The 57671-nt window shown below is 70.0% G+C and carries 51 protein-coding genes and 6 pseudogenes (2 of these 57 cut by a window edge); 15 read left to right on the top strand and 42 right to left on the bottom strand.

The features are described from left to right. The 9 genes from AB0C04_RS20740 to AB0C04_RS20700 all read right to left on the bottom strand — a co-directional run. Positions 1–3949: the 5' portion of a S8 family serine peptidase gene (locus tag AB0C04_RS20740; RefSeq protein WP_357056970.1), read on the bottom strand. The gene continues 2240 nt to the left of window position 1, outside the view; the window shows 3949 of its 6189 coding nt (coding positions 1–3949); its start codon is at positions 3947–3949; the stop codon falls past the left edge of the window. Positions 3950–3964: 15 nt separating this feature from the next. Further along, entirely contained in the window at positions 3965–4117 is a 153-nt protein-coding gene (locus tag AB0C04_RS20735; protein WP_357056967.1) for a hypothetical protein, read from the bottom strand. 81 nt (positions 4118–4198) lie between these two features. After that, a complete protein-coding gene (locus tag AB0C04_RS20730) occupies positions 4199–7153 on the bottom strand; it encodes an AAA family ATPase (RefSeq protein ID WP_357056964.1) in 2955 nt (984 codons plus the stop codon). Positions 7154–7466: 313 nt separating this feature from the next. Next, entirely contained in the window at positions 7467–9656 is a 2190-nt protein-coding gene (locus AB0C04_RS20725) for a UvrD-helicase domain-containing protein (protein WP_357056961.1), read from the bottom strand. 517 nt (positions 9657–10173) lie between these two features. Continuing rightward, on the bottom strand, positions 10174–11037 hold the full coding sequence (locus AB0C04_RS20720) for a hypothetical protein (RefSeq protein ID WP_357056958.1): 864 nt from the start codon (positions 11035–11037) through the stop codon (positions 10174–10176). 86 nt (positions 11038–11123) lie between these two features. Beyond that, the gene (locus AB0C04_RS20715; protein ID WP_357056956.1) at positions 11124–12407 is read right to left on the bottom strand and encodes an amidohydrolase family protein; all 1284 of its coding nucleotides are present in this window, start codon (positions 12405–12407) and stop codon (positions 11124–11126) included. A gap of 253 nt (positions 12408–12660) precedes the next feature. Beyond that, positions 12661–13185: a hypothetical protein gene (locus tag AB0C04_RS20710; protein ID WP_357056954.1), complete on the bottom strand. Its 525-nt coding sequence runs from the start codon at positions 13183–13185 to the stop codon at positions 12661–12663. Continuing rightward, positions 13182–14216, bottom strand: a complete 1035-nt coding sequence (locus tag AB0C04_RS20705) for a hypothetical protein (protein ID WP_357056951.1) — start codon at positions 14214–14216, stop codon at positions 13182–13184. The genes AB0C04_RS20710 and AB0C04_RS20705 overlap by 4 nt, the downstream gene beginning before the upstream one ends. A gap of 152 nt (positions 14217–14368) precedes the next feature. After that, complete coding sequence (locus AB0C04_RS20700; RefSeq protein ID WP_357056948.1) at positions 14369–14584, bottom strand: hypothetical protein; 216 nt, start codon at positions 14582–14584, stop codon at positions 14369–14371. Between the two features lie 158 nt (positions 14585–14742). On the opposite strand from AB0C04_RS20700, the gene AB0C04_RS20695 reads away from it, so the two are divergent. Further along, entirely contained in the window at positions 14743–15489 is a 747-nt protein-coding gene (locus tag AB0C04_RS20695) for an MBL fold metallo-hydrolase (protein ID WP_357057283.1), read from the top strand. Between the two features lie 416 nt (positions 15490–15905). Here the strand turns inward: AB0C04_RS20695 and AB0C04_RS20690 are convergent, their stop codons facing one another. The 11 genes and pseudogenes from AB0C04_RS20690 to AB0C04_RS20640 form a co-directional block, all read right to left on the bottom strand. After that, entirely contained in the window at positions 15906–16388 is a 483-nt protein-coding gene (locus AB0C04_RS20690) for a VOC family protein (RefSeq protein WP_357056946.1), read from the bottom strand. A 67-nt stretch (positions 16389–16455) separates the two neighbouring features. Next, positions 16456–19179 (bottom strand): AAA family ATPase, encoded by a 2724-nt coding sequence (locus AB0C04_RS20685; RefSeq protein ID WP_357056943.1) that lies wholly within the window; start codon positions 19177–19179, stop codon positions 16456–16458. Positions 19180–19479: 300 nt separating this feature from the next. After that, a complete protein-coding gene (locus AB0C04_RS20680; protein ID WP_357056940.1) occupies positions 19480–21090 on the bottom strand; it encodes a tannase/feruloyl esterase family alpha/beta hydrolase in 1611 nt (536 codons plus the stop codon). A gap of 106 nt (positions 21091–21196) precedes the next feature. Further along, the gene (locus tag AB0C04_RS20675; RefSeq protein ID WP_357056938.1) at positions 21197–23047 is read right to left on the bottom strand and encodes a glycoside hydrolase family 15 protein; all 1851 of its coding nucleotides are present in this window, start codon (positions 23045–23047) and stop codon (positions 21197–21199) included. Between the two features lie 242 nt (positions 23048–23289). Beyond that, positions 23290–24630, bottom strand: coding sequence for an MFS transporter (locus tag AB0C04_RS20670; RefSeq protein ID WP_357056935.1), 1341 nt, complete (start codon positions 24628–24630; stop codon positions 23290–23292). A 39-nt stretch (positions 24631–24669) separates the two neighbouring features. Beyond that, complete coding sequence (locus AB0C04_RS20665) at positions 24670–25251, bottom strand: NAD-dependent epimerase/dehydratase family protein (RefSeq protein WP_357056932.1); 582 nt, start codon at positions 25249–25251, stop codon at positions 24670–24672. 432 nt (positions 25252–25683) lie between these two features. Continuing rightward, the gene (locus AB0C04_RS20660) at positions 25684–26352 is read right to left on the bottom strand and encodes a TOPRIM nucleotidyl transferase/hydrolase domain-containing protein (protein ID WP_357056929.1); all 669 of its coding nucleotides are present in this window, start codon (positions 26350–26352) and stop codon (positions 25684–25686) included. A 149-nt stretch (positions 26353–26501) separates the two neighbouring features. Then, positions 26502–27941, bottom strand: a complete 1440-nt coding sequence (locus tag AB0C04_RS20655; RefSeq protein ID WP_357056927.1) for a PLP-dependent aminotransferase family protein — start codon at positions 27939–27941, stop codon at positions 26502–26504. A 670-nt stretch (positions 27942–28611) separates the two neighbouring features. After that, positions 28612–30504: a hypothetical protein gene (locus AB0C04_RS20650; protein WP_357056924.1), complete on the bottom strand. Its 1893-nt coding sequence runs from the start codon at positions 30502–30504 to the stop codon at positions 28612–28614. 76 nt (positions 30505–30580) lie between these two features. Then, positions 30581–30685: pseudogene (locus AB0C04_RS20645) on the bottom strand (cupin); the annotation flags it as partial. 217 nt (positions 30686–30902) lie between these two features. After that, complete coding sequence (locus tag AB0C04_RS20640) at positions 30903–31409, bottom strand: tetratricopeptide repeat protein (protein ID WP_357056921.1); 507 nt, start codon at positions 31407–31409, stop codon at positions 30903–30905. Positions 31410–31551: 142 nt separating this feature from the next. Between AB0C04_RS20640 and AB0C04_RS20635 the strand changes: the two are divergent. Together AB0C04_RS20635 and AB0C04_RS20630 are read left to right on the top strand one after the other, a co-directional pair. After that, a pseudogene (locus AB0C04_RS20635) lies at positions 31552–31794 on the top strand (VOC family protein); the annotation flags it as partial. Between the two features lie 61 nt (positions 31795–31855). Then, positions 31856–32353 (top strand): YcxB family protein, encoded by a 498-nt coding sequence (locus tag AB0C04_RS20630; RefSeq protein WP_357056918.1) that lies wholly within the window; start codon positions 31856–31858, stop codon positions 32351–32353. A gap of 33 nt (positions 32354–32386) precedes the next feature. On the opposite strand, the gene AB0C04_RS20625 is transcribed toward AB0C04_RS20630, so the two are convergent. Beyond that, the gene (locus tag AB0C04_RS20625) at positions 32387–33253 is read right to left on the bottom strand and encodes an NAD(P)-binding domain-containing protein (RefSeq protein WP_357056915.1); all 867 of its coding nucleotides are present in this window, start codon (positions 33251–33253) and stop codon (positions 32387–32389) included. Positions 33254–33455: 202 nt separating this feature from the next. Here AB0C04_RS20625 and AB0C04_RS20620 point away from each other — a divergent pair, with 202 nt between their 5' ends. Continuing rightward, positions 33456–34478 carry an LD-carboxypeptidase gene (locus tag AB0C04_RS20620; RefSeq protein ID WP_357056912.1) on the top strand — a complete coding sequence of 341 codons (1023 nt, stop codon included), beginning with the start codon at positions 33456–33458 and terminating at the stop codon, positions 34476–34478. Positions 34479–34492: 14 nt separating this feature from the next. On the opposite strand, the gene AB0C04_RS20615 is transcribed toward AB0C04_RS20620, so the two are convergent. The 4 genes from AB0C04_RS20615 to AB0C04_RS20600 all read right to left on the bottom strand — a co-directional run bounded on the left by AB0C04_RS20615 (position 34493) and on the right by AB0C04_RS20600 (position 37096). Further along, positions 34493–34933, bottom strand: a complete 441-nt coding sequence (locus AB0C04_RS20615; RefSeq protein ID WP_357056909.1) for a VOC family protein — start codon at positions 34931–34933, stop codon at positions 34493–34495. A gap of 149 nt (positions 34934–35082) precedes the next feature. Next, positions 35083–36327, bottom strand: a complete 1245-nt coding sequence (locus tag AB0C04_RS20610) for a sigma-70 family RNA polymerase sigma factor (protein WP_357056906.1) — start codon at positions 36325–36327, stop codon at positions 35083–35085. Next, positions 36324–36710: a YciI family protein gene (locus AB0C04_RS20605; protein WP_357056903.1), complete on the bottom strand. Its 387-nt coding sequence runs from the start codon at positions 36708–36710 to the stop codon at positions 36324–36326. The genes AB0C04_RS20610 and AB0C04_RS20605 overlap by 4 nt, the downstream gene beginning before the upstream one ends. A 5-nt stretch (positions 36711–36715) precedes the next feature. Then, positions 36716–37096 carry a YciI family protein gene (locus tag AB0C04_RS20600; protein WP_357056900.1) on the bottom strand — a complete coding sequence of 127 codons (381 nt, stop codon included), beginning with the start codon at positions 37094–37096 and terminating at the stop codon, positions 36716–36718. A gap of 583 nt (positions 37097–37679) precedes the next feature. Between AB0C04_RS20600 and AB0C04_RS20595 the strand changes: the two are divergent. Both AB0C04_RS20595 and AB0C04_RS20590 read left to right on the top strand, forming a co-directional pair. Next, positions 37680–37916 (top strand): annotated as a pseudogene (locus AB0C04_RS20595) (hypothetical protein); the annotation flags it as partial. A gap of 37 nt (positions 37917–37953) precedes the next feature. After that, positions 37954–38451, top strand: a complete 498-nt coding sequence (locus AB0C04_RS20590; protein WP_357056897.1) for a DinB family protein — start codon at positions 37954–37956, stop codon at positions 38449–38451. 50 nt (positions 38452–38501) lie between these two features. Here AB0C04_RS20590 and AB0C04_RS20585 read toward each other — a convergent pair whose 3' ends face one another. Continuing rightward, positions 38502–39329 (bottom strand): peptidoglycan-binding domain-containing protein, encoded by an 828-nt coding sequence (locus AB0C04_RS20585; RefSeq protein ID WP_357056895.1) that lies wholly within the window; start codon positions 39327–39329, stop codon positions 38502–38504. Positions 39330–39737: 408 nt separating this feature from the next. Beyond that, positions 39738–40163 (bottom strand): NUDIX hydrolase, encoded by a 426-nt coding sequence (locus AB0C04_RS20580; protein WP_357056892.1) that lies wholly within the window; start codon positions 40161–40163, stop codon positions 39738–39740. Positions 40164–40264: 101 nt separating this feature from the next. Between AB0C04_RS20580 and AB0C04_RS20575 the strand changes: the two genes are divergently transcribed. Next, positions 40265–40870 (top strand): YdeI/OmpD-associated family protein, encoded by a 606-nt coding sequence (locus AB0C04_RS20575; RefSeq protein WP_357056888.1) that lies wholly within the window; start codon positions 40265–40267, stop codon positions 40868–40870. 250 nt (positions 40871–41120) lie between these two features. Here the strand turns inward: AB0C04_RS20575 and AB0C04_RS20570 are convergent, their stop codons facing one another. The 3 genes and pseudogenes from AB0C04_RS20570 to AB0C04_RS20560 all read right to left on the bottom strand — a co-directional run bounded on the left by AB0C04_RS20570 (position 41121) and on the right by AB0C04_RS20560 (position 42731). Continuing rightward, entirely contained in the window at positions 41121–41888 is a 768-nt protein-coding gene (locus AB0C04_RS20570) for a VOC family protein (protein WP_357056885.1), read from the bottom strand. A gap of 126 nt (positions 41889–42014) precedes the next feature. Beyond that, a pseudogene (locus AB0C04_RS20565) lies at positions 42015–42320 on the bottom strand (VOC family protein); the annotation flags it as partial. A 105-nt stretch (positions 42321–42425) separates the two neighbouring features. Continuing rightward, positions 42426–42731: a YciI family protein gene (locus AB0C04_RS20560; protein ID WP_357056882.1), complete on the bottom strand. Its 306-nt coding sequence runs from the start codon at positions 42729–42731 to the stop codon at positions 42426–42428. Positions 42732–42969: 238 nt separating this feature from the next. Between AB0C04_RS20560 and AB0C04_RS20555 the strand changes: the two genes are divergently transcribed. The 3 genes from AB0C04_RS20555 (at position 42970) to AB0C04_RS20545 (ending at position 45417) form a co-directional block, all read left to right on the top strand. Continuing rightward, positions 42970–43485: a SigE family RNA polymerase sigma factor gene (locus tag AB0C04_RS20555; protein WP_357056879.1), complete on the top strand. Its 516-nt coding sequence runs from the start codon at positions 42970–42972 to the stop codon at positions 43483–43485. Next, on the top strand, positions 43482–44651 hold the full coding sequence (locus AB0C04_RS20550) for a hypothetical protein (RefSeq protein ID WP_357056876.1): 1170 nt from the start codon (positions 43482–43484) through the stop codon (positions 44649–44651). The genes AB0C04_RS20555 and AB0C04_RS20550 overlap by 4 nt, the downstream gene beginning before the upstream one ends. Positions 44652–44793: 142 nt before the next feature. Then, positions 44794–45417 (top strand): hypothetical protein, encoded by a 624-nt coding sequence (locus tag AB0C04_RS20545; RefSeq protein WP_357056873.1) that lies wholly within the window; start codon positions 44794–44796, stop codon positions 45415–45417. A gap of 135 nt (positions 45418–45552) precedes the next feature. On the opposite strand, the gene AB0C04_RS20540 is transcribed toward AB0C04_RS20545, so the two are convergent. Beyond that, complete coding sequence (locus AB0C04_RS20540; protein WP_357057281.1) at positions 45553–45819, bottom strand: helix-turn-helix transcriptional regulator; 267 nt, start codon at positions 45817–45819, stop codon at positions 45553–45555. Between the two features lie 87 nt (positions 45820–45906). Between AB0C04_RS20540 and map the strand changes: the two genes are divergently transcribed. Then, entirely contained in the window at positions 45907–46725 is an 819-nt protein-coding gene (gene map / locus AB0C04_RS20535; RefSeq protein WP_357057279.1) for a type I methionyl aminopeptidase, read from the top strand. Positions 46726–46752: 27 nt separating this feature from the next. Here map and AB0C04_RS20530 read toward each other — a convergent pair. The 6 genes and pseudogenes from AB0C04_RS20530 to AB0C04_RS20505 all read right to left on the bottom strand — a co-directional run. Beyond that, a pseudogene (locus AB0C04_RS20530) lies at positions 46753–47361 on the bottom strand (nucleotide disphospho-sugar-binding domain-containing protein); the annotation flags it as partial. Positions 47362–47519: 158 nt separating this feature from the next. Further along, a complete protein-coding gene (locus AB0C04_RS20525; RefSeq protein ID WP_357056870.1) occupies positions 47520–47864 on the bottom strand; it encodes a hypothetical protein in 345 nt (114 codons plus the stop codon). A gap of 141 nt (positions 47865–48005) precedes the next feature. Continuing rightward, positions 48006–48581, bottom strand: a complete 576-nt coding sequence (locus tag AB0C04_RS20520) for a zinc-binding dehydrogenase (RefSeq protein WP_357057277.1) — start codon at positions 48579–48581, stop codon at positions 48006–48008. A 108-nt stretch (positions 48582–48689) separates the two neighbouring features. Continuing rightward, positions 48690–48767: pseudogene (locus tag AB0C04_RS20515) on the bottom strand (hypothetical protein); the annotation flags it as partial. A gap of 36 nt (positions 48768–48803) precedes the next feature. After that, a complete protein-coding gene (locus tag AB0C04_RS20510; RefSeq protein WP_357056867.1) occupies positions 48804–48944 on the bottom strand; it encodes a hypothetical protein in 141 nt (46 codons plus the stop codon). A gap of 153 nt (positions 48945–49097) precedes the next feature. Further along, positions 49098–49736, bottom strand: coding sequence for an HD domain-containing protein (locus AB0C04_RS20505; RefSeq protein WP_357056864.1), 639 nt, complete (start codon positions 49734–49736; stop codon positions 49098–49100). 483 nt (positions 49737–50219) lie between these two features. Here AB0C04_RS20505 and AB0C04_RS20500 point away from each other — a divergent pair, with 483 nt between their 5' ends. Further along, complete coding sequence (locus tag AB0C04_RS20500) at positions 50220–51194, top strand: GlxA family transcriptional regulator (protein ID WP_357056861.1); 975 nt, start codon at positions 50220–50222, stop codon at positions 51192–51194. Positions 51195–51460: 266 nt separating this feature from the next. After that, positions 51461–51583 carry a hypothetical protein gene (locus AB0C04_RS20495; RefSeq protein WP_357056858.1) on the top strand — a complete coding sequence of 41 codons (123 nt, stop codon included), beginning with the start codon at positions 51461–51463 and terminating at the stop codon, positions 51581–51583. Between the two features lie 135 nt (positions 51584–51718). Here AB0C04_RS20495 and AB0C04_RS20490 read toward each other — a convergent pair whose 3' ends face one another. Then, a complete protein-coding gene (locus AB0C04_RS20490; RefSeq protein WP_357057275.1) occupies positions 51719–52291 on the bottom strand; it encodes an NAD(P)H-dependent oxidoreductase in 573 nt (190 codons plus the stop codon). A gap of 128 nt (positions 52292–52419) precedes the next feature. Between AB0C04_RS20490 and AB0C04_RS20485 the strand changes: the two genes are divergently transcribed. Continuing rightward, positions 52420–53259 (top strand): helix-turn-helix transcriptional regulator, encoded by an 840-nt coding sequence (locus AB0C04_RS20485; protein WP_357056855.1) that lies wholly within the window; start codon positions 52420–52422, stop codon positions 53257–53259. Positions 53260–53410: 151 nt separating this feature from the next. Continuing rightward, positions 53411–53758, top strand: a complete 348-nt coding sequence (locus AB0C04_RS20480) for a YciI family protein (RefSeq protein ID WP_357056852.1) — start codon at positions 53411–53413, stop codon at positions 53756–53758. Positions 53759–53779: 21 nt separating this feature from the next. Here the strand turns inward: AB0C04_RS20480 and AB0C04_RS20475 are convergent, their stop codons facing one another. The 4 genes from AB0C04_RS20475 to AB0C04_RS20460 all read right to left on the bottom strand — a co-directional run. Further along, positions 53780–54988: a DUF6596 domain-containing protein gene (locus tag AB0C04_RS20475; protein WP_357056849.1), complete on the bottom strand. Its 1209-nt coding sequence runs from the start codon at positions 54986–54988 to the stop codon at positions 53780–53782. Between the two features lie 111 nt (positions 54989–55099). Then, a complete protein-coding gene (locus AB0C04_RS20470) occupies positions 55100–56173 on the bottom strand; it encodes an LD-carboxypeptidase (protein WP_357056847.1) in 1074 nt (357 codons plus the stop codon). Positions 56174–56345: 172 nt separating this feature from the next. Then, a complete protein-coding gene (locus AB0C04_RS20465; protein ID WP_357056844.1) occupies positions 56346–57044 on the bottom strand; it encodes a zinc-binding dehydrogenase in 699 nt (232 codons plus the stop codon). Positions 57045–57212: 168 nt separating this feature from the next. Continuing rightward, on the bottom strand, positions 57213–57671 hold the 3' end of the coding sequence (locus AB0C04_RS20460; RefSeq protein ID WP_357056841.1) for a glycoside hydrolase family 15 protein. The gene runs 1359 nt beyond the window's last position; the window shows 459 of its 1818 coding nt (coding positions 1360–1818); the start codon falls outside the window, past its right edge — the gene reads right to left on this strand; its stop codon occupies positions 57213–57215.

Genomic DNA, 57671 nt, shown 5'->3' with positions numbered 1-57671 from the left:
ACTGGCGTCCGGAGTCGGACCGCACCACGATGTTCGCGCCGAGGACTCCCGGCTTGGTGTCCTTCGAGGAGATCGAGACCTTGACGGTCGTCGACTGACCCGGCGCGAGGGTGCCGCCGGTCGAGGAGAGCGACAGCCACGGCAGGTCGGTGAGCAGGTCGTCCTCGACATCGACCAGCACGACGTCGTCGGCGACCTGGTCCGCCGCCCACAGCGCCCCGGTCGAGTCGGTCTCGAGGCCGCCGCCCTGGCCCGCCTTCTGGCCCGGGAACCACCACGCGTTCACCAGCGAGCAGTCGTCGGGGTCGACCTGCAGCAGGCGGGTGGGCCTGTTCGAGGTGAGGTCGGTGTACCAGATGGTGTCGGACGCCTGGTTGTAGGCCAGGCCCATCACCTCGGGCAGCGGCGGGGCGCAGAAGGACAGCAGCGCACCCGGGTTGTCGTGCGACGTCCCGGCGACGGTTCCGATCATGCCGTTCGCCCGGCCGCCGACGTAGAACACGTCCTCCGTCGGGTTGTAGGCGAGGCCGGTCAGCTGCAGCGTGGACCAGTCACCCTTGATCTGCCGGGTCTCCTTCCCGGTCTCCCGGTCGAAGCAGTGGATGTAGCTGGCCGGGCTGTCCTCCATCTGGCACATGTCACCGGTCTTGGTGTCGAGCGCCATGTCGAACGCCCGGTAGGCGGGGTTCCACGACGCGTCGAAGACCTTTCCGGTCCGCTTGCCCGTCACCGTGTAGGCGGTGTTGGTCCGCGCGTTGTAGTCGTGGACCCAGACGTCGCCGTCGTACCCGACGCCGGACGGCTCCTTCTCCTGGATCGTGCCCGGGATGGCGATCCGGGTGATGACGTCTCCGCCGGAGGTCGTGCCGACCTTGCCCGCCGCCTGTGCTTCCGCGGCGCTCGACGTGGCGGCCTTGCCGTCGACGTTCGACGGCTTCATGCCGCTCGCACCGGTCTTCCAGGCGGTGAGGTCGATCGTGCTGGCCGCACCCGTCCCGGTGCGCCCGGTGGCGCCGGCGGCCTCAAGCTCGGGGTGGCGCGCGGCCTCGCCCAGGTCGTACGTGAGTGGGGCGGAGCCGTTGTTGGTCAACGTCAGCGAGCCCACGCCGTTCTGGTCGGTACCCAACAGCGCGTCGAGGCCGTCGGCCTTCAGGCCGGCGACACCCGTGGTCAGACGCGCGTCGATCTTGGCATTCGCATAGAGCTTGTCGAGGGAGAACGGGTACGTCGCGGTCGTGTAGTTCGGCGCGTCGACCGTCATGGTGTAGTCGCCGACCGGAAGCTGGCGATGCACGACGCCGGTCCCGTTGGTCGTGACGGTCTCGACGAGCCCACTCTTGTTCGTGAACGAGACCTTGGCCCCGGCCACCGGCAGCCCGTCGTTCTTGTCGACGACGGTCGCGTCGAGGTACCCGAAGTCCGGCATGTCGTAGGTGACGATCATCCCGTCGCGCAGCACCGGGGCGCTGTCGGAGAACCGGATGCCGTCGACGCCGGCCCAGCCCTGGATGCCGGTGGTGGCGTGCGCGCCGGCGGTCACCGGGTCATCGGTCCCGATGCCGTCGCCGTACCCGAAGATCACGGTGCCCGAGCGGGTGAGCGTGGCCGAGTAGCTGACCGGCTCCGTGTACTCCGACCGGGTCGGATAGGCCCAGAGCTTGGCGTTACGGAACTCGACGACGAACGCGTCCTCGCCGTTGACCTTGGTGGGCGCCGTGAAGACGCCCCCACCGGGGGCGAACTCGACGGGGGTCTGGACGTAGAACGGGAAGACGCCCGCACCGCCGCTGCCCGGCCCGGTGGAGGTGTCCGGGGAGATCACGCCGCGCAGGCTGATGCCGAGGGTGTCGTGGCTGCCGTTGTAGAGCGCGATCGGGAACGGCAGCTTCACCGTCGCCCACACGCCGCTGGTGAACGCGACCGGGTCGGTGCCGCGCAGGTACTCGCCCTCGGAGACCGCGCAGCTGTAGCCGCCCTTGTCGACGACGAGCCCGACCGGGATCTCGCGCGACTCGTTCTGCGCGCCGACGGTCAGCGGGACCGTCGTGGGCGAGAAGCAGGCGTTGGGCTTGACGCTCAGCGTGTACCCGCCCTCGGGGACACCGCCGATCGTGAACGCGCCGTTGGCATCCGTGCGTACCGGCTTGAGCGGCGTGTCCTTGACGGAGACGTCGGCGTTCGGGACGGGCCGCTTCTTGTCGTCGACGACCCTGCCGCTGACGTCGTGCTTCGCGGCGGCCGTGAGCGGCAGCTTGACGGAGGTGTCCTGGCCGAGAGAGATCGTGACGTTGGCGCTCGCGGTCAGGTAGCCGAAGACCCTGGTGCTGAGCTGGTAGTCGCCGACCGGGAGGTTCGTCGTGAACCGGCCGTCCTTGTCGGTTCCGATCGACCGGCTGAACGGCCCGCTGATCGTCACGTCGGCGGCGGCGACCGGGGCGCCGTTGGCGGTGACGACACCGGTGAGGGTGCCGCCCTGCCGGGGCGCGAGCTCGAGCAGGCGGACGAGGTCGAGCCGGCCCTCGCCGTACTTGTTGTTGACCTCGGCGGTGCCGCCGCACTCGGTGTCGTCGACGTCGACGGCCGACTCGCCGAGCAGGCGGCGGGTCTCCTCGACCTGCCCGATGAGGGTCGGGTCGTAGCTCCACAGCGCCGCGACGGCGCCGGCGACGTGGGGTGCCGCCATCGAGGTGCCGGACATTTCGGTGTAGCTGTTGCCCGGGTAGGACGACCGGACGCCGTCACCCGGCGCGGAGATCTCGGGCTTGATCCGACCGCCTTCACCCTCGCCCTTGCGGGAGAACGACGCGAGCGTGCCGTCCGACGAGTAGGCGCCGACGGAGTAGGCGCTCTCGGCGGAGCCGGGGGAGGAGACGGTGTCGCAGGCCGCGTACGGCACGGTGTTGCCCGATGACCAGACGCTGAAGATGCCCGCGGCGCTCCAGGCCTCGTCGATGGACCGGAAGAAGTCGTCGAAGGCGTGCTCGACGGTTTGGCCCCACGAGTTGTTGACGACGTGGGGGCGCTTGGACGGGTCCGGGTTGTTCCCCTGGACGTCGGTCGGGGCGAGCAGCCACCAACCCGACCGCAGCAGCGACTCGACGCCGGTGCTGTCACAGCAGCCGTTCGTCGCGATCCACTGCGCGTCCGGGGCGACGCCGACGTGGTTGGTGCCGTCGTCGCCGACCATGGTGCCCATGGTGTGCGTGCCGTGTCCGTTGTCGTCGCACGGAGCGCCCGTGCACGTGCCCCGGGTGGCCATCCAGTTGTAGTTGTGGTCGACGGTGCCGTCAGGCTTCGTACCGCGGTACTGGTGCATCAGGGCGGGGTGGTCGAACTGGACGCCCGAGTCGAGGTTGGACACGGTGATGCCCGCACCGGTGGCGCCCATGGCCCACGCCTCGGGGGCGTGGATGGCGTCCAGACCCCACGTGGCGGTGCCGTCCTCGGCCGCGGCCTTAGGGGCGGCGGGGCGGGCAGCCCGGTCAGCGGGGATCTTCTCGTCCACGGGCTCGACCAGCGCGACCTGCGGCGTCGCGTGGATCTCGGCGACCTGCACCTTCGAGGCCACGTCGAGGGCGAGTTTCTCGGTGCCCCCCTTGACGAGCACGGTGTTGGCGATCGGGTACGAGGTGTACCTGACGCCTGCCCGGTCGAGTTCGGCGGAGACGGATGCCACGGAGTCCTTCGCCGCCGTGGTCAGCGCGTCGTAGACGAACTGACCGCGAGCGGTCCAGTCGGCGATCTTCTTCGCCGGCTTGAGGTCGGCTGTGGTGTCGAATGTGATCCAGAAGTCGGAAGCCCGCTGCGTGCGGAAGCGGTCCTTCAGGCTCGACGCGATCTTCTCGGCGGCCGTGCCGGGATCCGGCTCAGCGGCGGACGCCGGGAGTGGCTGGATCATGCTCAGGCCGACCGCTGCGGCAAGCGTTGCCGCGAGGGCTTTGAGTCTCATGCGGGGTCCTTCTGCCTACAGGGGTTGGTAGGGGTCGTGGCTCTCGTGCTCGTCGGCACCGTCGACGTCGGAGGCGTCGGAGGCGCTGTCACGCGGCTCGCGCGACAGCTCGAGAGGTGACTGGTGCTCGATCGCGGAGTCGTCACGCGCGACAGGTCGCTCAGGCATGCATCGCCCTACGGCTATGGATCATGCAGTCATGCTCGGGGGGACAAGTGACCGCTCGCTATCCAGCGGATACGTCAATTTTCACGACGCGTTGCCGAGGGAGTCCTCTTCTGCGAACACTCCGGCCTCGACTGCCTTGACCGCGAGCGCGGTCCGGGAGGTCACCTTCAACTTGCGCATCGCCGCACGCAGCTGTTGATCCACCGTGGCCGGCGACTTGGCCAGGATCCGGCTGATCTCCCGGTTGGTCTTGCCGGCGACAACCAGTTGGACCACGTCGAGCTCGCGAGGTGAGAGCTGGTCGCCGTACCCTCGTCGGCCGCCGCGCCACAGTCGCGGGACCTCGGCGCCGTGTTCGCGAAGCCGCTGTGCGGCACGGTCCGCATCGCCGCGGGCGCCGAGCCGGAACAGTTGCTCGTACTGTGCGGCCAGCAGCACTCGGCCCTGTTCGATCTGGCCTTGCGCGATGAGCGCCTCGGCTTGACGCTCGCGGGCGAGCATGGCGTCGTAGGGGCGCGGCAACGCGCTCCAGGCGCGCGCCGCCCGACCGTATGCCGTCGCCGCGCGGGCGTGGTCTCCGGCTGCGGCGAGCAGCAGGGCACGGCATACGGTGAGCGCGGCGCGAGGCGCAGGCGCCGTGCGGCCACGCAGTCCTCTGGCGAACTGGTCGCCCAGGCGTGTCGCGGCCTTCAGGTCGCCCGCGACGAGGTGTGCCTCGATCCGGGCGGGGACGAGGTCCGTCGCCCAGACCCAGACGCCTTTTCTCCGGACGGTGTCCATCGGCTCGTTCGTGATCTGCAGCGCCCGGCCGCTGTTTCCGTCCGTCAGCCACAGTCTGGCCAGCGCAGCGGCGGCCTCCATCGTGTCGTCGGCTGCGCCGAGACGGGCAGACTCCTCGAGGACCAGCCGGAACTGCTCCTCCGCGGCGCGCCGCCGTCCGGCTGCGGCTGCCAGCCGGGCCGAGAGGCGAATGCTACCGAGGTAGTGCGCCGGCCGGTCTCGGTCGGCATCGGCGAGTGCCGCGCTTCGCTCCGCGAGACCCTCCCACCGGCCGGTCAGCCACGCCAGGTTGGCCTGTTCGAGTCGGACGTTGTGCTGTAACCGGTACGCCTGTTCGGCCTCGGCAAGGCGCATGGCCACGGCGAGGTGTTTTTCCGCGTCGGCGTACCGACCCCAGATCAGTGCGCCGGTCCCGACATTTGCGTGGATGCGGGCCACGTCGAGACGCTCCGCCGAGGTCGCGCCGTGGACGGGCAGGCCGGCGACGACGTCCCAGGCCTCCTCTTCGCCGAGCATGAGCAACGCGGCGGCTCGGTTGCCGGCCAGGTTCAGCCGCTCTGCGGGGGAATCGAATTCGGCGGCGAGCTCAGCGGCGCGATCCAGCCAGCGCCGATGGGTCGACGCCGGCCACGGTCCCGCATAGGCCCATCCGAGATAGGTCATTGCCCGAGCCGCCTCGACCGGGTCATGGTCGAGGTTGGCCACCGCCTGCTCCAGCTCGCTGAGTGCGGCCTGCGCCTCACCCCCGGTGATCAGGAGCCGACCCAGGGGGTTGCGGATCTCGGCCTGTTGGCGGGCGGAGAGACCGGGGGTCTCCAGCACCGAGCGCAAGGTACGGATCACACGGTGGTAGACCTCGTCGACCGGTTCACGCCGGCCCAGTGCGGCCACTCCGGCGATGCGCGCGACCCGTGCCCGATCCGCCGGCGGCAGCACCGCCCACGACAACAGATCCACCAGCACGTCGACCGCCTTGGTGTGGTCACCCGAGGCCATGGCCAGCTCGGCACCCTGCTCGGCGTACCGCGCCCAGGACTGCCGCTCGCCCGCCTCACGGAAGTGGTGGGCAAGGCGTGCCACAGGCGGCGGGTGGATGTCCTCCAAGGCCCGGCCGGCCAGCAGGTGGAAATGTCTGCGGTCGGTCAACGGGATCGCTTCGTAGACAGCCGTGGCGGCCAGCACATGCCGGAATCGCCACCGGCCGCGGTCGTCTCCGTCCAGGACGCCGGCGTCGGCCGCCTCCGCGACAGCGCCTCGACACGCAGCTGGTGACAGACCGGCGGTCATCGCGATCGTGGCCACCGATGACCGCTCAGCCAACGTCGCCGCGGCTCGCAACACCTGCTGCGCCGTCGGCGACAGACGGCCCACCCGCTCCCGGGTGGAGTCGCGCACCGTTGGCGGCACCTGTAGCTCGCGCAGCTTCAGCCGGACCCACTGTCCGTCGCGGAAGACGAGGTCGGCACGGTCGCACATGAGGCGAACCGACTCCTCCAGGGCCAGCGGAACGCCACCGGTCCGCTCGTGCATGAACGTCGCGAACTCCTGCGATACCGGGTTGCCGTCCAGCATCGAGGACACCAGCGCTGCCGTGTCGTCGGGTCGCATCGGCGCCAGGGCGATCCTCAGCTGGGTCACGCCAGCAGGCAACCGGGACGTCAGCCGCAGCAACAGCGATCCGACGTCCACCTCCTCCGGCCGATAGGAGACCACGAGGCTCGTCCCGTCCGACTGCTGTCGGGAGGTGACGAACAGCAGGAACTCCAAGGTCACCTCGTCTGCCCAGTGAGCGTCCTCCAGCACGAGAACGTCGACACGCAGAGCCCGCAGCAGCTCGTCCAGGGCGCGGAACAGGCGATGCCGTGCCGCCTTCGCATCGTCCAAGGGTGGCAGTGCGGGCGGCAGGTCCGAGGACCATTCAGGGAACAGGGGCCGTAACGCCCCCGCAAGCTCGGTGAGCCGCAATCGCGACACCGGGCGGTCGATCCCACGGAACGCGTCGACGATCGGCCCCAACGTCAGCGACTCGCGAAGCGGGGGGCACACCGAGACCAAGGCAGTGCGCTGGTCCGGCGCGGCCAACCACTCTCGCAGCAGTCGGCTCTTCCCGATCCCCGCCTCGCCCTCCACCAGCACGATCGCCGGTGGCCGGGCCAAGGCGCCGCGGAGCGCCGCCAGCTCCCGATCACGGCCCACGAAACGCGGCGTAGAAACCGTCGGTGAAGTCCCGTCGTCCTCGGGCGAGGGATCGTGCATGCGTGATGATCTCGCTTTTCGCTGCTCGGGCACAAGTACCATCGCGGCGACTCGCGTTGCGGGATCCTCAGCCGGAGTACCGAATCAGCATCGGGTTGAGCGGTCCGGAGACCGGGGTGTCCCGCGGCCAGTTCGCCAGCCACGTCGCCAGCCGCCCGGGCGGCCGGGCTGCGCAGCGTGCCGCACGCTGGCGAGTCGGCAGGACGCCAGGCCGTCTGCTGTTTGGACGCTCGGCGCTGTGCCTGTACGGGTCCGGCCGCGGGTTGTGGGTGGTCCGGCGGACTGAGGACCCGTCTGACGTCCGGAGGCTTTGTCAAGGGTGTGGCGATTGCTGCGTGAGTATCAGCTGTCCGAGTTCCTGGGTGCATCGGGTGAGCGCAACGTAGAGGCCGTTCCAGCCGCGCGGTTGTGCGGCGATGCCTTGGGGGTCGATGAGGAGCGTCGCGTCCCATTCCAATCCCTTGGACTGGGTTGCGGTGAGCACCGGCACATCGCTCAGCACGGCTAGGAGTTCGGCGATGCGCTCGGCGGGGGCGATGACGCCGACCATGCCGCCATGCCACCGTTGCTGCAGTTGTCGGACAGCTTGGGCGGCGGCGGCGGCAAGCTGGGCGGGTGCGATCGTGAGCTCCCAGGGGGCGATGCCGGAGGAGCGTACCGCCCGTGGCGGCGTGTTGTGGCTGCCAGCTTTCTTCAAGACCGGTTCGGTGAGGTCCATGACCTCGCGCGGGGTCCGGTAGCAGATGGTCAGTTCCGCGGCGGTCCAGCGGTCTCCGAAGACAGCCCGCACCGCTTGTGCCCAACTGGTGTGCCGGTGCGCTGCCTCCGCCTGGTCGATGTCGCCGACGGCGGTGATGGAGCGACTGGGACAGCGCCGTAGGACCATGTGCCACTGCATCTCGGACAGCTCTTGCGCCTCGTCGATCACGACGTGGCCGTACACCCAGTCGCGCTGCCGGCGAGCGCGGTCGGCGACGAACTCGCCCTGTGGTTGCGGGGCTTCGTCCTCGCCCAGCAGGTCGGCGAGGGCGTCGAGCAGGGCGATGTCGCTCGATGCCCAGGTGGCGGGCTCGGCCGAGACAGCGGTGATCTCCTGCGGGGACAGCTGCGGGGCGAACCGGGCCAGCAGGGTGCGGTCGGCCAGGAAATCACGCAGCAGGGTTTCGGCGTCGAGGGTGGGCCACCATGCCTCGATGAACCGGGCGATGGTGGCGTTCTCGGCGATACGATTACGGAGGTGTTCTATCTCATCCTCGGAGAGTAATCCGTCGATGTCGCTGCCGGTGGACGTCCTGCCGGGGCGGTGGTCATGCCGCAAGTCCCTGTCGACGCGGGCGAGGATGTCCTCGAAGCCCTCCTCCATCTCGTTCATCAGCGCCTCGCGCTGCTCGACGACGACTTCGGCAAGGAGGTGGTGCAGCTGCTCGGCGAACGCCGCGCGGGCGCGGTGGTACGGGCGTCCCTGCACCGCCGAGGCGAGCGCCTGTGCCACTGTTGCGGCTGTGATGACGTGGAACTCGCCCTCCCAGCGCAGCTTCAGCTCGCGGGGCCGGGGGAGCAGCGACGCGACGTAGTTTTCGAGCGCGGGCTGCCAGAGGGCGCGGCCCTTGATTTCGGCGAGCAGCCGGCTCTCGTCGCGGCCCACGCGGATCCCGGTCAGCAGAGTGTCGCAGGTCGCCGAGACGACGGCGGTCTCACCGAGCGCGGGCAGCACCTGGGCGATGTACTGGAGGAACCGCGGCGAGGGGCCGAGCACCAGGACCGCTTGGTCGGCCATCGTTCGGTGCGCGAACAGCAGGTAGGCGACGCGGTGCAGAGCAACCACGGTCTTGCCGGTGCCGGGACCGCCCTGAACGATCAGCGGACCGGTCGCCTCGGCGCGGATGATGTCGTCCTGTTCGCGTTGCAGCGTCGAGATCGCCGTCGACATGCGACCGGTACGCCGCTGGTCGAGGGCGGCCAGTAGAGCGCCTTCACCAACGAGTTCCGCCGTCATGGTCCCGTCCAGGGGCTCGTCGTCCACACCGACGACGGCCGATCCCCTCGTACGTATGTGACGGCGCCGTGCCTGACCCTGTGGGTCGACAGCCGTCGCGGTGTAGAACGGCCGAGCTGCCGGAGCGCGCCAGTCCACCAGCACGGGCTCGCTGTCCTCGCCGTCGTTGCGGAGACCGACACGGCCCACGTGTCGCACGGTGCCATCAAGACCGTCGAGGCGGCCGAAGACCAGCCCTTCCCGTGCTCGCCGTAGCTCGTCGTACTGATGGCGGAGCATGCGCTGCCGGGCCCGCTCCAACGCGTCCAGGGCCTCTGACGAAAGCTCGGCCTGCAGGTGTTCGGCCAGCGTGTCGCGCCGGGCCGTGGCCAAGTCGAGAAACGCCTGCTCCTCGGCGATCGCGGATCGGCGCGCGACGCCCTCCGCGATCGAGGTCGGCGGTTCGCCGTTCGGTGCTACTTCGCTGACGCCAGCAGTGCCGTCGCTGGGAGCAGAATCTCGGCGCATTCGCAAATCCTTGCATTGGTGTTCCGCTCGGGTCGGATACGCCGCAGCGCATTCCGGCGGCAAGCATAGAGCTGGTTCCTCCTCGTCGGCCCGGAACTCCGCCGGCAGAGATGGGAATCTCACTGCCTTGAGGTTCCGAGTCGCTTGTGGCCTCACCCAATCTTGATTCGCTTATTGACAGCTCGGCCCCTATCTGATCTGCAGGTGCGACAACCAGCGCACGACGCTGGGGATCGTCCCGCAAAACCCGCCGATCAGCGCGGCTTCGCGGCGTGCGCTTCCGCCGCTGGAACCGCACCCGTCCTGGCTCACCGTCTGCCGCCCGGCAGCTGGACCAGTCCGAGCAGGACGGTGGCCTCCCCGTCGGAGACGATGCGAGTGCTCACGCAATGCGCCGTCGCAGACCAGCCAGGAGGCCACCATCAGTTCGCGCGTCCTGAGAGACACCTTCTCGGTTGAATCGACAAAGCTGACCAGGTGCCCGCAAATACATCAACAGCGTTACGACCGCTCGAATTTATTCGATGAACACCTTCACGGAGTCGGCTAGCCCGTCGTTCCGGTTGACGCCGACGAAGAATTCGCTCCCCACATGGGTGACATCTTCGATCTCGTCGGTCAGGTTGTTCCCCGGAATTCCGATGTCGCTCTCCACATCGCCTCCGGACCAGTTGTACTGGTACACCCAGTTCCAGCCGGTGGCGGGCGTTGAGGTGTTGATTGACTTGGTGTTCCAGACATAGTTCTCAGAGCAGTCAATGCCTTGGTCGGAGCGATTATCGTGACTCGTCAGGTTGCTTTTCACCAGCGTCCATCCACTCGTCAGCGCACCGGCGCCGGGATGGGTCCACAGGCTACCCAACCGTCGGGCAGCATATTTGCCGGCTCCGCCGGCAGCCGTCGCGCTGTAGCAGAGGCCGCTGATGTTGCCTATCGGTAGACGCACTTCCCCGGTTGTGCCAAAAGATCCGTCGGCGTTCAGGCGCACGATTGTCACCTCGTCGCTCAGAAACGCGGATTGGCTCCCTTGGGTGGCGACCAAGGCCGGGCCCTGGCCCAGATAGTTCGCATTGTAGGCGAGGTCGTTGCCGTGGCCGAGTGTGGGCATGGAGGTTGGCGCCCCGGCGCAGACCCAGCTAGTGCCGTCCCAGCTTGAGCCGTCGCGCAACCACCTGGACAGGACAGGCTCCGCACCGGCCGCCTTTGTGAAAACGATGTAAAGCTGGCCGCCCGGCCCTGCCACCATGCCTTGCATGACCGTGCGACCCGCCTTGCACGAACTGCTGTTCGGGATGTTCAGCCGTTCCGCCCCGCTCCTGTCCGTAGCAGCGTAGGCAGACGCGGCCGGGGCAATAGCGATTCCAATTGAGAGTGCGAGCACGGACGCGATGCTTGATAGTTTCTTCACTTCGGTGTCTCTCCTCCAGGGGTAAGGCGAGAGCAGCGTATCAGTTTATGTCAACTCGTCTATTTTTGTTTGTTGTGGTAGCGAGCCGCGGTTCGCATACTGCGTGTCCCCAACCTCAGTCCGTGCCTGTCAGGTGTTTCTGGCGGACCCCCGGAATCAATCATCTGCTCGTCGGCGCGGTACACGGCGAGCGGGCGGCGCAGTACCGTGATGTCGCTTGTCGGGTCGCCGTTCACGACCAGTAGGTCGGCGTCGAATCCGGGGCGGATGCGGCCCTTGCTCCGCCCGAGGCCACACACCTCGGCGCCGACCGAGGTGGCCGCGGCGAGGGCGGCGGTGGCGGGGATGCCGCACGCGACGTAATCGACGAGCGTCTCTGGCAGGATCCCGTGCGGCTTCGCCGGGCCGAGGCCCGCGTCCGAGCCGGCCACCAGGCGGACCCCGGCCCGGTGCAGGGTGGTAACGCCGTCGCGCAGCGTGGCCTCGCTGAGCCCGGCCCGCGCCGCCATCGCCACCACCTCCGGTGGCGTGACCACGGCCGGGTCGGTGCCGAGCGTGGCACAGACCGCCACCCCGGACGTGGCCAGGCGGTCCGCGAGCTCGTCGGGGACGTGGGCGCCGGTCGCGGTCACGCACGTGCAGTGTTCGATGCCGTCGACACCGACGCGCAGCGCCTGCTCGACCGCGCTGAGCGCGTGCGCGTGCGCGGTCACCGGCAGGCCCAAGTCGTGCGCCCGGGTCAGCGCGGCGGTCAGCTCCTGGTCGGTGAACTGAGGCCGGGTGGTGTCGGTGCCGGGGGTGAACACCCCACCGCTGGCCATGACCTTCACCAGATCAGCGCCGGCCTCCGCCCGCAGCCGCACGGCCTCGCGGATCCCGTCGACGCCGCTCGCCTCGCCCCCCATCGACCAGCAGTGCCCGCCGACGCTGGTGACCGGCGCGCCCGACCCCACCACCGTTGGCAGATCGTCGCGCACCTCCCGGTCCCGCCACCGGAGCACGGCGCCGCGCCGGTCGCCCAGGTCCCGAACCGTCGTGACGCCGGCCGCCAAGTGCGAGCGCAGCGACGCCTCGATGACCGCGTCGAGGTCCGGCTCGGGACGCTCGGCGAGCCGGCCGAGCGCGTCGAGCCCAGCGTCGGCGCACAGGTGCACGTGCGCATCGATCAAGCCAGGCAGCACGGTGCCGTCGGGCTCCTCGCGCACCGGCCAGCCCTCCGGCACCTCGGCCCGACCCCGGTGCACGTCGGCGATGCGCCCGTCGTCCAGCAGGACCAGCACCCCGCCGTCCAGCAGCCGCTCGCCGTCGAACATCCGCGCCGCCCGGACAGCATGCTTCGTCATCGACCCTCCCCGCTGAGTTGAACCGCTTCGGGCGAACTCTCAGCTGACGGCACTGTGCGAACACGCGGCTCTGGTCAGCTTGACGTACGACGCGGAAGCCACCAGCAGCCCGACGCCCCAGAGTGTGTGGCCCCTGTTTCCAGCAGGAACGGCAGGAACGGACCACCGAGATCACCGCGGACCCAGGCGCTCCTGAGCGCGACTGCAGGTCGATGTGGACGGCGGGGCCACTAAAGGCTCGCAGTCCGAGACGTTATCGCGCCGGCGCTCGAACCAGGGTGACACGCCGACGGTAGTCGGCGGCCACGGCTATCACGAGGGGACCCCATGCGATCAGTGGCACGTAGTAACGGAGCACTTCCCAGTCGGGAACTGGGTGCACGGGTTCGTCGTGACCGACTCCGACCCATCCGCGCGGCACGAAGTGGAACGTCTGGTTCAGGACGAAGTACACGGTGATGGCGACGAGCAGTGAACCGCCGGCCACGGCAAGGATCACGACTGGGCGTGCCGGGATCGGCCGGCCTCCGAGCAGCGGTACCCAGTGCGGAACCTGTTCTCCCCATCGATGCACCAGTCCGAGTGTCGACAGGGCAAGAACCATCGACAGGGCGGACAGGAAGATCATGTACCAGGTGGTGGCGGCCTCCTCAGTGAACAAGAAAGACACTCGCCAGACTGCGGACGGCAGGACGCAGAGCGGGACGGCGTAGGCGGCCCAGACGGCCCAGGGTGACGGCGCCGCGGCCAAGGCACGCTCGAAGTCGGTGGAACTCACGACTGCTCCGATCCTCGAAGGCCGACGTCATCGCGGCTTCGGCCGTGGTCCGGCCGAATTGGCGGCTCAGGGCGGCAGGCCGGTGGCCTGTTCCTGCGGCCGGTGGTGAGGGCGTAGCCGGTGGTGGTGACGCCCAACGACACACCCCAACCGAGGAACACCAGCAGCGTGGCGGCCACCGCCCACCCCTCCCACACGTCTGGCCGGTGCGTGTCGCCGGCAAGCAACTGCCGCACGAACACCGAGACGCTCAACGCGCCGTAGGTGACCAGCGCGAGCGACACCACCCCGGCCGGGATCACCGCCAGGAGCCGGGGGACCGGTTGCCCCCGCAGTCCCGGCACCCAGCGCGGGAACTGCTGCCCCCATCGCTGTACCAATCCGAGAACGAGCAGGCCGGCGAGCGGCGGGACGAGGGTGATCGCCAAACCGGTCCAGGTCGAGAGGTTCCGGTGAATGTCATCCAGTTGCCGCTGCGGAATCCCGAACGGAACGCCGAGCACCCACAGCCCGTGCGGCACCGCCCAACCGACCACCGGCAGAGCGACCGCCACGTACGCCCAGCGGCGGGTCCACCGCGGCACCGGCTGGTACTCGGCCTCCCGCGCTGCGCGCTGGGGAGCGCAGGCGTCGGCGAGCCCGGCGAACAGGAGACCGCCGGTCGCCAGCGCGAGCCGTGCGCCGAGGTCGCGCCAGTCCGAGGGGCGTCCCGCCAACGCCGCAGGGATCTCGAAGAGCAGATGCAGCGGGAACGCGAGGACCAGGAGCAGCGCGGCCGCCGCCCAACTGCCGGCGACCGGGTAGGGGCCGGGGAACCGGACCGCGCACACGACCAGCACCGCGAGGGCGGCACCGATTCCCACCGCTCCCCACCCCGCCCAGAACGGCAGTGTCTCGACCTGGTTCGCGCCGCACCCGCCCGTCGGGTCGACCAGATCGGTGCGGTCGCAGGCGGTGTACCCCCACCGGCCACCCGCGATCCAGTACGCCCGCACAGTCACTTCGGCGACGACGAACACGATGCAGGCCACCGCCCACGGCCGGACCCGAGGAGCGGCAGCTGACCGGGGGGAACGAGCCGAGAGACCTGACATGCCAACCCCCTGCGGAGCGTCCCGACCACGTGCCGGACCCGTGGCCGTGCGATCCGGGACCCGCACGCGCCCGGGCCGTTGCCTCGCCGTCATCGCTTGACCACCTCGACCACGGCCGGGGTCAGCGGCCCGGTCCGGACCGAGAGCGGTGCCAACCACGCCGCGAGACGCCGTCCCCGCCGGCTCATGGGCACCGCAACGATCACCTCGTAGCCGAGCACCAACCGGGTCTTCCGCTCCTCATGCGATCGGTCGGCAACTCGACCAGCCATCCCAGGACTGACAGAACAAGGCTTGATGGTCATGGAGCAATGCTCTGTGGCGACTGGCGAGGCTGTCCTCCCGGTAGGGAGGGACGCGCTCCCTCTACCGGGGGAGTGCAGACCTTGAATGGTCCAGTTGTATGGGGTTGAAGGGGCAGTCCGGTGTGAGCGAGGAAATCGTCGAGTAGGTCGGTGTGGACATGGTCGACTGGTATGCGCGGGCCGAAGTGGGTGGTGACGTCGTCCGGATCTCGGAACCGCACGTCAACGAGCTGGTGTCGGCGAACTTCTGGTGGTTGCGCGGCAACGATCGTGACATCGTGGTCGACGCCGGGCTCGGTGTCGTCGCGTTGCGGGAGGCGATTCCGGGCCTGTTCGAGCGGGATCCGATGGTCCTGCTCACCCATGCGCACCTGGATCATGTCGGTGGGGCGCCTGAGTTCGGTGACCGGGCCGCCCATCCCGCCGAGGCGGGGCTCCTGGCGGCGGGGGTACCGGCGAGCCTGTACGGCGCGGAGCTTTACGACAAGCTCGGGATCGACGCGGCTGGAGAGCCTGTCCCGGAGCTCATGATCGACGCATTGCCCGGTCCCGGCTACGACCCGGCTACCTACCGCGTCGAACCGATGACCCTGAACCGCTTGCTCGACGACGGCGACCGAATCGACCTGGGCGGGCGAGTACTGACTGTGCTGCACCTTCCCGGCCACACACCGGGAAGCGTCGCCGTGCTGGAGGAGCGCACCGGGACCCTGTATTCCGGCGACGTCATCTACGACGGTGCCTTGATCGACAACCTGCCGAACTCCGACGTGGCTGACTACCGGCGAAGCATGGAGTTCCTCGCCGACCTCGACGTCTCCGTCGTCCATCCCGGCCATGGGCACAGCTTCGGCAGGACACGGCTTCGCCAGTTGGCCGAGACCTACCTACGCACGAAAGCCTAGGTTGGATCGGGTTGGAGCAGGCGAGTAGTGCTAACGCCGCTCAGCCCGAGATGATCAGGCGGTTGTCGTAGTCCATGGACTCTCGGGTGAGTAGGTTTCTGTGCCGGCGGTGCCAAGCTCCTGAGCGCAGGTCGGCGTGCAGCTTTCCGACGGCTGGCTCGACCACGGACGTCGGTAGCTCAGCGAACGTTGAGCTTGCTTGCCGGATGACCGGGTCAAGGTAGAACTCGGGGCGCCGGCGCCGCTCCCGGGTGGTCTCAGCACGGATGGGCCGAGGTGCCGATGCGCGGTCCCGTGGAACGGAGGCCAGCGGAAACTCGGTGCCGGCTCCGAGAAGGTGGGTCGGCCCGGCCGTCGCCGCAGCCCGGCCCGGGTGCGGCAACGGCCGGTTCCGGCCGGACGGAAGGGGCCGCGGTTCAGCGGCCCGGCAGGCGTTCGGTGATCTCCTGCAGGAGGAACCCGTTGCCGTCCGGATCGGTGAACGAGGCGAACGACCCGTACGAGCGCCGGCCCGGGTAGAGGCCGGGCACCCGCTTGGCGGTCCCGGCGTGGTGGAAGACACCGTCCGCGTCGTGGAAGATCTCGCTGACCTCGACGCCCTTGCTGACCAGGTCCGCGCGGGCCTCTTCGATGTCCCTGACGATGAGATGCACGTTTTCCACCGAACCGGGGGCGGCGGTGCCGATGCCCTCGCCGACCACGATCGAGCAGTGCGATCCGGGCGGGGTGAAGTGCACGACCCGGAAGCCGTCGCCGCCGGCGTAGTCGAGGTCCTCGCGGAACCCGAGCCGGCTGTAGAACTCCCTGGCCCGGTCGACGTCGGCCACCGGCAATACGATCAGCTCAAGCTGGTAGTCCACCATCATGTCCTCCTGGGCGAATCGGATGCCGTCCGGCATCCGGCACCCACCTTCGCGCGCCCGCAGGTGCCGTCGCCCCAGGGAGACACCCTGGGGCGTCCACGGGTCACCGGTCGCGCAGCGCCACGGCCAGTTCTCGGCGGGAGGTGATGTCCAGCTTGGTGAAGACCTTGCGCAGGTGCCACTCGACGGTGCGCGGGCTGAGGAAGAGCATGGCGCCGATCTCGGGATTGGTCCGTCCCGCCACGGCCAGGCGTGCGATCCGCGCCTCCTGCGGAGTGAGGTCGACGGGCACGTCGAGGGCCCGCTTGCGGACGGTTTCCCCGGTCGCGGTCAGCTCCCGGCCTGCCCGGTCGGCGAAGCCCTCCGCGCCCGCCGTGGCGAACGTCTCGTACGCGTTACGCAGCTGTGCCCGGGCCTCACCGCGCCGGTTCTCCCGCCGCAGCCACTCGCCGTAGAGCAGGCGTGCCCGGGCCAGTTGCAGCCCCAGCCTGGTGTTGGCGAGCTGCTCGATCGCCTCACGGTAGTGCTCGTCGGCGTGCCTCGGAGCCGCCGTGAGCGCGTCGGCGAGGGCCTGGACACCGCGCGCCCATGACGTGCCGGCAGCTCCGGTGCGCTCGGCCAGACGGTCACGGGTTTCGGCGGCCAGCCCGGCGTCTCCCACCCGGCTGGCGGCCTCGATCAGCTCGCTGAGTGTCCAGCTGAAGACGCCGAGGTCCGGATATTCGGCCGCGGACCGCGCGGCCGCCAGCGCGGCCGGGTACTGGCCGAGACCATTGGACAGCACGGCCTTGACATAGCCGGCGAGGCCGAGCAGGCGGCCCTGCCCGCGCGCCTCACCCTCCCGGACCGTGGCGTCGATCAGTTCGACGGCGGGGAGTTCCTGACCACGGTGTGCGGCCAGGGTGAGCGCGGCGGATGGATGCATGGTCAGCCCGGTGGCCTGCTCGAGAGCGCAGGACTCGTCGATCAGGTCGGACGCGTCGGCGAACCGGCCGCTGAACACCAGCGCACCGGCGCGGAACACGAGCGCCGTCGGCAACAGCGACAACGAGCCGGTGGCCCGGGCGAACCGGACTGCCTGCTCCGTGAGCCGATACCAGGCCTCGTCGTCCCACACCTCGTGCGCCACCGGGGCGGCCAGCCACAGCAGGGACAGGTCCTCCTCCGAGGTCAGCGCGTCAAGCGCGCGGCGCAGCTGGGTGACGGCGGCTGCATGTCCGTCCAGGTGCAACGTGCTGAGTCCGGTCAGCAGCAGGCCGGTCACGTCGTCGCCGGCGGGTACTCCGCGGGCCGCCTCGGCGGCCCGGCGCAGGTCGTCGCCGCCGAACCGGCCAGCGTGCACGGCAGCGCCGACCGCGCTGAGGTATGCGGTGCGGGCGGCGTCCAGATCGAGGTCCGTGAGACAGCGGGCGGCGGCAAGCAATGGCGGGCCGGCCGCCTGGCCGGGGTTGAGGGTGAACGTGACCTGGGCGCGGAGCCGTTGCACCTCGGCGGCCTGCAACGCGTCGAGCGGACCGAGCTCGGCGGCGGACAGCAGCTGCGCCGCCTCGGCCGCAGCGCCGGCCTGCAGCTGGGCCTGCGCGGCGGCCAGGGTACGCGCGGCGCGCGACCGCGAATCCGGGGTGAGTTCGGCCGCCCGTTCGAGAAACGACGCGGCAGCGGCGCGGCCACCTCGGGCCAGTGCTCGACTGGCTGAGCGTTCCAGCTCACGCGCGACCTCCTCGTCCGGACCGACAGCGGCGTGCGCGCGGTGCCAGGCGCGGCGGTCAGGGTCGCGCCGTGGGTCGGTCACTTCAGCGAGAGCGCGATGCACGTCGCGCAGCTCGCTGGCCTCGGCCGCGCGCCAGGTGGCCGAGCGGACCAGCGGGTGGCGGAAGCGCACCCGGGCGCCGAACTCGACAAGCCCGGTGGCCTCGGCCGGCGCGGAGGCTTCGGGCCGGATGCCCAGGCGGTCGAGCGCGCGCCACAGCAGCGGGACATCGCCGACCGGCTCGACGGCGGCGGTGAGCAGCAGTCGCCGGGTGTCCGCCGGCAGCGTGGTGACGCGTCGCTGAAAGCCCTCCTCCACCCGGCCGACCACGGGTGCCCCGCTCTGCGCGCCGAAGCCGAAGGCCAACTCCGTGGGGGTGAGCCCGCGCGGCAGTTCGAGCAGAGCCAGCGGGTTGCCTCGCGTCTCGGCGACGATCCGGTCCCGTACGCGGTCATCGACCGGCCCAGGCAGCACGGAGTCCAGCAGCGCCCGCGCGTCCGCGGCCGGTAGCCCTTCCACGCGCAATTCCGGCAGGCCACCCAGGATCCGCTCGTCGTCAGGGCTACGGACGGCGAAGACCAACGCGACCGATTCGGCGTCCAGCCGGCGGGCGACGAAGGTGAGGATGACCTCGGACATCCGGTCCAGCCACTGGACGTCATCGACAATGCATACCAGCGGCTGGTCCGACGCCGCCTCCGCGAACAGCCCCAGGACGGCGAGCCCGACGAGCAGCCCTTCCGGCGGCTCTCCGACGCTCAGCCCGAAGGCGACTGACAGGGCGGCGCGCTGCGGCTCAGGCAACTGGTCGAGGTGGTCCAGGAAAGGCGCGCAGAGATGCTGCAACGCGGAGTAGGCGATCTCGGACTCCGGCTCCACCCCGCCGACCCGGGCCAGGCGGTCGGTGTGGGCGCGTTCGGTCAGGTAGTCGAGCAGCGCGGTCTTGCCGGCACCCGCCTCGCCGCGCAGCACCAGCACTCGGCTGTTCCCGGCACGAACGTCACGGAGGAGGTCGTTGAGCAGGTTCTTCTCGCGCCTGCGGCCGCGTAGCGCCGGGCTGTCGGTGTTACGTGGCACGTGACCGGAGCCTACACGGAGCTCTCTTTCAGGAGGCCGGCACAGTCCGGGAACTCCCGGTGCCACTCGGATTGAAAACAGTCGTGTGCATTTCTGTGTTGATTTTGCGCGCGTCGCCCTTCCCTTCGTGCCCTATCTCGGGCGAGCCCATCCGGAAGGAGCCGTAGTTGCGCAAGGTTGTGGCGTCTTTCGTGAAGAAGCAGGGAATTGAGCGACGGCCCCGGCGGGGGAGGAATCGGTGCAGAGCCAAGCGGCGGCCCCGGAGCTGGTCCCGGGGCCGCCGCGTTGTTCCCGTCCGGGTCAGGCTTGCACGCAGTGGAAGTTGGCGGCCTGGGCAGGATCGCCGTGGCCGGTGTAGCGGGCCACCATCGGGTAGCGGCAGACGTCCCGGGTGACGGTCTTGCCGTTGGTGCTGGTCGAGGCGGGCAGGGTGGCCGGGGCGTTGCCCTTCTCCACCCAGTTGACGAGGGCGGCCAGCGCGTCGTCGTCGCTCACCTGCGGGCCTGTGCCGCCGCCGCAGTGGTTTACGCCCGGCAGCAGGAACAGCCGGTAGAAGTCGTCGACCCGCTTGTTGCCGCCGAAGGTCCGGTTGACCTGTTCCCGGTAGTCGACGGTGCCCAGGGTCGGGATCAGCTCGTCGGTCTGGCCGTGCCAGCTCAGCAGCTTGCCGCCGGCGCGCGCGAATCGCGACAGGTCGGGGTCGTCGGTGCCGATGACGTCGTTGAACTGTCGCTGCGATGAGCGAAGCAGCCGCTCGAACGACGCATAGGTGATCTTGGAGGTGTCGAAGGACGGATCCCGGGTCACGAAGTTCTGGACCCAGGCGTTGGCGACGAAGAACGGCGCGCCGGGGGTGGCCAGGGGATCGAGGCTGGCACCCTTGTTCGGGCCATACCAGAGCTTCTCGCCCGTGCTGGAGACCGGACCGGCCCAGATCTTGTTGACCGCGTTGGCGGTGGCGCGGGAGATGGTGAACTTCTTGCCGTCGCAGACGACGGTGGTGCCGATCATCCGGCGGGCGTCCCAGTGGCAGTCCCGCGGGTTGTCGATGATGCCGTTGGTGACCCCGTCGAGGCCGTCACAGGCCTTGACCGCCGCCGTGGTGAAGGCGTCCAGCTCGCATTTGCTGGGCTGCACGTTCTCCTCATTGAAGACGGCCTGCGACCACAACGTCGCGACCGCGAACCGGTCCCAGTTGACCGCCGGCGCCTTCGCCAGGATGCCCTGAAAGTCGGTCGGGTGGTCCTGGGCCTCCGCGTAACCCTGGCGGCCGCCCGTCGAGCAACCGTTCCAGTACGCGTAGCTCGCGGACCGGTGGTAGAAGTTCCGAGTCACGTCCTTGCCGACGACAGCCATGTCGTGCAGCGAGCGCGAGGCGAAGTTCTGCAGTAGCGGGGTGTTCACGGTGCCGTCGGCGGTGCGTCCCCAACTCGCGTCCAGCGGGTTCTGGCCGACGCCGGCGTCGGTCGCCGCTCCCACGTAGCCGCCCTTGACCGCTAGCACCAGCGGGTGGAGAAACTCGCCGGCAAGGTACGCGCTGCCGCCCGTGCCCTGGAACCGGCCGTTCCAGTCCTGCGGGTTCTGCGGCAGCGAGACCTTGATGTTGACGTGGTCGTTCGCCCCTGGGTGGGTCACGGTGACGGTGATGTCGCACCAGGCCGGTACGTCGTCGATCGGGGGGTAGTCGAGCAGGGGAGGGGCCGGCGGGAAGGTGACCCGTCCACCGGGGTTGGCTACCGCTGTCACCTTCTCCACCACGGTGCCGGAGGGCGCGGAGACGGGAACGGAGGCGCAGGCGGTGGCAGTCGAAAGGCCGGGGGTGTGGGCGGCGGTGGCGTTCGCGGCCATCGGCACCAGCGCGGCGGCTGCCGGCACCGCCGCCGCTAGCAGGACGATCAGGCGTCGTTTCATGCCGACACCCTCACCCGCGGTATGTGTAGCTCGCCCCAGGGAACCACCCTGGGGTGCGCCCTGGCGACTGGACGCCGTGTCGCAACCGTCTCGGGCTGCGGACGCTCTACTGGCGGCGGCGGGCGTCGGCCTCGACGTCGAGCAGGTCGTTCAGCGCCAGCGCTGAGTTGATCAGGGAGAGGTGGCTGAACGCCTGCGGGTAGTTGCCGATCTGCTCACCGGTCGCGGCGATCTCCTCGGCGTAGAGGCCGAGATGGTTGCTGAAGGTGAACATCTTCTCGAAGGTGAGCCGGGCGTCGTCCAGGCGACCGGAGCGGGCCAGCGCCTCGACGTACCAGAACGTGCACATGTTGAAGGTGCCCTCGTGCCCGGGAAGGCCGTCGGGGGAGTGGACCGGGTCGTACCGGTGGACCAGGCTGTCGGAGACCAGCTCGCGCTCGATGTTGTTCAAGGTGGACTGCCAGAGGGGGTCGCTCGGCGTCACGAAGCCGACCGCCGGCATGGCGAGCAGTGCCGCGTCCAGCATGTTCTCGTCGTACGCCTGCACGAAGCTGCCGCGCTCCCGATGGTATCCGCGGGCCATGACCTGGTTGTAGATCCGGTTGCGTTGCTCGGCCCAGATGGTGGTGTCCCCGGGGCGGCCGGTGCGGGTGGCGAGGCGGATGGCCCGGTCCAGCGCTACCCAGGACATCACCCGGCCGAAGGTGTAGTTGCGGGGGTGGTGGCGGCTCTCCCAGATGCCGGCGTCGGCCTGGTCCCAGTGGTGGCAGAGCCAGTCGACGAGCCGGACGGTGCTCTTCCACACCTGATGCGAGACGCGGATGCCCTGCTCGTCGGCGAGATGCATGGCGTAGAGGGCCTCGCCGTGGATGTCGAGTTGAAGCTGGTCGGCGGCGCCGTTGCCGATCCGCACCGGCCGGGAGCCGCGGTAGCCCTCCAGGTGGTCGAGAGTCTCCTCGTGCAGGTCGGAGGAGCCGTCCACCCGATACATGATCTTCAGCGGGTCCTGGTGGTCACCGGCCTCGCGGATTCGCTCGTCCAGCCAGTTCATGTACCGGCTGACCTCCTCGGTGAAGCCGAGGCCGAGCAGCGCGTGCACCGAGAACGACGTGTCGCGTACCCAGGTGTAGCGGTAGTCCCAGTTGCGGGTGCCGCCGACCAGCTCGGGCAGCGCGGCGGTGGGCGCGGCGATCATCGCGCCGGTCGGCGCGTACGTCATGAGCTTCAGCGTGATGGCCGAGCGTTCGACCATCTCCCGCCACCGCCCGGTGTAGCGGGAGCGCTCGACCCAGCGCCGCCAGTAGTCCCGGGTCCACTCGAACATCCCCTGGACCTCTTGCGGCGGGACGATCCGTGGCTCCGTGCCGGCCGTCTCCAGGACCACGCCGCCGGTGTCACCCTCGTTCAGGGTGCCGTACGCGACCAGGTCGCCGTCCTCCATGCGGACTTCGCCTCCCCGCGAGATCATCTGCCGCACCACCGGGTCAACCGGGTTGAAGGTGAGCGCCGCCGACCGGCTGCGGAAGACGTACCCGTTGCGGTGGCGCTCCAGCTGGTGCTTCTCCCGGGCGTAGTCGAACCGGGGCCGGCACTCCACCCGGAACCGCATGCTGCCCCGGACCATGTTGACCATGCGGACCAGGCGGTGCGTGTCGGTGGCCAGATCGCCGGTGACCGGCATGAAGTCCATCACCTCGGCGACGCCGTCCGCGCTGATGAACCGGGTGATCAGGATCGGAGTGCCAGGCAGGTAGAGCTGCTTGGTGACGTACCGGACGTCGTGCGGGGCGATGCGGAAGTAGCCACCGCGCTCGCGGTCCAGCAGTGCGGCGAAGATGCTCGGCGAGTCGAAGCGCGGCGCGCAGAACCAGTCGATCGTTCCGTCGCACGTCACCAGCGCGGCGGTCTGCAGGTCGCCGATGAGCCCGTGATCCTCGATCGCCGGATAGCTCTCCACGTCGTCCCCCGGTCTCGACAGCCTCCTGGGCAGTAACCTAAGGGACGAATTGTCGAGTTCGGCACGATTACGTGGTCAGCCACCCTCCCGCGCGCCCCGACGCGCCTCGACCAGCCCAGAGGTGAGAGACCCGCATCCGCAATGCCGTCCGCGCCCGCGGCCGCTTCGTCAGAGGGGTCTGTGGATCCAACGGATCGCGTTCACCTCCGAGGTCCTGCGTCGGGTGGCCTACGTTGTGTCCGTCAGCCGCGGGTGCGGCGTGTGATGCGGGTCTGGGCGGCGAGGCTGACGAGCACGAGGAGCACGGTCAACGCGGTGTAGCAGACGACCGCCGGCACCTCGCCGAGAGCGCCGACGAGTTGCCCCTCGATGACGATGGGTAGCCCGAAGGCGACGTAGGAGACGACGTAGATTCCGCCGACGATTCCCGCGCGCTGGTGCGCCGCCGCGAGGGGGAAGATGAGGCGCAGGGCGGCGGTGAAGGATGCGCCGAAGCCGACACCGGCGATGGCCTGCCCGACGATCATGACGGCCAGGCTTTCGGCGAACACGCCGCCGATGATGCCGACGGCCCCGACGAGGGACGCGTAGATGCCGATGGTCATCGCTCGCCGCGGGTTGATGCGGGCGAAGGCCAGTCCGACGACGGCCGACACGGCCGGTGCGACGAACCCGGCCAGGCCGTTGAGGAGTCCGCTGTCCAGGTGGAAGACGCTGCGGACCATGCTCGGAGCCAGCCCGCCGGAGAGACCTGCGAGCATCCAGACCGCGGCGACCACCGGCGCTGCGGCGGCGAACTCCGTTCGAGCGGCGGGCGGGATCGCGACACGCGGAACCATCGAGCGGAGCGCACCCGAGGTGCGGGGCATGGTCTCCGGAGACAGGGCAATGACGACGGCTCCGAGAACCGTGAGGGCGATGAGGGCGGTGAAGACGATGCAGTTCGCCCGGGGCGTGAGCTGGATGGCGAGGCCGGCCAGGAGGGATCCGACGCTCAGCCCGCCGGTCAGGCCGACGCTGCCGAGGATCGTGCCCAGTCTCTTCTTGTTCGGCGGGGCGAGTTCGACGAGCGCCGCGGTGAAGGCGGCGGTCGCCGCGCCGCTGGCGACACCTTGCACGATCCGGCCGGCGATCACCCACCCGATGTCCGGGGCGACAAGGAACAGGATGTTCGACGCGAGCTGGATGACCAGCGCGCCGATCAGAACCGGGCGCCGGCCGACGTGGTCGGACAGCGACCCCAGGGTGAGGACGGCGGCGAGAAAGCCGATCGCGTAGACCGCGAACGCCAGCGTGAGCAGCGACGGGGCAAACTCCCACTGCTGCCGGTAGACCACGAGCAGAGGCGTCAGCACGCCGGCTCCCAGATAGAGGCTCGTGAACGCGAGCGCCGCGCCGGTGAGCGCAAGCCCGGCGGGGAGAGTGCGCCGCCGGTTGGCCGCGGGCGGGTCGATGGTTCCCAGAATCGAGGACATGACAGCTCCATAGGCGGCCGCAGCGATGCGCGCGCCGAAGAATTGGTGAAGGTGGGAGGGGAGGAGTCCGCCGCCGGGCCACTGCCGTCGGGCCGGGATCTGGTCCACGGCCGAGTTCGGCGCGGCTCGGCGGCCGGATCGTGATCGCTAGTCGGTGATGACGACGACGCCCGACGGCGCGTCGAGCAGTTCCACCGTGCGCTCGGCAGCCCGGTCGATCCGGACCCGAGGCTCGGCGGGGATCTGCACCTCGTTGTAGGTGCCGGGCCCATAGAACTGCCCGTAGCTCAGCACCACGCCACCCTCGGCGAGTACGGAGCGCTCCAGCTCGGCGACCGCCAGGGCATCGGGCCCGTCCGGCAACTGCCAGGCGACGGTCTGGGCCAGGATCTTCGGCGAGCCGCTCTTCCGGGCCGCCTCAATCAGGTTCTGGTTGCCCTCGGTCCGGATCCGAGCGTTCAGCTCCGCGTGCTCACCGATCCTCTCCACCTCATCCGGCAGATCGGTCAGTTCGTTCAGGATGACGTCGGGTTCGAAGTCACGAACCGCCTGGATCAAGGCGTCGCGGTCGAAGACATCACACAGGATCGGCTCGGCGCCGAGCCGCGCCAGCAACTCGGTCTTGCTGGGCGATCGAGTCATGCCACCGACCACGTGCCCCGCCTGAACCAGTCGGGGGATCAGCCGCTGCCCGATCACGCCGGACGCGCCGGCAAGAAATACCCGCATCATTTCTCCCAATTATTCGTGGTTCGGTAGGTCGAGCTATGTGCGCTGCCGCCGCCGGACCACACCGTCCGCGCGACGACTGGCCCGCTACAGCGGCGCCGCCAACGCCCGCGCTGCGCGCTCTGGGGGGCGTTATCCATTTGCTGGTGCTTGGTTCGTGTTCACGGCCGCAAAGTTACGCGGCGAGTGGCGCGGTGATCTGGTCCAGTTCTAGGGCAGATTCATGGGCCAATTCGGCAGTGATCCGGACCATCCACGAGTGCCAGCCGTTGCGAAACCCCGGGTGTGCCAAGGCCAAGCGGCCGGAGGCCTCAACCGATACCTGGCCGTTCACAGCAGCGATTCATGGGAGATCGAACGTTTCCGCCGACCGGCCGGAGCGCCGGGGCGGCGGATGGGCGGTCATCACACAGGCAGAAGCTCGTGCCCGGGTCAGATGACGGTGAGCAACGCGTCGAGCGGCCGCGGCAGGCGTTCCCGGGCGACTGCCGCCTCGACGAGCAGGCGTGCGTATCGCTGGTTACGGCGGGAGTTGCTGCGCAGGAACCGCCACATCTGCGCCTCGGGCTCCCGGCCGCGCCAGGCGGGCTGGCTCTGGAACGAGCGGAACGACCGCAGGTCACCCTGCGAGTCGTAGAGTGCTTCGACCCGCGCGGCGCCCAGAGCGCGGAGTAGCTCCTCCTCCAGATCCTTGACGCAGACGTAGAACCCTAGGCGCTCCATGTCGCTGCGCGCGCGGGGTGAGCCAACGAGGGCGGCTTCCAGTCCGCGCCGGAATACCGCCTCCTCACGCACGTCGCACAGCCCGGCGAGTCGCACGCCGGGGCCCAGGGGGGCCAACCGTGTCAGGAAGCGGCCGATCGCATGCGCCCCGCCAATCGGCACGATCACGACTCGCTCCGCCTCGAGATCCCGACCGCGGCCCATGGCGGCAGTCTCCAGTGCGATCTGGTCGCTGATGCCCTCGACGAGCACCACGGCCACGGCGGACTCGACCTTCGCCAGAGCGCGGGCCGTCGCCCGGATCGAGGCGGCATTGCCACCCAAGTGGCCATCGAGCGCCTCGGCGGGGGAGATGTCAGCCTGTCGGGTCGTGGCCATGGCCGCATCATCGATGATGTGCCGGTCGGCCGACCAGGGATTTAGCCACGGCCTGCCCCGATGGGGAGAGGGGCCAGGCCGCCCGAGGCCCGCCCGTGGCCGACCCCGCCGGCACCGGCGACACGGCAACCCTCTGACCGGGGTCTGACCTACGGCATGACCCTGCACAGTGCGTCCAGCGCTCCCGCCCACGCGCTGTCCGAGGGGGCCGCGTAGTTGACCACCAGGGCGTCCCGTTCGGCCAACTGCCATCCCGAGTCCGCCAGCTCGTGGCGGAACTCGGCCATCGGGGCCACCGCCAGGCCCTGGCGGGCGGCCGCCTGGACGACCGAAGCCTCGGTGCCGGGCGGCAGCTCGAGGACCGCTTGCAGCCCGGCGGCCATCCCGGTCACACGGACGTGGGGCGTCCGCTGAGCCAGCGCCGCGACCAGCTCGTCCCGGCGGCGCCCGTAGCGCACCCGCATCGATCGCACCTGACGGTCGTACGCGCCCGAGGCGATGAACTCCGCGAGCGTCAGCTGCTCCAGCGCGCTCGACATGTAGTCGATGTCCCCCTTGGCAGCCACGACCTCCGGGACCAGCTCCTTCGGCAGCACCATCCAACCGAGCCGCAGCCCGGGCGCCAGCGACTTGCTCGCCGTGCCGAAGTACACCACCCGCTCCGGGTCGAGGCCCTGCAGCGCGCCCACCGGCTGGCGGTCGTACCTGAACTCCCCGTCGTAGTCGTCCTCCAAGATCAGCCCGCCGGTAGCGCGGGCCCAGTCCACCGCCGCCGCTCGCCGCTGCGAGGTCAAGGCGACCCCTGTCGGGTACTGATGCGCCGGTGTCAACAGCGCCGCGCCCGCCGCGCTCAACCCCGCCAGGTCGTCGGTGCGCGCGCCGTGCTCGTCGACCCTGAGGGGCGGGATGCGCAGGCCGGCGCTGGTCAGCAGATCGCGATAGACGTCGAGACCGTACGACTCGACAGCCAGCGCCGCCACCCGCCGCGCCCGCAGGACCTGCGCCATCAGCGTCAGACCGTGGTGGAAACCGGCGCAGATCACGAGCCGGTCGGGCTCGGCGTGCACCCCGCGAGCCCGTGCCAGGTAGTCCGCGAGGGCGGTACGCAGCTCCAACCGGCCGAGAGCGTCGCCGTAGCCGAAGGCATCGTTCGGGGCCGCCGTCAGAGCCCGGCGAGCTGCCTTGAGCCACTGCGAACGGGGAAACTCCGCGAGGGTCGGCGTACCCGGCAGCAGGCCGTACGTGGGACGGCGCTGGGCGGGCCTCGCACGAGCAGCGGTGGGCGCCGCGCCGCGCGGTTCGGCCCGCTTGGCCACCCGCGTTCCGGAGCCCTGTCGGGCGGTGAGCCAGCCCTCGGCGACCAGGTCGGCGTAGCTGTCGGCAACGGTGTTGCGGGCGACCCCAAGATCGGCTGCGAGTGAGCGGGACGACGGTAGCCGGGTGCCGGGCACCAGACGTCCGGTGCGGATGGCCTCCCGCAGGGCATCCGTGAGCCCGGCGCGCAGCCCGGGGCCGGTCAGGTCCAGATGCAGGTCGGCGCCGAACACCGACGGTGAGTTGCCCTCCGAATTGGCCCGCGAATCTGCCACGAAAGCGGACGATATCGCAGGCTCACCGACCACGGAGCGTTGCGGGCATGACGATCACCGACGGCACGCAGCGGCTCCCCAAGCACGCACCGCGCCTGGACTGGATGAAGCTCGCCGATGCGCGGGCTACGAACCGGTGTATCCCGGTTCGGTGAGTGGCCGGGCGATGATCATCGCGAATCCTGGCCTTCCTGGCCGCTTCGCCGCGGCTCCGCAGACGCAGACAGCGTGATGCGCCCTGGGAGTGATTGTCACGCCCGTGGGTAGATGGTGGTCTCGCTCGTTGTTCACCAGGCCGGCGACAGCCGCACCCGGGTCGGGGTCGCTGTTCGATCCACCACCAACCGGGGCGGTGCACGGCGGATATCGCCGCATCCGGGTCCGCCGCCGGCTCGGCGAATGGCTGGGCGTGGCGCAAGCACGTAGGACTCGACCGACCGCAGGCTGACCGCCAGCACGACGCCCGGCAGGACGGCCCCGCCCCGCGCGGTGCCGGTCCGGTGAGGACCACGGTCACTCTGACCGGAACCTCGTCGGACGACGGGTGCGTCAACCGGATCACCGTCGTGCGTTGAACGTCCCTGTGGAGGGGTCGTGGGCAGTGTCTCGCTGCCACACGGCCTCGTCAGACGGAAGCGGTCCTTCGCAGCGGCGGGCCCGACAGTGGAGGTCAGTCGGTGGGGTGGCGGCCGGTGGAGCGGATCGACCGGCGATCGCTCTCCTGATCCGGCTCGTTGTCCGCCACCGGGTTGCCCAGCCGGGTCACCCAGTCGACGAACTCCGCGTCCTGCCTCGGCAGCGGCTCGCCGTCCGCCGGCGTCCCCGCGCCGTCCCCGTCCGCCCGGGACTTGTTGCGCCGGAACAGGCCCAGCCGGCCGTTGGCCCGCCCGCTGGCACGTCCCGCCTCGGCGACGGATGCCGGGGCGGTCGGCGCGGGAACGGCGGCGACCGGATCGGTCCCGGCGGGGCCGGCCGGCGCGGCGTCGGTCGTGGGCGGGGGCCCGACGCGCTGGGCGGTCGCGAAGGCGTCCCAGTTCGCGGCCCGGTTCAGGTTGGGCAGGGGCGGCCGGTGCCGAGGTGGAAGCGCCGGTTCGGGCCTCTCCTGCGTGCCGGCCGAGTGGGTCGCCGCGGCGCCCGGGACGGGCTCGGTCGAGGACGGCACCCGCCGCGCCGGAACGACCGGCCGGGGCGCCTGAACCCGCGCCCGGTCGGTCTTTGGCGGCTGGTACATCCGGCGGGTCCCCGGGGCGACGAGCGCCCCGGGCGGCGTCCCGTCGGGTTCGGTGTTGTCGGCCTCCGCCTCGGCTGTCCCGAAGCCGTCGCCGCCGCGGCCCGCGGGAAGGTGGGCCGCCGTCGCGGGGACCGGTTCCGATGTCTCCGGGGTGTCGTCGAGGTCGGCCGCTGTGGCGAGGTCGGCGGGTGCGGCCGATGCGGCGGTAACAGCCGGTGCGGCGGTCCGCGTCGCGGAGTCGGCCGGTACGGCGCTCACGTCCCGGTCGCCGGCCGGCGCACCGAAGCCCAGCGGTTCGGCTGCGGTCGGGCGCTTCGCCGCGGTCGCGCCGACGACCGGCCCCGTGGCGGCCAACTCGACGGGCTCCGGCTCGTCGGTCGTACCACCAGCGGCCGGCGTCATGGCCTGCGGCACGGCGGGGTCGGCGGACAGCGGACGGAGGACGTCGGTCGGCTCGACGACCCGCGCTTCAGCGGTGCGCGGCAGGAACGGCCAGCGGAACGACGCGACGGCGGCCGAACCGAGCACACCGGCGGCGACGGCGAGCAGCGCGCCGTAGTACGGCGTGATCTGGTACCGGTCCACGGCGTCGCCGGGACCGGCGGTCAGGTAGGCGAACGCGACCAGCACCGTGCCGGCCGCGCCGGTCGCGCCGTTGACCAGTGGCGGATGCCCGCGCCAGCGGGCCAGCCCGCCGGTCACCGCGCCGATGAGCAGGGCCACCGCCGGCAGAATGAGGATCGCCTGCCGGGATGCCGCGTCGGCGTCGAGTCCGGCCGGCTCCAGCACGCCGAGCCGTACGGCGGGCAACGGCCCGGCGGTTGCGAGCGACGGGACGACCGAGACGAGCGCCAGCAGCCAGACCACGCCGCTCACCGTCGCCATGTTCCAACCCAGCGGCGGCTTCACCAGTACGGCGATCGCGGCACCCGCGCCGACCAGCGCGCCGAGTGTCGCGCAGATGCCGACGGCCCAGATCGGGTCCACAGAGAAACGCTCCGCGGCCTGGGCCGGCCGGACACAGAGCGGCGCCACGACGGTGGCGCCCAGCGCGGCGGCGGCGGCGATGCCCACCAAACTGCCCGTGCTTCCCAGAACCCCGTACCGGCGAGCCAGGCGTGCGGCGACGACGGTGCCGGCTACGGCGGCGTGTGCCGCGAACCAGCCCACCCAGACGAGCTGGGCAGGCCACTGGTTGACGGCGGCGCCGGTGGAAGCGCCGCTGAGCTGGACGATGCCGAAGCTGAATGCGATGCCGAGCTGACCGGCGCCGGCGAGCACGCCCATCCCGAGCGCTGTGAGCAACGGGTTACGCCGAGTGCGAGAGACCATGTCCGGCACGTTACGCATTTGATGCACCGATTTACACCGAAATGCCGGATCCCACGTAGGACGGCCGTGCCAGCGGTTACTTCAGTTCGACCAGGCGCGCGATGTACGGGGTACCGCCCACGCCGGTGAGCATGTGGACGGTGCCCGGGTCGCGGTGGACGATGCCGCCGGCCGGCTCATCGCGTCGATCCACCGTGCTGACCCTGAGCTTCCCCACCGCGAGGCGTTTCGAGGTCGAACGTGGCCGGTCCTTCTTCACCTTCACGGCCCTCGTCGCGCGCCGAGGCTGCGGCCGGCCGCGCGCCAACTTCGCCGAGGACTGGTCATGTTCTGGATGGCCAACGCGGCGTCCTCTCCGCCACCGCCGGCGCCGCACCGAAACCCGGCGACGCTGCCGGCTAGCGGATGGTCTCTTCGGCAGCGCGCGCCTCCTCAGAGGTCAGCTGCTGCGCCAGCCGATCCAGGCCGCCCTTGATCAGCTGCCCGTACTCGTCGTCGCCAAGCGCGCCGATACCCGTTCGCGCACGCTGGAGGTACTCGCGGGCACGGTCGAGATCGCCGAGCTTGCGATAGCACTCAGCCAGGTTGAGGTGCAACGACGGATACAGACCGGCCACCGCCATCGGCACCCCGGCCTGCGCAACCCGGGCATCGGTGAGCAGGTCGACCGCTGCCAGCGCTCGCTGGTCCCAGATCAACTCCTGGTGGACGTCGTCCTGCACATCGGCCATCGAGTGCGCGAGGACGCAGACGTGCAAAGGATCGCCTCGCTCCCCGCCGATCTCGTCCCAGATCTGCGCGAACAAGTCGCGAGCAGCCTCACGCTGGCCCTGGTGATGATGCAACTGCACCCCTTGGTTGATGCGGGCCAGCGTTGCATCAGTGATCATCAGCTGCTCCTGCACGGCTCATGTCGCGACGATGGCATGGATCGTACGTCGCCTCAGACCATCGGCAGATCAGCCCGATTTCTCTGCTCGCCGCGCCACGACCTGGCCAGGGGCGGGCCCGTGGAGACGACAAAGGCCCCGCCTCTGTGGTGGGCCGATGGCGGCGGTCAAGCATTTCCAAGTCACCTTCGACTGCGCAGAACCTGAGCGCGTCGCTCGTTTCTGGTGCGAGGTGTTGGGGTACGTCGTACCGCCGCCACCGGAGGGCTTCGCTACCTGGGACGACTTCGATCGCGCGCTGCCGCCTGCGGATCGGGGTTCATGGTTCGCGTGCGTTGATCCCTCAGGTGTGGGCCCGCGGCTGTTCTTCCAGCGCGTTCCCGAAGGCAAGGTCGTCAAGAGGACTACCGATCCTGTGCTCACTCGGGCGCACTGAAAGGTAACGGCACTATCGTTCTGGCGTGCACATCCGTTTTGACGTCCCAGCCGATCCCGCCTACCCAGGCCGCGTGGCCGCTGCGCTCAGCAGTGTCCGGCTGCGCAAGTACGGTTACATCGGCGCGGTGCTGGCGGCGGTCGGGGCGATCGGTTTCGCCGTCTCGCGGGGGTTCGCGTGGGGGGACCAGATCGCACCGCTGTGCACGGCGTTGGTCGTGGGTGGTCTGCTGTCGATGCTGTACTCGCCGTGGGTGCGGTTGCGCGCCCGGCGCCGCTCCAGCCGCTACGCCGTCGAGGGCGCCTACGACATCACCGATGACAACATCATGATGCGCAGCGGCTCCGAGTCCGGCGGCATCGCCTGGGACGGGGTCGCCCAGGTGAGGGACACCCCTGAGTTCTGGATCGTGTTCGTCGGCCGGATGCCGGCGACGGTGATCCCACGCCGCTTGATGTCCGCCGAGGACGCGGAGACGTTGCGAGCCTATATGGCCAAACGTGGACTGCTCCGGCTCCGGTGAACTCCGACGAGCGGGTGTCCGGCTGACCGAACGCTACCCGGCCGTCGCGGTCAAGCCTTCGCCTCCACGGCCGTCTGCGATGAGCGCTTCGATTCTCGCCGCCACCACTGGTAGTCCGCCATCGCCGAGCCGTCGGCCGGCCCGCAGGTCGATGAGGTGGCGGACGACCGTCAGATGATCAGTGAGGTCGGCGGGGCCTGGGGGACAGGTTGCCCGCTCCATCTCCGAGACGGTGGCGGACAACCCAGTCACCACGTGGCCGAGCTGCGTTCTCGCCGTGTGCGAGAAATCCATCACGTCGACGCCGGCGCCACGTGCCGCGTCAAGGGCTCGTAGCAGGCCGAGTTGGGCGTCGTACCACAGCCCGAACAGCGCGAGGTCCCAGACCGCGGCCGCCTGCGGCGTCTCTCCGACGAAGCGAGGCCTGCTCAGCAGCTCGAGGGTCGTCCGGTGTTGCTCGAACGCGTGCCGGGAGCCGCTGTACAAGATCGTTGCGGCGTCAGTGCCGATCATCTCGGGCGAGGCCTGAATCCCCGCGTCGAGGTATTGCCCCTCCAGGCTGGTGACCCGCTGGGCGGCCGACCGAGCTTCGCCGGGCGTACCCGTGTACATCCCGACGATCGACCGCCCGGACAGGTCTCTGTCGAGCTGGGTAAGGCAGTGCTCTACCGCTGTGTAGTCCTTGAGGGTCAGGAAGATGAGGGTGCTGGACGACACCGCTTCGGGGACGGACCGCGCTGGTAGCGCCCCCGCGGCCACCAGCTCGGTTGCACGACTTTCGGTGCGGTTCCACACCGTGACGTGGTATCCACCTCCCAGCAGTCGATGTACCACCGCACTGCCGATGGCCCCCGTGCCAATGATCGCGACCCGGGGAGCTGACTTCTCGACTTCGACCATGGCGCGATCGTCCGACGTCAACCTCGCTTGAGGTCAAGTCGACGGCTCCATCGCAACCAGTAGGTCGGGCTGCGTCGAACCGCCCGGCGGAAGCTGGTGCCTTCTACGGCGTTCCGTCGGCAACCCTTGGTAGCCAACGCCTGCTGGGCTGTCGATCGGTAATTGTGGAGCGTGTTGCTGGGGGTGTCGGGATACTGCCTCGGTGACTCTTGCCGCAGCGCCTCGACCGCTTCGACCCCGTGCCCTGCGGCCCGGAGATCTCGTCGTCATCGCATCGCTGTCCGGGCCGCTCCATGCCGTTTACGAGCCCGACCTCAAGCAGGCGGTAGTCGTGCTCGAGCGGATGGGATTCCGCGTGCGTCGGGCACCGCTACTGGAAGCAGGGCGGCAGCATTGGTGGAGCGCGGGTACCCCGGCGGAGATCGCCAGGGAATTCAACGCCCTTCTGCGTGATCCCGAGGTGCGCGCCATCATCGCGCACGACGGCGGCCAGACGGCGCTCGGCTACCTCGACCTGATCGACGTTGAGGCGATCACTGCCGACCCCAAGCCGATCCTCGGCTACAGCGACATCTCGCTGCTGCACCTGGTGCTCTATGCGCGCACGGGTCTGGTCGGGTTCCACGCCGACTTGGCCACGCCTGGACTCGGCGGGGCGTGGCAGGCAGCGCCCGCGGCGCGCAGAGCGGAGCTTGAGAATCTCTACTCGACGCTGTTGACCGGTACGGAGGCGATCGGTGCGCTGCCTGCCAGCCCATCGTGGGAGTGCTGGCGTGCCGGTCGTGCCGAAGGCCGGCTGATCGGCGGCGTGCTCAATCGCATCATGCGGGCGCAGGCGACGCGTTTCGCGCTGCCGCTCGAATGGTTCGACGGCGCGGTGCTGTTCTGGGAGGAGATGGGCGGCTACGCCTCCTGGGTGTGGAGCGATCTACAGGTGCTGCGGCACTGCGGGATCCTCGATCGAATCGCCGGCATGGTCGTGGGCGTCCCGCACGCGATCGATGGGCTCGGCGCGCCCGACGCGTCCCCGACGCTGCCCGAGATAGTCCTCGACGTCCTCGGCGAGCGTGACATCCCGGTCCTGGGCAACGTCGAGTTCGGGCATGCCGGCCCGAATCTGCCGATGCCGGTCGGCATCCGGGTCGCCCTCGATGCACAGCAGAGGACTTTCTCGCTGCTCGAACCGGCGGTACGCCCGCTCGTGGCGACCGGACCGGGCGCCTGAGTAACGCGGATCAGTCAGCTGAGCTGTTCGGCCAGCCCGACGATGATGCCCTCCGGGCCGCGGACGTAGCAGAGCCGATAGATGTCCTCGTACTGCGCCAGCTCGCCGACGAGTTCGGCGCCGTGGGTACGCAGACGGGCAACGACGTCCTCGATGTCGTCGACGGCGAACATGATACGACGAATGCCCAGCGTGTTCGCCGGTGCATCCTTCGGCTCGGCGCTGATCGCCTTCGGCGTGTGGAATTTCGCCAGCTCAATCCGGCCGTGGCCGTCCGGGGTCCGCAGCATCGCGACGTCCTGTCGGACGTCATCGATCCCGATGACACGCTCGACCCAGCGTCCCTCGATCGGCCCCTTGCCCTCCAGCTCCATGCCGAGTTCGACGAAGAACGTAATTACCGCGTCGAGATCGTCGACAACGATGAGGACGTTGTCCATCCGCTGGATCGTCATGCAGGGTCTCCTTGGACTTGTGCGGCCACGGTGGCCGCATCCATTCCTTAGACGGAGCCGCCACGCCGTTCTCGACAGGCTGTGCACCATCTTCTGCGAGACCTCGTGACGAGGCGGTGGTCAACACGTGCCAGCCGTACCGTTTCGGGTCAGCCGGCGAGCTGGTCGCGGCGGCGGGTGAGGTAGGCCCGCTCCGCGGGGTTGCCGGCGAGATCGATGGCCCGGTCGTACGCCGCCCGTGACTCGCCGCCGCGCCCGAGTCGCCGCAGCAGGTCGGCGCGCGCGGCGTGGAAGGCGTGGTAGCCGTCGAGGACCGCGGCGAGCCGGTCGATCTCGGCGAGCCCGACCCCGGGGCCGTCGACTTCGGCGACCGCGACCGCCCGGTTGAGCCGCACGATCGGCGAGGGGTCGAGCAGCACCAGGCGGCCGTAGAGGGCGAGGATGGTGGACCAGTCGGTGTCCCGGGCGGATGGGGCATCCGTGTGGACCACGTTGATCGCGGCTTGCAGCTGGTAGCGCCCGGGTGGGTCGCCGCCGGTCGCCACCGCCTCGATCCGCTCGCGGACCAGGGCCTTGCCCTCGGCGATGAGGGTGCGGTCCCATGCACCGCGGTCCTGCTCGTCGAGGGTTACCAGCTCCCCGGTGCGGGACACGCGCGCGGTCCGCCGGGCATCGGTGAGGAGCATCAAGGCAAGCAGGCCGACCACCTCGCCGTCGTCCGGGAGGAGAGTTCGGAGCAGGCGGCCGAGGCGGATCGCCTCGTCGGTGAGGTCGACGCGCACCGGGTCGTCCCCCTCGCTGGCGAGATAGCCCTCGTTGAAGACGAGGTAGACGACCGCGAGCACGCCGGCGAGCCGCTCGCGGATGTCGTCGGCCAAGGGCACCCGGTAGGGAATGTGTGCCGCTTTGATCTTTGCCTTGGCGCGGGTGATCCGTCGTGCCATCGCGTTCTCCTGCACCAGAAAGGCGCGGGCGATCTCGGCGACGGTGAGGCCGCCGAGCAGGCGGAGGGTGAGCGCCACCCGGGCCTCCATCGCGAGCGCAGGATGGCAGCAGGTGAAGATCAGCCTGAGCCGGTCGTCCTCGACCGGGCCGGTCGGCTCAGGAGGGGTGTCGTCGTACACGATCCGGGCCGCCTGGTGTTTGGCGTCGCGCTGTGACTCGCGACGGAGCCGATCGATGGCCTTGCGGGTCGCGGTGGTGGCGAGCCAACCGCCGGGATTGGGCGGTACGCCCTCGCGCGGCCAGCGCTCTGCAGCCGCTACGAACGCTTCGGCCGTCGCGTCCTCGGCGACGTCGAGATCGCCGAAACGGCGCGCGAGGCCGGCGACCACTCGCGCCCACTCCTCGTGGTGGACACGGGTGATCGCCTGCTCGACGGTGGGACCAGTCACGGCGCCAGCAGTGCTCGGACGGATTTCCCGGTTCGGAAGGGACGCACCTCGACCCTGCCGCGGCACGCTTTCGACCCCTCGGCGGCAAGCGCCAGGGCCACGTCGAGGTCGGCCGCCTCGACGACCCAGAAGCCGTCGAGGTACTCCTTCGTCTCCAGGTAGGGCCCGTCGGTGAAGGCCGGCTTCTGGCCCTGCCCGTCGACGGTGGTGGCAGTCGTCGGGGGCTCCAGGCCGTCGGCGAAGACGAGGTGACCGTCCCTCTGGAGCCTCTCGTTGAAGGCGCCGGTATCGGCGAACGCCTGCAGCACGGCCTCCTGGAAGGGGTAGGCGCCGACCTCGGTGCGCTCGGCTGTCCCGTAGACGGACAGCAGGTACCTGGGCACCGCGCTCACCTCTCCCCGGAGCCGGTACGCCGGGCCTCCCCGGGACCTCGGAACCGGTGCACCTCCTGCGGCCAGTCGAGCACGGTCGCGAGCCTGCCAGCCCAGTATCGCGCTGTCGCGTCGTCGGGCACGTCCACGACGGCGAAGCCGCCGAGGTGCTCCTTGGTCTCGGCGTACGGGCCGTCGGTGAAGACGGGCTTGCCGTCGACCAACTCGACACTGCACAAGGCGGTGGACCGGTCGAGCCCGCCGTTGCTGAAGATCAGGACACCCTCGGCCTGCATCTCCTCGATGACAGTTCGAGCGGCCCTGCCCTTCTCACGCACCTCCTCCTCGGTGTGTTCGCGCACCCACTCATCGTTGAAGGCGATCAGGTACTCCGTCATGGTCGTCTCCTCTCAGTCCCGGACGAGGGCCTTTCCCGACTCCTCGTGTCCGGCGGCCCAGCCGGCCGCCGCACACTGGTTCCACGAACGGCCACGCCTTGATACGACAACCTCTCCTGCCTCCGCTGCCATTGTCATACCGCCCGATCAGTTCCCGAGGCGGGCGAGTGGTCGTCGTGTCGGCCGAGCCGTGTCCCACGCGCTTCGACACGAGCCGTGGGTCCACGAACTGATGCTCCTTCAACGACTCGGTTCAGGAGATCCCGGACGGGCGGCACGTTCGGCGTGGGCGCGATCTCTGCGTCGATGGCTGGTCCGCGGCCTCTCTACACTGCTCGACGTGACGCTGCAGGCGTACGACCGGGGCGTGCTTGCTGTGCAGCGCCGGGCCTTCGACGAGGCTCGCGAGCAGTTGGAGCTGGCCGGGCCCGGATGACCGGGCGCTGCTGTTGTCGGGCCAGTTGGCCAGCAGTGGTCACGGCGAGCGGGCAGATCCGGTGAGGGCCCGCAGGCTGTACGAGCGTGCGGCTGACCTGGGCAACGCCGAGGCGGCTCACAACCTCGGGGCGCTGCACGCCACCGGTCGGGGCTGTACGAGACCGGCTTCCAGCACTTCTTTCGGGGTAAGGAGGCCGACGATTCCGGCGACCAGCTCTACACCCAGGGTCATGCGTCCCCTGGCATCTACGCCCGCGCCTTCCCGGACGGGCGGCTCACCGAGCGCCACCTCGATCGGTTCCGGCAGGAGGCGGGCGGCGACGGCCTGCCCTCCTACCCGCACCCGCGCCGGCTGCCGTGGCTGTGGGAGTTTCCGACCGTGTTTGCTCTTGCCGCACGGGGCTTGGAATGCTTGGCCTATGTCCCTCTTCCCGCCGACGTTCGCCGAGGACGTGATCGATCAGCCGGCCAAGGCCCAGTTCGAGGTGTTTCTCGACGAGCACCGCCGCGCGCTCAACGACTGCTTGGACGGGCTGACCGAGGAGCAGGCGCGCCGATCGTTGGTACCGTCCCGGACCACGCTGCTGGGCTTGGTGAAGCACGCGACTTTCGTCGAGAAGGTCTGGTTCGACGAAGCCGTCACCTGTCGGTCGCGCGCCGAGATCGGCATCCCCGCAACGCCAGACGAGTCGTTCATCCTCGATGACGACGACACCATCGCCACCGTTCGGCGAGCACACGCCGAGGCCTGCGAATCGTCACGCCGCGCGACGTCATCCCTTGAGCTGGACGACATGCTGCGCGGCAACCGGCGCGGCCCGCTCCCGCTGCGCTGGGTGTACCTGCATGTGCTGCGCGAGCTCGCTCAGCACTGCGGGCACGCAGACATCCTGCGCGAGCAGCTCCTGAACGCCTAGCGCGGGCGCGTCCGCACCTGCCGCCGACAAGCGTTCACGCCCACCTGCGGTCAGGTCGCGCGGAGGTATTCCTCCCAGGACAGCTTTGGTGTGACGGCGGGGCCGTCGTCGGCCGCCCGGTTGGCCAGTCCGTTGAGGCCGAGGTAGTAATCGCCGGCCTGATGCTGAGCGCCGATCGACTGGTCGGTGTCAGCCAAGGCGATGGCGTGGATGTGATAGGGCCAATCTCCCTGCGACGGGGTACGGAGCCACGCCGCGAAGCCCACCCGGCGCAGCTGCCTGACGACGTTGGTCCGATAGGTGGAGGACATGCCGCTCACCGAGAGGTCCAGCGCGCCGCCGCCGTCATGGGTGCCGGCCGAGGCCGGGGTGCTGGAACTGTAGGAGCCCTGTGTGATCGTCAGCTGTGCGCCGAGGAGTCGTTCGGCCTCGAACAGCATGCTCCTGGTACGTGTGTTCACCTGTGCGCCGCGTAGCGTGACCACGCTGCCGGGGGAGAGCGACCGCGTGATCGTGAACCGCTGCTCGCCCAACAGTCGCAGCGAGGTTGGTCCGGGCAGACCGGTGGCGTCGAGCCCCGAGTATCCCAAGGACCGCTGGTAGGCGGCGTACGCTGCGATGGTGCTGGTGCCGAAGTGGCCGTCGACGTAGGTGGCCGCCAGCAGACCTCGCGCCTGTAGTGCACGCTCCACCTGAAGCACGCTGTCCTTGCTGCCCGAGGTGATCGCCGTGTCCGCTCGGCGCGGGTCGATCTGTGCTGCCTTGATGAGCGCCTCCATGTCAACCACAGGAAGAGCCGCGCGAGCGCTCTGGCCGACGAGAGTCGAACCCGTCATCGCGGCCGTGGCGGTGATCAGCAATTGTCTCCTGGTGAGCACTGTTCCTCCGTGCGATGTGTGACAGGCCGATGATCCTGAGAGGCCGCGTGGGCAGGTCGAGGTGCGGCGCACGTCGGAAACATCGGAACGACGAGGGCGCCGGCGGCGGCGAGCAGTTCGGCCGCTACGAGCCGAACAGGAGGTGTGGTTGTCGGAACCTCCGATGCAGAGACTTTTCAATGTTTCGATGGATCCTGGCAGAATATTTCACGTTGCGGAAGAGTCCCGATCGCCGCAGGCGGCGCGGACGCGCTCCGCAGGGCGCCACCTCATCGGTGCCGCCGCGGGACTCGTAACCAGGTCCGTCAACCTGGTGACCTCTCCGATGGGCCCGGAGGTGTCACGCTCTGTGCGGGCCTTGGCGGCGGAGACGTCCTCGTCTGCCGAGAAGCGCCTGTCCAGTCGTGGTCAGGCTCGATGCTCGCCAAGAACCTTGCTGAACATCGCAAGGTAGCTGTCATGAGCCAGGGACAGTTCTCCGAGCGCCTCTTCGGTGAACCACGCGATGGCATCGTGTTCGTCCGGCGCGACGTTGACCGGAGACCCCGTCCACGCTTCGATCAGCCAGATCTGCATGTCGAACGTGTCGGCATGAACTTCTTGCACGGGTAGACCCGACGGCGCCGCGATGTCGATGCCCAGCTCCTCTCGAAGCTCTCGAGCAAGTGCCGCGCCGGGCAGCTCCCCGCGCTCCACGTGCCCACCGGGCAGGTCCCAGACGTCGGGATACCAACGGCGCCGGGGAGATCGGTGACATAGCAGTACCCGGTTGTCGTCCCGCAGCAATGCCGTGACGATGCGGGCCTTGGGAGAGCCTTCCGCGGAGATCGACACAGGCGCATTGTGCCACCCGTCGTAAGCCGACGTCTGGCGCCGGAACCGTGGATGGCACTGGCGAAGAGGCTGCGGCAACGGCTCAGCGATAGCCTGCCGTCATGGGGAGCGCCGAACTGGATGAGTTGATCGTCGCGGACGCCGAGGCGCTGCGCGCGTGGTTGTCGGCCAATCACGTCACGTCGCCCGGTGTCTGGCTCGCTCTGACCAGGAAGGGCGGCACAGTCACGACGCTGACCTGGCAGCAGGCGGTCGACGAGGCCCTGTGTTTCGGCTGGATCGACGGGCAGGCCCGTAAACGGGATCAGGAGACCTCCTGGATCCGGTTCACCCCGCGCAGGCCCCGCAGTTCCTGGTCACAACGCAACGTCGCGCACGTGGCCCGGTTGGAGGCGCAGGGGCGAATGCTGCCCCCAGGCCGCGCCGCGGTGGAAGCCGCGAAGGCGGACGGGCGGTGGGCGACCGCCTACGCCCCGCCGTCGGAAGCCGAGGTGCCGGCCGACCTACTCGCCGCCATCGCCGCCGACCCCGCCGCCCAGGCCATGTTCGACGTGCTCACCAAAACCAACCGGTTCGCTCTCATCCACCGCCTCAATGCCGTCAAACGGACGCAGACCCGCGAGCGGAAGATCGGCGAGTTCGTCGCCATGCTGGCCCGTCACGAGACGATCTACCCGCAGAAGGCCAAGCCTCCGACCTCGCCGTAATCGGGCATCTTCACGATCATGCGCACGCATCTGCCGTCGAGTGTGTGCGGCCGCGCTCATCGGGCAGGCCACAGCCCTCCACTCAAGGGAGGTGAACAGCTCCGCGGCACCGTCGAGCTGGCTCGGACTCAACGTTGCCGCCGTCAACGCGTTGAAGATCGACTCGGTTGGCTCGGCCACCAGCATGCGCTGGGGCGCTAGCTTGAGCACGGGCCGCTGGTGGTGCCGGTGCGGCCGGATCCCCGTACGGTCAGGGCGGGGTAGTCCCGAGGATCGAGAAGAACGCCCCCTGGGGATCGGTGAGCACCGCGAACCGGCCCCGCGTCAGGTCCGTCGGCTGGACGGCGAGCGTAGCGCCCATCCGTAGCGCCTCCGCGACGACCCTGTCGGTGTCGGTGACGGCGAAGTAGACCATCCAGTGGGACGGGAGGTCACCCCAGTCCTCGCCGAGCATGGGCATCATCCCGGCGACGGGACGACCGTCGAGTTGCCAGGTGGTGTAGGTGATCGGGCCCATCGGTTGGTCGTCCGCCGTCCAGCCGAACACCGACCCGTAGAACTCCTTGGCCCCGTCCGACTCCCGGGTGGTCAGCTCGGGCCAGGTCAGCGAGCCGGGTACGTCGAACACCTCGGCCCCCGGCATGCCGAGCGACTGCCACACCCCGAACGGCGCCCCGGCCGGGTCGGCGAAGAGCGCCGTCCGCCGGGAGCCGGGGACGTCGACGGGCTCGGTCAGGACCCGGCCGCCGGCGGCGGTCACCCGCCGGCAGGCACCCTCGGCGTCGTCGGTCGCCAGGTAGGGCATCCAGGCAGGCGGCCGTTGCGGGCCGGTCCGCAGCCCCGCACCGGCCACCGGTTTGCCCTGCTGGTGGAAGACGAGGTGACCGTCAGCCGCGGGTTGCCGGTCCGCCTCGGCGACGGCCCAACCGAACAAGGGCGCGTAGAAGCGCGCCGCGCCGGGGAGGTCGGTGGTGACCAGGTCGACCCAGGCGGGTGCCCCCGGTGGAATGTCTGTCATGGCTTCGGCTTCGCTTCCTCTCCTCGGGCAACTCTCGGCGGGATGGCGGCGGGCGGGCCCGACAGCCGACGGCCGTCAGCCGGCAGCGGCGAGGGCGAGGGCGATGACGTTGAAGACGGCGCTCTGCGGGTCACGGAGACGGGCGTAGCGGCCGCCCGAAATGTCCCGAGGCGGGGCCAGGATGGTGCCACCCAGCTCGCCGACGCGGGCGGGCGGCCATCGCCCTGCCCTCGCGGAGGAAGGTGCTGTAGCCGCCCGCCTCGGGCTCCGGCGTGATCCGCCCGGTCCAGCCGAGCAGCTCCGGGTGGAAGCGCCGCGCGTCGGCGAGATCCGGGGTGGCCAGGTCGGCCCAGCAGGGCGTGCCCGGCGGACGGTGCTCACGTCGACCCCTCTCGACTGGGGGCGGCCACCGCCGGCACGCCCTGCCGGCATCGTGGCATTGTTCGCGCGCCGTACGGGGCAGATCGGGCGAATCGTCAGCTGAACCGTCGTCCGGATCTGCCGCCACCCGGAGTGTCACAGTGCGTCACGGGGATGTCATCCTCGCCTGTCAGCCTGGCGGAGCACCGCGTCGGTTTCGGGGTCGGGCATGAGCTGCCGGACCTCTTGCGCGCAGCGGCAACCAACGGCGATCTTGGCGGCCCACGCCAGCGCCTCTTCGCGTGAGGCCACGTCGACGATCGAGAGCCCGCCGATGACCTCCTTGGTCGCCGGGTAAGGGCCCTCGGTGATCATCCCGTCCGTTGCCACGACGCTCGCCCTCTGCCTTTGCAGTCCGGCGCCGAACACCCACACGCCGGCGTTCACGGCCTCCTGGACCACCGTGTGCGTGGCCTTGTCCACGTCGGGCATCTCCTCGTCGGGATGTGGTCCATCCCGCCGTCATCGAACGAGATCAAGTACCGCCTCATCCCAATGACTCGCTTGTCCCGGCGGCCTTCGCCGGCCGCCTCTCACCTGTTCTACGAACGACTCGCCCCGGATCCGACGCTATGCCAGAAATTTTCACGGGACCTCCGCCGCTGTTGACGCAACCTGATGGTCGTCCGGACCCGTCGAGCTTGCGGAGGAGGGAGCCCGAATGGTGGATGCCGAGGGTCAGTTCGTGGAGTACGTCTCCGCGCGACTGGCGAGCCTGCATCGGACCGCGTTTCTGATGTGCGGCGACGCCCACTTGGCTGACGACGTGGTGCAGCAGACGATCACGGCGCTGTACGTGAACTGGCGCCGGGTCAGCCGGGCCGACAACGTCGACGCGTACGTGCACCGGATGCTGGTCCACAAGCTCGTCGACGAGAAGCGGTTGAGCTGGTCGAAGGTCCGGCTGCTGGGGTCGACGCCGGAGCCCGAGCGCTCGCCGGTCACGCCGCACGACGAGCTGGCCGAGCGGGACAGCCTTGTCGCCGCGCTCGCCAACCTCCCACGCGGCCAGCGCACCGTACTGGTCCTGCGGTTCCTGTGCGACCTGTCGCTGGCCGACACGGCCGCCGCGATGGGCTGCTCGGAAGGCAACGTGAAGTCGCAGACGGCTCGGGCCCTGGTGGCGGTCCGCCACGTGCTCGACGTTACCGAGATGTCGGGGAGGAATCCGAGATGACCACGTCGGACGACCAGCGCATCGCCGTACTGCTGCGATCGGTGCCGGTTCCCGAGCCGAGGGTCGACGTGGGCCGCGCGGTCCGCGACGGCCGGCGGCGCCGCCAGCGACGCCGCCTCGGCGGGATCGCCGCGGTGACGGTGATGGCCGGGCTCGGCGTCGTGGGCGCCGTCCAGATCGGCGGGGCTGCCGGCCGGCCGGCTCCGGTGACGCCGGCCCTCGCGGTGTCACCGACCGGAACCGTGTCGACCGCTCCGGCCTCGCCGGTCACCTGTGAGGCGTCGTGGTTGCCGCGGCCGGTCGGCGGTCCGGTCGCGGTGGCGAACGGCGTCGACCCCACCGGGCGGTACATCGTCGGCGACATCGGCACCGGCCAGGAGGACGGGCGGGTCGTGCTCTGGACCGACGGCCGGGCGGGCGTCCTGCCGGCCGGCGCGCGGCACGCGGCCGCGGTCAACGCTGGCGGCGACGTGGTCGGCACCAACGGCGACGGCACCGGCTGGGTCTACCGCGACGGGAAGCTGCGCTACCTGGCCACCCCGCCTGGCTACGACGCGGTCCTCGTGTACGCGGTCAACGGCCGGGGGGACATCGCCGGCACCGCCAGAGGAGCGGGCGACTCGCACCATGCCGTGCTGTGGTCGGCGGACCGCCCGCAGGAGTACCGGCTGGTCGGGCAGCCTGGATCCGCCGCGACCGGGATCACCGAGGACGGCACGGTGGTCGGCACGATGGGTCAACTGCCCTACCGGTGGACGCCGCAGGGGACCGGGGCGGCCCTGGCACTGCCCGACGGCTACCCGCGCGCCTCGGTCGACTCGGCGCACGGCGAATGGGCGATCGGCATGGTCCCCGGCGACCAGCAGGGCGGGGCCGTGCAGATGCTGCCGGTGCGGTGGAATCTCAGGACCGGGGCGGTGAGTCTGCTGCCGTTCCCGGGCGCGACCGGGATCGCCGGCAACGGCGACCTGCTGGTCGGCGACGGTGCGCCGCTGATCGTCGCCCCGGACGGCGCGTCCCGGCGGTTGCCGGGCCGGCCCGAGGTGCGGGCGACCGAGGCGGGCACCTACACGGCCAATGGGATCAGCGACGACGGTCTGACCGTGGTCGGCGCCGCCTACGAGAACCAGGTGTACCGACCGCTGGTGTGGCGCTGCCACCGCTGAGGGGCGCGCCCGGTCCACGCCGCGGACGCCGGGCGCCCTGGCATGGTGGCCGGATCATCGGGTGCGAGACCAGCGGGCGGTGCCGGGCAGCCACAACGGGGCTATCGATCACTTGGAATCTTGGCGTACTAGTCTTCGCCGCATGGCCTTGCGACCGGACGAGTTCTATGACCACGCAGTCGCCGTCGCGGACAGCGAGCGCCGGCTCCCGTTGGCACGCATGACGGGATGGGAGATCAGTCCGTTCGAGCCGGACGGGCTGCGCGTAGCGCCGTTGCGCCCGCCGGTCCTCCCGGAGCCCGCGCGGCACGGCGAGGATCCGTCGGACTGCAACGCCTGCCGCGACCGGGACGAAGGGATCTGGTTCAACGACCACTGGCGGCTGGCCCGGATCCCGGGAGTGGGCGTCCCGCTGGTGCTCATGCTGTATCCGCGCGATCACTACGACATGGCGGATCTACCGGACGAGTTGGCCGCCGAACTGGGGCTGTTGAGCACTCGCATCGTCCGCCACATGCAGGCACTGCCGCACATCTCGCGGGCCCATGTCTACCGCATCGGAGATGGTGGCGCCCACCTGCACGTCTGGTTCTTCGCTCGGCCGGAGGGGCAGGCCCAGTTGTACGGGTCGTGGCTGGTCGTCTGGGACGACCTGCTGCCGGAGTACCCAGCGGACGTCGCAGAAGCTGACGCTGAGATCGTGGCAGACGCGTTGGTCGCCAGTCACGGAGGCCACCGGTCGCCCACCAGCGAACCGGCCGCCTGACCGGCAAGCAGCCGCGCTCGGTTCGATGGTCGTCTGCTCGGCTGCCCCCACGTTGTGATGAGCGACCAGATCGCTCTACCGCAGGCACGGAACCCTGAGACGGATCTCCTGCTGAGGTGCTGGGGCGGCCGGTCTCTAGGACGCCTGGTGGATGGGCATGTCGGCCAGCCAGACGTCGGCCAGGTCGCTGAGGGGGACGTCGAGGGCCTGGCTGAGGCAGACCACGGTGCCGAACGCCGGTGCGGGGAGGCGGCCGGCCTCGATCTTGCGCAGCGTCTCGGGGGAGATGCCGGCTGCCAGGGCCACCTCGACGAGGCTGCGGCCGGCCCGCGCGGCCCGGAGAGCGGCTCCGAGGCGCTGGCCCGCTGCGATCTGTTCGGCGGTGAGCGGTTGGCGAACCATGCCAGCAGGATATCCCTCCGGAGTGCCCCGACCTACGTGGTATAAAAATAACGGTATAAAAATACCGAACGGGAGAGGGAGGCTGTCGTGATCGAGCTCAAGTCCGCCGAGGAGGTCGGCCGCATGGAGGTGACCGGCCAGTTCGTCGGTGAGCTGCTCGCCGAGCTGAGCGGTGTCGCCGCAGTCGGCGTCAACCTGATGGACCTCGAGCACCACGCCCGCCGCCGGATCAAGGAACGCGGCGCCGAATCCTGCTACTGGGACTACGCCCCTTCGTTCGGCCGCGGCCCGTTCCGCAACGTGCTGTGCCTGTCGGTCAACGACGCCGTGCTGCACGGCCTGCCGCACGACTATGTTCTGCGGGACGGTGACCTGCTCAGCATCGACATGGCGGCCGGCATCGACGGCTGGGTCGCCGACTCCGCGCTCTCCGTCGTCGTCGGCACCCCCGACCCGGCCGACCTGAAGCTGATCGAGGCAACCGAGGTCGCACTGGAGGCCGGCATCGCCGCCGCCCAGCCCGGCGGCCGCCTCGGCGACATCTCCGCCGCGATCGGCGAGGTCGCCCACTCCTACGGCTACGGCGTCAACGCCGAGTTCGGCGGCCACGGCATCGGCCGCACCATGCACGAGGCCCCGCACGTCTCCAACAACGGCCGCGCCCGCCGTGGCATGAAACTTCACCCCGGTCTCACCATCGCCATCGAGCCCTGGTTCTGCCGCTCCACCGACAAAATCAAGTTCGACAAGGACGGCTGGACGATCCGCTCCGCCGACGGCTCCCGCACCGCGCACTCCGAACACACGGTCGCCGTCACGGCTTCCGGCCCCCAGGTCCTGACCCGCCGTCCCACTCACGGCGCCACCTCGGCCGACCCCACCAAAAAGCCCGCCACAGCCTCCTGACCCACACGGATCTCCTGCTGGGGTGCGGTAGCCCGGCTCGTGCAGCACTGTCTGCACGGCGCGCAACTCGGTCACCTCCGGCGTGCTGGTGCGCAGGTTGACGCCGGTGCCGCTCCACTCGACGCGGGCGGCCACCTCCGGCTTGTCCTCGCTGGCACCAGCGACCGCCAGCGGCACTCCGTGATACAGGGCGGTCTGCACCCCGCCGTAACCGCCGTTGGTGACCAGTGCGTCGGCGTGTGGCAGCAGCCGGTCGAACGGCACGAAGCTCGCCGGCCGCACGTTGTCCGGGACTTCGGCCAGGGCCTGGCGTACCAGGTCCGGCCCGTCCTCGCGTACGGTGGCGGCCACCACGAGGGCGTCGAGGTCGGCGAGGGCACGCACCGTGGGGATGACCAGTTCGTTCAGATCGTTGTTGGCGACGGTGCCCTGGGTGACGACCACCACCGGCCGGCCAGCCGACCGTTCGGGCCACCATGCCGGCTCTACGTAGTCGTCGCTGGGCGCTGGAGGAAGCGTACCGACGAACTGCAGGTGCTCCGGAAGGTCGCTGCGTGGGTACTCGAAGCTGGGCACGGTCAGCTGCAGGTAGTGGTCCGTACGGCGGAAAGGCGCGTCGAAGAGGTAGTCGGGCATCGTCACGTCCAACGACTCGCGCGTCGCCTCGCCGAATCTCTGCAGCTCGGCAAAGACCTGGCGCACCTGAGCGTTCATCGCTCGGTTGCGGGCGCGTGCCTTCTCGCCCGGCGTTGGCAGGACACCGGCGCCGAACGCGGGAGTGTCCTCGCTCTGGATCAGCACAGGGAAGAGCCCAGCGTCACGAGCGTCGGGCGTTCCTCCGGCGCCGTGGAGAGGCTGAGCACCGGTATCGACCAGAAGCCAAGCTCACCGAGCACCACATCCGCGGGGAACTTCGCCAGCAGCGCCCGTGGAGCCCGCACCTGCGCGGGCAGCTGGCCGAGGAAGAAGTGCTCAAAGTCGAACGACAACTGGGCCGGTCCTGGTGGCAGCGTGGCCCGCACGGGAAAGCAGGTGTCCAACTTCCGGTCGTCGAGGTCGGCCTCCGGCGGCAGGGCCTGGAATCGCGCTCCGATCGCCAAAGCGCGCTCCTCGAACCGGGATCCGGTGTACACGACCACCTCGTGACCACGCCTGACCAGGTCCGCCGCGACCGTGAGGACCGGGCTCACGTGTCCCTGGAAGGGGTTGCTCCAACTATTGCCTTGGCCATTCGAGTCTCCCGTCCGACGATCAGCATGCCGCTGGCATTCGCACACCGATCACGAGTGCTGCGTCGCTTGTTCGTCCGCGACCTGAATGATCGTCTTGCCGGGCGTGCGGCGGTGGCGGGCGAACGCGGAGGCCGTTTCGGAGAGCGGTCGCACGGCGCCGACGATGGGGTTGAGCCGTCCGGTCCGGAGGCGCTGAGCGAGGTCGGTCAGCCGGGCGCGATCAGGTTCGACGACGAAGAAGATGGCCCGTCCGTCCGTGGGCTGCACCGTAGGTGGCATGGCGATGGTGACGAGGGTGCCGCCCGGGCGTACCAGTTCGGTCGAACGCCTGAGGATGTCGCCTCCGACGACGTCGAACACCACGTCCACCTCGCCGACGTGCTGCAAATCGTCGGCGTCCAGGTCGAGGAAGGTCTGCGCGCCGAGACCGAGCGCGACATCACGGTCGTCGGCTCGGCCGGTGCCGATCACGCGGGCGCCCACCTCCCGGGCGAGCTGAACGGCGAGCGAGCCGACGCCGCCCGCGGCGCCGTGAATGAGGACGGTCTGGCCCGTCGTGAGGCGGGCGTGGTCGAACAGTCCCTGCCATGCGGTGAGTCCGGAGATGGGCAGCGCGGCGGCCACGGTGTGGTCGATGTCGGCCGCGAGGGGGGCGAGGTTGCGGGCCTCCACCGCGGTGTATTCGGCCAGGGATCCGTTGCGGGTCCAGTCGGTCAGTCCGAATACCCGCTGGCCCACGGTGAGGCCGGCGGTTCCGTAGCCGAGCTCGAACACAACTCCGGACAGCTCGTGCCCGGGGATGGTGGGTGTCCGGTCGCGACCGGCGCGATCGGACCATGTTCCCGGCTAGTCGAGCTCTCCGGGGGTGAAGCCTGCGGCGTGCACGCGCACGATGACGTCGTTCTCCGCAGCGTGGGGGTAAGGCATGTCGGTCAGGGTGAGGCCACCGACACCCGCGTCACGGTCGCGCACGGTGATCGCTCGCATACTCGAAACCTTTCCCAAGAGCAATCGTCGATATGAGGTGGTTGTGCGGGCTCGGCACGGGTCCGCTCGCGCTGCCCGGCCCCGACCGCGAAGGACGACGTCCGTCGTCGAAGTGACTCGCACCGTTCGTCGCGTGGCCTTTGAGTTGTCTGATCAGCTCGGCCAGGGTGAACCGAGGATGCGCTCGACCGTCGTCACGCGCTGGAGGCCGGGGATGAAGTGTTCGAGCACGTCGGAGTTCACGGTGCCGTTGGTGGTTTCGGGACGGTTCTTCAGCCCGTCGACGTAGGCTCGCAGGAACTCGTTCTTGAAGTTTCCTCGTGGATGGACGGCGAGGATTTCGGCCAGTTGGTCGTGTTCCACGGCATCCAGGCCGAAGCCGAGCACGTCGGTCAGGACACCGAGGTAGGTGGTCGCGATTTCCGGGGCCATGCGGTCGGGGATGCCCGGCGTGGTGTGCAGCGCGATGGCTGTCCAGACGGTGTCGGCTGCGGCCGTCGAGAAGCCCCGGTCCAGGAGGAACTTGCGGGCGTGGTCGGCGCCGTCGACTTCGAAGCGTTGCTCGACGTCGGAAAAGGGGGTCAGGAGGCCGGTGTCGTGGAACATGGCCGCCAGGTAGAGCAGTTCGGGGTCCGGTTTCACGCCGAGCCTCTGAGCGTGGATCAGGCTGAAGAAGAAAACCCGTCGGGAGTGGTGGTAGATCAGGGGGCTGGTCGTCTCCTGGATGCGCGTGGTCGCTTCGGCGACCGCCGCTGTCTCAGGAATCTCCAACCCCGCGATGACCTCTGACATGATCTCTTTGACCTTCCGGAAAGTCTGTGCGGACCGAGTGCCTGACCTCCATGCTGCCCACCGATCGTCGTACGGCGCCGCCTTCGTCCGGCCAGGAATCACCTATATCCGGACGGGGAGATCACAGTCGTGTGCTCCACCACGTGCGAGACCACGTGCCGCGGCCGGGTCGAGTGCGCGGCCTGCGACTTCGGGTCGTCCGTCACGGCCCCGTTCCCCGCTGCGTCTGATGTCCGGTTCATCGCGTGAGTCAACGGCACCGTTTCGGCACGAGGATTTCTTTTGCCAGCCGTTAGCAACGGCTCCGGCATTTCTTGAGTAAACCCGTGAGCAACCTCGCCAACGAGGATCCGCGTCATCTCCGGTAATTGCGTGCTACCAATAAACGGTGTCCATGCCTTCTGTTTCGCCGACCCAGCGGCGTCCAGTGCTGCCGGGTCCGGCCGCTCGCCGTGCGCATCCGGCTCCGAAGGCACCGCAGCGGTGAACGCTGGCCGTCATCGCGTCGCGATCTTCGTCTACGACGGGGTGACGTTGCTGGACGTCGCCGGTCCAGCGGAGGTGTTCAAGGAGGCGAACCGGTTCGGTGCCGACTACCGGATCGTGCTGCTGTCGCCCACCGGCGCGGAGGTCATGTCGAACCTCGGGGTCCGGGTCGCGGTCGACGGCGCCGTCTCCTCGGAGCCGGCCGTCGACACGTTACTGGTGGCCGGGTCCCACCTCTATCCACGCGCCCCTGTCCCCGGCCACCTGGCGGACGCTGCGCGGATACCGGCGGCCGTGGCCGGCCGGGTCGCGTCGATCTGCACCGGGGCGTTCGTCCTCGCCGCCGCCGGCCTCCTCGACGGCAAGCGCGCGACCACGCATTGGCAGGTCACGCACGAACTCGCCTCCCGGTGTCCGACGTGCCGCGTCGAGCCCGACGCGATCTACGTTCGCGATGGCACCACGTACACATCGGCGGGGGTGACGGCCGGCATCGATCTGGCGCTCGCTCTCGTCGAAGAGGACCACGGACCCGACCTGGCGCGCGACGTCGCCCGCGCCCTTGTGGTGTACATGCAGCGTGCGGGCGGCCAGTCCCAGTTCTCGGCACCGCTGCAAGGACCGCCGCCCCGCTCGCCGGCGCTCCGCAGAATCACCGACCTGGTGACGGCGAACCCCCGCGGGGACCACACGCTCGGTGAACTCGCGAAGCATCTCAACGTGAGCACCCGGCAGCTCACCCGGCTCTTCCATGAGGAACTGTCCACGACACCGGCCCGCTACGTGGAAAACATCCGATTCGACATGGCCAGGGCACTGCTCGACCAAGGACACACCGCGACGCAGGCCGCGGCCCGCGCCGGCTTCCCCAGTTACGAGAGCATGCGCCGAGTTTTCGCCAGGAAGCTGTCGATCAGCCCCGCCGCCTACCAACGCCGGTTCAGCACGGCCCGCCGCGCCACCGCGGAGTAGAGCCGGTCGGCTTGCCGCGTCGGTGGGTCGTGGGGCGAATGGTGGACGCCTGGCGTCGTCATGTTCGTCTTCGCGGGCCTCGCCGTCGTCTCGACCGTGGCTCTGGCTCGTCAGCTGGTCCCGCGTCGATCGGGGTCAGCCGACAGGTTGCCGCGATGAGAAGATGGACGACCGGCGATGCGGAGGTGGCCATGACGATGCGACAGCCCTCCGGGAGCAGTTCCCGGCGAGCCGGCCGGTGGCTCTCCGCAGCAACGGTTGGTCTGGTGATCGCTGCCATCCTGGCCATCTCGGCGGGCCGCGACCGGTTCGGTACCGGCGTCGCGGTGGCCATCGCGGTGGTCACGGTCTGGCTGCTTGCGACGCTTCTCCCGCTCCGGCGGCGCTGACGATCGACTGGGTGCCGTCGAGGCGGGGCGGACGGTCGCGAGGTCCCCCGCACGCGGCGCGGGCTCCATCGACCCGCTGAGGAGGGCGTAGGCCAGCCCTTTGACTGGCCGACGCCACAGTTGTTCACAGGGCTCTCAGGCCGGGTACGGGACCGAGTTCCGTGCCGCACGCAGGGCGGCGGCCCACCAGGCGAGCTGGTCCAGCAGGGTCTTGGCGAATCCGGATGCCTCCGGGTCCAGCGGCCGACCGTCTTCCCACGCCCTGAAGTAGTTCGGGAAGGCCAGACCATCGCGGATAGTCACCGCATGCAGTTCGGTGAGCACGTTCTCCAGGTGGAGGACGGCGTGACGGCCGCCAGCCGCCCCGCCGTAGCTGACGAAGGCGACGGGCTTGGCCCTCCACTGGGTGAAATGCCAGTCGATGGCCGCCTTCAGTGACGCAGGGTAGCTGTGGTTGTACTCCGGCGTGACCACGATGAAGGCGTCCGCGTCCTGCAGGTGAGACGTCAAGGACGCCATCCCGGCGGGGCGCGGGTAGGAGTCGCCGGCGAACCTGGGGGAGACCGCCGGCATCGACAGCGGGACCTCGACGTCGGCGAGATCGACGACGTCGATGTCGAACCCGCCGTGCTCGCGCGCTTGCTCGGCCACCCAGGTGGCTACGACGGGCCCGAACCGGCCCTCTCGGACGCTCCCGACAATGATCACCAACTTGTGCTTCTCACTCATGCCTTCACGGTCCTTTGCCGGGACGACGGCAACCAGACCGGGCTTAGGCTGGCCCCCGGGGGGCCACCCTGCGGGTTCGCGGCGGGAAACCGACCTAGACTCGCAACATGGGCACGCCCCTGGGCGACTTCATCCGCGCCAAGCGCGACAACATCCAGCCGGAGTCGTTCGGGCTGCCGGATCATGGCCGCCGCCGGTCCCCTGGGCTACGACGCTCAGACCTCGCCACGCGTGCGGGAATCAGCGTCGAATACCTCACCCGCATCGAGCAGGGACGAGACCGCAACCCGTCCTCTGCGGTGCTCAGTTCACTCGCGAACGCCTTGAGCCTCGACGCCGCCGAACGCGATCACCTGCGCCACCTTGCCAAGATCACCGGCGGAGCGTGTGCAGGGCGCGGGCAGCCGGTGCCACCCAACCGCCATGTCCGGCCCACCGTGTTGCAGACCCTCCAACTTCTTGAGCCCGGCGTCGCATTCGTCACCAACCGCCTCGGCGACGTGCTCGCGTACACGAGTGCGTTCGAGGTGCTGATGCGGGGGATCGGGCTTCTCGAGAGCGGGACGCCCAACCTGACGCGCTACGTGTTCACCGATCCGCGCGCCCGGACGTTCTTCCCCGACTGGGACCAGGTGGCCGACGAACGAGCCTGCGACCTGTGGCTCGGGCCGTCTGCGGAGACCTCCGAATGGTTCAGGGCCGAGCTCGCCCCCCTGGCCGGCAAGCAGTTCACCCGACGCCTCAACCGCCACCTGCCCCCGCCGCACGTCCCGCTCCGGCTCAACCACCCCGTCGCGCATGAACTTCGGTGGCAGCGAGAGAAGCTCGAGTTGCCGAGAACCGACGCGCAGGAGTTGGTCGTTCTCCTGCCCGCCGATGACGCGACGGCGCGGGCCATGCAACGGCTGCGCCGCCAACCCGGCCGCATCCTTCGCGCGGTCACGTAGCTCATGGCATCCGCCCTCGCGCCCCGCGGCCGCTACCGACTGACGCTCGGTTGACGGGGTGTCGGCGGAACCTGTCGAGGACCGGTGCCGCTCGTTCGTCACACGGACGACGCAGCGCTTCCAGACACGAGGAGCAACGATGAAGTACGCGATGCTGATCTTCGGCGACGACCGCGAGTGGACGACGCTGTCCCCGGCCGACGAGCAGGACGTGATGAAGCAGGTCTACGAGTGGTTCGAGAGGTGGCAGCCGACCGGCAAGATCGCCGACGGCGGCGCCGAGCTGCAGCCCAGGGATGCGGCAAAGACAGTGCGCGCCGGCGCGAACGGCCAGCCGGTGATCACCGATGGGCCGTACCTGGAGCTCAAGGAGGTCATCGGCGCGATCGTCATGTTGGAGTGCGACGACATTGACGAGGCGGCGCGGATCGCGGCCACCTGGCCGCTCGCCGCCGGGATGAGCGCGCTGGAGGTCCGTCCGGTGATGAGCCGCGAATAGCGGTGACGCGGGGCGCCGGTCTCACAGCCGGCGCCTCAACTCACCCACCCGACGCGACATCAGCTCCCGTTCGGCCGGGTTCGTCGCCAGCTCCAGAGCCCGCTCCGCCGCCGTCAGCGCCTCGCCCGGACGGTCGAGCGTGCCCAGCAGGTCGGCCCGGGCGGCGTGCCACAGGTGGTAACCGGCAAGCTGGTCCCCGAGCGCGTCGACCTCATCGAGCGCCGGGGCCGGGCCCACCGCGAACCGCGTGGCCACCGCCCGGTTGAGCAGCACGACCGGCGACGGGTCCAACGCGCGCAGCCGGTCGTACAACGCCCGCACGTCGGCCCAGTTGGTGGCCTCGTACGAGGGGGCCAGGGCGTGCAGGGCGGCGATGCCGGCCTGCACCTGGTACGGGCCCGTCCGGCCCTGGCGCACCGCCGCCCGTAGCCGCAGCGCGGCCCGTTCGATCGCCGCCTTGTTCCACAGCCGCCGGTCCTGCTGGTCGAGCAGCAGGATGCGGCCCCACGAGTCGAACCGCGCGTCGGCGCGGGCGTGGTGCAGCTCCAGCAACGCTGCCAGGCCGGCGGCCTCCGGCTCACGGGGCAGCAGCTCGGCGAGTTGGCACGCCAGCTCGACCCCCTCGCGGGCCAGCTCGCCCCGCTGGGCGGACCGGCCACTGGACAGATACCCCTCGTTGAAGACCAGGTAGATCACCGCGAGTACGGCCGGTAGCCGGTCGGCGTACTCATGCGGCTGCGGCACCTCGAACCGGACGCCGCGCTCCCGCAGTTGGCGCTTGGCCCGGGAAAGCCGCTGCGCCATCGTCGGCAGCGGCACCAGGAACGCGGCGGCGATCTCGGCCGTGCTCAGGCCGCTGGCGGCGTACAGCGTCAGTGCGACCCGGGCCGGCTCGGCGAGGTCCGGGTGGCAGCACCCGAAGACCATGGCCAGCCGATCGTCCACGCCCGGTTCCGGCGGCGCTTCCGCGGCCAACTGTGCCACCTTGCCGCGGCCGACGGCGTCGCGGCGCAGCCGGTCCAGCGCCTTGCGCCAGCCCGTGGTGACCAGCCAACCGGTGGGGCTCTCCGGCAGACCCTCGTCGGGCCAGCGCTTGAGCGCCTCGGCCAACGCGTCCGACAGCGCCTCCTCGGCCCGGTCCAAGTCGCCGAGCCGCCGGCTGAGCGCGCCGAGCATGCCGGCCGCGTCCGTCCGCCAGATCCGGTCCAGCAGCTCTGCCACGTCGTCCACCGCACCAGGGTGCAACACCCGCGGGACCGAGGTGTCCCCGTGCGTACGTGTCGCGCGTTGCCCTCCCGCCGGCGGAGCCGCCGCGCTGCCGCGTCACGTTCCGGGGGCTGGCTACCGGACGCCAGCCTCCACGGTCAGCGTCCCGGCCTCGGCGTCGATCGTGGCCCGGGCGCCGAGCGGGACGGTGAGCTGGCCGTTGCCGTGTCCGAGGCGGAGCCCGCCGAGCACCGGGACGCCGAGGTCGTAGAGGCGGTCCTTGAGTACGGCTGCCGCGTCCCACTCGCCGGGCTGGCCGACGCTGTTGGTGATCTGGCCGATCACCACCCCGGCAACCCGGCCCAGTACGCCCACCCGGCGCAGCTCGGTCAACATCCGGTCGTAGCTGTACGGCGCCTCGTCCACGTCCTCGAAGAACAGGATGGCGTCGTCGAAGTCCGGAACGTCCTTGGCGCCCAGTGAGGTCGAGATCAGGGTCAGACACCCGCCGAGCAGCCGGCCGGTCGCCCGACCCGGCACCATGACCGAGGCGGCGGTTTCGGTCGGATCCCGGTTGATGGTGATCGGCGCGGTGGTCATGACCGACCGGCGCAGCGCCTCGGCGGACTCCGGACCGGTCCGGCTGTCCGTCCAGTTGACCATCGGGCCGTAGAAGCTGACCAGGCCGATCTCGCGCCACAGTCGACCATGGATGCTGGTGATGTCGCTGAATCCGACCACCACTTTCGGGTCGCGACGCAGGGCGGATACGTTCACCTGGTCCACGATCCGCTGGGTGCCGTACCCGCCTCGGGCGGCGAAGACGGCCCGCACACCAGGGTCGCCGAACGCGGCGTTCATGTCGGCCAGCCGCTGGGCGTCGGTGCCGGCCAGGTAGCCGTACCGGGTGAAGACGTGCTGGCCCAACTCCACCTCCAGCCCCCAGCCACGGAGGATCTCGATGCCACGGTCCATCAGGGCGGGGTTCGGGGTGCCGCCCGGCGACACCACCCGAACCCGATCACCGGGGACCAGGGCGCGGGCCCGGACCGGAGTACGCCCGCGCGGCGCCGCCTGAGCCGTCCCGGCGGTGCCGACCAGCAGCGCGCCACCGGCCGCCGCTGCTGCCCCGGCGTGCAGCACGCGCCGCCGGGACAGGGCCGCGGCGCCAGGCCCCGTCGTGGCTACGCCCTCGTCAGAATTTCGCATCGGCGTCCTCTCCATCGTGCCGGGACCGGCGATCCGGGCCGGCGACCCGTCAGGTGAGACATCGATGCTACTGATCGTCTGTGTTTCTTGGCGAGGGCGCTTCCGGGCCGTGGTCGGACCTCGGTCCAGGGTCCGAACACGGCCGCCGAGGCTGGCGCGGCTTGGCGTGGGCTCAGGGAACCAGCACCACCTTGCCGCCGGCGTGACCGCCGTCGCTGAGCCGATGCGCCGCCGCAGCCTCTGCGAACGGGAAGACGGCGGCGACGGTGGCGGTCAGTTCCCCGCGGACGAGCCGGTCGACGGCCGCTGCGAGGTTGGCTGCGGATCGCTGCTCCGGGCCGGCGGTGAAGACGACGCCGAGCTGCTGAGCTGCGCCGTCGGCGATGGTGACGATGCGGTCGGTGCCGCCGCGCAGTTCGATGGAAGCGGGCAGCGCGCCCTTACCGGCCACATCCAGTACGGCGTCAACGCCGTCGGGAGCGAGGGCCCGTACCCGGTCGACCGGTCCCCGGCCGTAGGTGGTCGGGGTGGCGCCGAGGTCACGGACTCGATCCTGGTTCGCCTCGCTGGCCGTGCCGATCACGGTGGCGCCGCGGTCGGCCGCGAGCTGAACAGCGAGTTGGCCGACCCCGCCGCTCGCGCCGTGGATCAGCAGGGTGTCCCCGGCGCCGATCCGGAGCAGGTTGAGGGCGCGGGTCGCGGTCTCCGCGGCGACCGGCAGCGCCACGTCGACCCCGAGCACTGCGGGCAGCGGGGTCGGGAAGATCGCCTCCATCGCACCGCTGCGGATCTTGCCGTCGATCGGGTTGACCCCGGCGGGACGCCGGGTGCCGGATCCCGATGACCGCAGGGCTACCCGGGTCGAACCCACGCCGGCCAGCCTCGCCCTGCGCAGTCAGGTGGAGCAGATCTGGACGGACCTGGAACAGGTCACCGTCGGCGAGATGACCGCCGAGGAACAGCGCGACGCTATCCACGCGATGGAGCGGCTGGAGGGCCGAGCCGTGTCCCACGCGCCTCCGCACGAGCCGCCACGGCTTCACTGGTCGGCGGGGGCGTCCCGAATGGCGAGTGCGGCTTGGACGAGCGCGGCGTGGGTCAGCGTCTGGGGGTAGTTGCCGACCTGGGCACCGGTCGCGGGGTCCAGCTCTTCGGCGTAGAGGCCGAGTGGGCTCGCGTGGCCGAGCATGCTCTGGAACATCTCGACCGCCTCGACGCGGCGCCCGGTGCGGGCGAGGGCTTGAACCAGCCAGAACGAGCAGGGCAGAAACGCGCCTTCGGCCCCCGGGAGGCCGTCACGTCCCGGCGGATAGCGGTAGAGCAGCGAGGTGCCGGCGGAAAGCCTGTCCCGAACGGCGTCGACGGTGCCCCGCACCCGGGGCGACTCGGCGCTCTCCATGTCCAGCAGCGGCAGGACGAGCAAGGCCGCGTCCAGGTCCGCCGAGCCGTAGGTGCGGACGTAGCTGGCCGCCGTCGGGTCGAAGCCGGATGCCCGGAC

It is taken from the genome of Micromonospora sp. NPDC048909 (genome assembly GCF_040649635.1).
Lineage (GTDB): Bacteria > Actinomycetota > Actinomycetes > Mycobacteriales > Micromonosporaceae > Micromonospora.
The sequence above is the reverse complement of the archived record's forward strand: the minus strand, read 5'-3'. Positions and strand labels throughout refer to the sequence as shown.

Coding starts and splice junctions, on each gene's coding strand:
- AB0C04_RS20735 (WP_357056967.1), bottom strand. CDS start 4,117: ATGCCTGAGCGACCTGTCGCGCGTGACGACTCCGCGATCGAGCACCAG.
- AB0C04_RS20730 (WP_357056964.1), bottom strand. CDS start 7,153: ATGCACGATCCCTCGCCCGAGGACGACGGGACTTCACCGACGGTTTCT.
- AB0C04_RS20725 (WP_357056961.1), bottom strand. CDS start 9,656: ATGCGCCGAGATTCTGCTCCCAGCGACGGCACTGCTGGCGTCAGCGAA.
- AB0C04_RS20715 (WP_357056956.1), bottom strand. CDS start 12,407: ATGACGAAGCATGCTGTCCGGGCGGCGCGGATGTTCGACGGCGAGCGG.
- AB0C04_RS20700 (WP_357056948.1), bottom strand. CDS start 14,584: ATGACCATCAAGCCTTGTTCTGTCAGTCCTGGGATGGCTGGTCGAGTT.
- AB0C04_RS20695 (WP_357057283.1), top strand. CDS start 14,743: ATGGTCGACTGGTATGCGCGGGCCGAAGTGGGTGGTGACGTCGTCCGG.
- AB0C04_RS20690 (WP_357056946.1), bottom strand. CDS start 16,388: ATGCCGGACGGCATCCGATTCGCCCAGGAGGACATGATGGTGGACTAC.
- AB0C04_RS20680 (WP_357056940.1), bottom strand. CDS start 21,090: ATGAAACGACGCCTGATCGTCCTGCTAGCGGCGGCGGTGCCGGCAGCC.
- AB0C04_RS20665 (WP_357056932.1), bottom strand. CDS start 25,251: ATGCGGGTATTTCTTGCCGGCGCGTCCGGCGTGATCGGGCAGCGGCTG.
- AB0C04_RS20660 (WP_357056929.1), bottom strand. CDS start 26,352: ATGGCCACGACCCGACAGGCTGACATCTCCCCCGCCGAGGCGCTCGAT.
- AB0C04_RS20650 (WP_357056924.1), bottom strand. CDS start 30,504: ATGGTCTCTCGCACTCGGCGTAACCCGTTGCTCACAGCGCTCGGGATG.
- AB0C04_RS20625 (WP_357056915.1), bottom strand. CDS start 33,253: ATGGTCGAAGTCGAGAAGTCAGCTCCCCGGGTCGCGATCATTGGCACG.
- AB0C04_RS20615 (WP_357056909.1), bottom strand. CDS start 34,933: ATGACGATCCAGCGGATGGACAACGTCCTCATCGTTGTCGACGATCTC.
- AB0C04_RS20600 (WP_357056900.1), bottom strand. CDS start 37,096: ATGACGGAGTACCTGATCGCCTTCAACGATGAGTGGGTGCGCGAACAC.
- AB0C04_RS20590 (WP_357056897.1), top strand. CDS start 37,954: ATGTCCCTCTTCCCGCCGACGTTCGCCGAGGACGTGATCGATCAGCCG.
- AB0C04_RS20575 (WP_357056888.1), top strand. CDS start 40,265: ATGGGGAGCGCCGAACTGGATGAGTTGATCGTCGCGGACGCCGAGGCG.
- AB0C04_RS20570 (WP_357056885.1), bottom strand. CDS start 41,888: ATGACAGACATTCCACCGGGGGCACCCGCCTGGGTCGACCTGGTCACC.
- AB0C04_RS20555 (WP_357056879.1), top strand. CDS start 42,970: ATGGTGGATGCCGAGGGTCAGTTCGTGGAGTACGTCTCCGCGCGACTG.
- AB0C04_RS20550 (WP_357056876.1), top strand. CDS start 43,482: ATGACCACGTCGGACGACCAGCGCATCGCCGTACTGCTGCGATCGGTG.
- AB0C04_RS20545 (WP_357056873.1), top strand. CDS start 44,794: ATGGCCTTGCGACCGGACGAGTTCTATGACCACGCAGTCGCCGTCGCG.
- AB0C04_RS20540 (WP_357057281.1), bottom strand. CDS start 45,819: ATGGTTCGCCAACCGCTCACCGCCGAACAGATCGCAGCGGGCCAGCGC.
- AB0C04_RS20510 (WP_357056867.1), bottom strand. CDS start 48,944: ATGCGAGCGATCACCGTGCGCGACCGTGACGCGGGTGTCGGTGGCCTC.
- AB0C04_RS20505 (WP_357056864.1), bottom strand. CDS start 49,736: ATGTCAGAGGTCATCGCGGGGTTGGAGATTCCTGAGACAGCGGCGGTC.
- AB0C04_RS20485 (WP_357056855.1), top strand. CDS start 52,420: ATGGGCACGCCCCTGGGCGACTTCATCCGCGCCAAGCGCGACAACATC.
- AB0C04_RS20480 (WP_357056852.1), top strand. CDS start 53,411: ATGCTGATCTTCGGCGACGACCGCGAGTGGACGACGCTGTCCCCGGCC.
- AB0C04_RS20470 (WP_357056847.1), bottom strand. CDS start 56,173: ATGCGAAATTCTGACGAGGGCGTAGCCACGACGGGGCCTGGCGCCGCG.